Annotated in this window: 55 protein-coding genes and 1 tRNA gene (2 of these 56 cut by a window edge); 29 read left to right on the top strand and 27 right to left on the bottom strand. The window is 38.9% G+C overall.

Annotated features, from left to right (window positions below):
- Positions 1-39: the start of a translational GTPase TypA gene (gene typA / locus BKK54_RS05395; protein ID WP_077494595.1), read on the bottom strand. 1,812 nt of this gene lie to the left of the window's left edge; only the first 39 of its 1,851 coding nucleotides appear in the window; its start codon is at positions 37-39; its stop codon lies off the left edge, out of view.
- A gap of 283 nt (positions 40-322) precedes the next feature.
- On the opposite strand from typA, the gene glnA reads away from it, so the two are divergent.
- The 11 genes from glnA (at position 323) to ndk (ending at position 12,779) form a co-directional block, all read left to right on the top strand.
- Entirely contained in the window at positions 323-1,741 is a 1,419-nt protein-coding gene (glnA, locus tag BKK54_RS05400) for a glutamate--ammonia ligase (protein WP_077542106.1), read from the top strand.
- A 127-nt stretch (positions 1,742-1,868) separates the two neighbouring features.
- On the top strand, positions 1,869-2,660 hold the full coding sequence (locus BKK54_RS05405; RefSeq protein ID WP_077542107.1) for an ABC transporter permease: 792 nt from the start codon (positions 1,869-1,871) through the stop codon (positions 2,658-2,660).
- Positions 2,660-3,391, top strand: coding sequence for an ABC transporter ATP-binding protein (locus BKK54_RS05410; RefSeq protein ID WP_077542108.1), 732 nt, complete (start codon positions 2,660-2,662; stop codon positions 3,389-3,391). The genes BKK54_RS05405 and BKK54_RS05410 overlap by 1 nt, the downstream gene beginning before the upstream one ends.
- A 381-nt stretch (positions 3,392-3,772) precedes the next feature.
- Positions 3,773-5,527, top strand: coding sequence for a glycosyltransferase (locus tag BKK54_RS05415; protein WP_077542109.1), 1,755 nt, complete (start codon positions 3,773-3,775; stop codon positions 5,525-5,527).
- Positions 5,528-5,541: 14 nt separating this feature from the next.
- Positions 5,542-6,693: a UDP-galactopyranose mutase gene (glf, locus tag BKK54_RS05420; RefSeq protein WP_077542110.1), complete on the top strand. Its 1,152-nt coding sequence runs from the start codon at positions 5,542-5,544 to the stop codon at positions 6,691-6,693.
- Between the two features lie 82 nt (positions 6,694-6,775).
- A complete protein-coding gene (locus BKK54_RS05425) occupies positions 6,776-7,705 on the top strand; it encodes a glycosyltransferase family 2 protein (RefSeq protein ID WP_077542111.1) in 930 nt (309 codons plus the stop codon).
- Position 7,706: 1 nt separating this feature from the next.
- The gene (locus BKK54_RS05430; protein WP_077542112.1) at positions 7,707-8,474 is read left to right on the top strand and encodes a DUF4422 domain-containing protein; all 768 of its coding nucleotides are present in this window, start codon (positions 7,707-7,709) and stop codon (positions 8,472-8,474) included.
- Between the two features lie 10 nt (positions 8,475-8,484).
- Positions 8,485-9,906: an undecaprenyl-phosphate galactose phosphotransferase WbaP gene (wbaP, locus tag BKK54_RS05435; RefSeq protein WP_077542113.1), complete on the top strand. Its 1,422-nt coding sequence runs from the start codon at positions 8,485-8,487 to the stop codon at positions 9,904-9,906.
- Positions 9,907-10,941 (top strand): dTDP-glucose 4,6-dehydratase, encoded by a 1,035-nt coding sequence (gene rfbB, locus BKK54_RS05440; protein WP_077542114.1) that lies wholly within the window; start codon positions 9,907-9,909, stop codon positions 10,939-10,941.
- A gap of 102 nt (positions 10,942-11,043) precedes the next feature.
- Positions 11,044-12,348 carry an aminopeptidase PepB gene (gene pepB, locus BKK54_RS05445; protein ID WP_077542115.1) on the top strand — a complete coding sequence of 435 codons (1,305 nt, stop codon included), beginning with the start codon at positions 11,044-11,046 and terminating at the stop codon, positions 12,346-12,348.
- Between the two features lie 8 nt (positions 12,349-12,356).
- Positions 12,357-12,779: a nucleoside-diphosphate kinase gene (gene ndk / locus BKK54_RS05450; RefSeq protein ID WP_077542116.1), complete on the top strand. Its 423-nt coding sequence runs from the start codon at positions 12,357-12,359 to the stop codon at positions 12,777-12,779.
- Positions 12,780-12,840: 61 nt separating this feature from the next.
- Here ndk and frdD read toward each other — a convergent pair whose 3' ends face one another.
- Genes frdD through frdA form a run of 4 tightly spaced genes read right to left on the bottom strand, consistent with a single transcriptional unit; the run spans position 12,841 to position 16,181 of the window.
- A complete protein-coding gene (gene frdD, locus BKK54_RS05455; RefSeq protein ID WP_077542117.1) occupies positions 12,841-13,185 on the bottom strand; it encodes a fumarate reductase subunit FrdD in 345 nt (114 codons plus the stop codon).
- A gap of 12 nt (positions 13,186-13,197) precedes the next feature.
- Entirely contained in the window at positions 13,198-13,608 is a 411-nt protein-coding gene (gene frdC / locus BKK54_RS05460; protein ID WP_077542118.1) for a fumarate reductase subunit FrdC, read from the bottom strand.
- A 10-nt stretch (positions 13,609-13,618) separates the two neighbouring features.
- Entirely contained in the window at positions 13,619-14,389 is a 771-nt protein-coding gene (locus BKK54_RS05465) for a succinate dehydrogenase/fumarate reductase iron-sulfur subunit (RefSeq protein WP_077542119.1), read from the bottom strand.
- Entirely contained in the window at positions 14,382-16,181 is a 1,800-nt protein-coding gene (frdA, locus tag BKK54_RS05470) for a fumarate reductase (quinol) flavoprotein subunit (protein WP_077542120.1), read from the bottom strand. Before frdA ends, BKK54_RS05465 begins: the two co-directional genes overlap by 8 nt.
- A 282-nt stretch (positions 16,182-16,463) precedes the next feature.
- Between frdA and epmA the strand changes: the two genes are divergently transcribed.
- From epmA to arcC, 5 genes are all read left to right on the top strand, one after another.
- Complete coding sequence (epmA, locus tag BKK54_RS05475; RefSeq protein WP_077542121.1) at positions 16,464-17,447, top strand: elongation factor P--(R)-beta-lysine ligase; 984 nt, start codon at positions 16,464-16,466, stop codon at positions 17,445-17,447.
- A gap of 229 nt (positions 17,448-17,676) precedes the next feature.
- Positions 17,677-18,906, top strand: coding sequence for an HAAAP family serine/threonine permease (locus tag BKK54_RS05480; RefSeq protein ID WP_077542122.1), 1,230 nt, complete (start codon positions 17,677-17,679; stop codon positions 18,904-18,906).
- A gap of 35 nt (positions 18,907-18,941) precedes the next feature.
- Positions 18,942-20,309, top strand: a complete 1,368-nt coding sequence (locus BKK54_RS05485) for an L-serine ammonia-lyase (protein WP_077542123.1) — start codon at positions 18,942-18,944, stop codon at positions 20,307-20,309.
- Positions 20,310-20,473: 164 nt separating this feature from the next.
- A complete protein-coding gene (locus tag BKK54_RS05490) occupies positions 20,474-21,478 on the top strand; it encodes an ornithine carbamoyltransferase (protein ID WP_077542124.1) in 1,005 nt (334 codons plus the stop codon).
- A gap of 62 nt (positions 21,479-21,540) precedes the next feature.
- The gene (gene arcC, locus BKK54_RS05495; RefSeq protein ID WP_077542125.1) at positions 21,541-22,485 is read left to right on the top strand and encodes a carbamate kinase; all 945 of its coding nucleotides are present in this window, start codon (positions 21,541-21,543) and stop codon (positions 22,483-22,485) included.
- A 42-nt stretch (positions 22,486-22,527) separates the two neighbouring features.
- Here arcC and BKK54_RS05500 read toward each other — a convergent pair whose 3' ends face one another.
- The gene (locus BKK54_RS05500) at positions 22,528-23,952 is read right to left on the bottom strand and encodes a surface lipoprotein assembly modifier (protein ID WP_077542126.1); all 1,425 of its coding nucleotides are present in this window, start codon (positions 23,950-23,952) and stop codon (positions 22,528-22,530) included.
- Between the two features lie 180 nt (positions 23,953-24,132).
- Positions 24,133-25,512, bottom strand: a complete 1,380-nt coding sequence (locus tag BKK54_RS05505) for a factor H binding protein domain-containing protein (protein ID WP_143541429.1) — start codon at positions 25,510-25,512, stop codon at positions 24,133-24,135.
- 132 nt (positions 25,513-25,644) lie between these two features.
- Between BKK54_RS05505 and BKK54_RS05510 the strand changes: the two genes are divergently transcribed.
- On the top strand, positions 25,645-26,058 hold the full coding sequence (locus BKK54_RS05510; protein ID WP_077542128.1) for a helix-turn-helix domain-containing protein: 414 nt from the start codon (positions 25,645-25,647) through the stop codon (positions 26,056-26,058).
- Between the two features lie 44 nt (positions 26,059-26,102).
- Here BKK54_RS05510 and BKK54_RS05515 read toward each other — a convergent pair whose 3' ends face one another.
- Entirely contained in the window at positions 26,103-27,194 is a 1,092-nt protein-coding gene (locus tag BKK54_RS05515) for a metallophosphoesterase (RefSeq protein ID WP_077542129.1), read from the bottom strand.
- 115 nt (positions 27,195-27,309) lie between these two features.
- Here BKK54_RS05515 and BKK54_RS05520 point away from each other — a divergent pair, with 115 nt between their 5' ends.
- The 6 genes from BKK54_RS05520 (at position 27,310) to BKK54_RS05545 (ending at position 32,357) form a co-directional block, all read left to right on the top strand.
- Complete coding sequence (locus BKK54_RS05520; protein WP_005629464.1) at positions 27,310-27,639, top strand: YbaB/EbfC family nucleoid-associated protein; 330 nt, start codon at positions 27,310-27,312, stop codon at positions 27,637-27,639.
- Between the two features lie 60 nt (positions 27,640-27,699).
- On the top strand, positions 27,700-28,302 hold the full coding sequence (gene recR / locus BKK54_RS05525; protein ID WP_077542130.1) for a recombination mediator RecR: 603 nt from the start codon (positions 27,700-27,702) through the stop codon (positions 28,300-28,302).
- A gap of 9 nt (positions 28,303-28,311) precedes the next feature.
- A complete protein-coding gene (locus BKK54_RS05530) occupies positions 28,312-30,240 on the top strand; it encodes a DNA topoisomerase III (RefSeq protein WP_077542131.1) in 1,929 nt (642 codons plus the stop codon).
- Positions 30,241-30,375: 135 nt separating this feature from the next.
- Positions 30,376-30,717 (top strand): preprotein translocase subunit SecG, encoded by a 342-nt coding sequence (secG, locus tag BKK54_RS05535; protein WP_077542132.1) that lies wholly within the window; start codon positions 30,376-30,378, stop codon positions 30,715-30,717.
- Between the two features lie 21 nt (positions 30,718-30,738).
- Positions 30,739-30,824, top strand: a tRNA-Leu gene (locus tag BKK54_RS05540).
- Positions 30,825-30,935: 111 nt separating this feature from the next.
- A complete protein-coding gene (locus BKK54_RS05545; RefSeq protein ID WP_077542133.1) occupies positions 30,936-32,357 on the top strand; it encodes a sucrose-specific PTS transporter subunit IIBC in 1,422 nt (473 codons plus the stop codon).
- Between the two features lie 239 nt (positions 32,358-32,596).
- Here BKK54_RS05545 and mtgA read toward each other — a convergent pair whose 3' ends face one another.
- The 7 genes from mtgA to BKK54_RS05580 form a co-directional block, all read right to left on the bottom strand.
- Positions 32,597-33,349, bottom strand: coding sequence for a monofunctional biosynthetic peptidoglycan transglycosylase (mtgA, locus tag BKK54_RS05550; RefSeq protein WP_432213696.1), 753 nt, complete (start codon positions 33,347-33,349; stop codon positions 32,597-32,599).
- The gene (gene trpR / locus BKK54_RS05555) at positions 33,327-33,632 is read right to left on the bottom strand and encodes a trp operon repressor (RefSeq protein WP_077542134.1); all 306 of its coding nucleotides are present in this window, start codon (positions 33,630-33,632) and stop codon (positions 33,327-33,329) included. Before trpR ends, mtgA begins: the two co-directional genes overlap by 23 nt.
- Positions 33,633-33,664: 32 nt before the next feature.
- Complete coding sequence (locus BKK54_RS05560) at positions 33,665-35,833, bottom strand: transglycosylase SLT domain-containing protein (RefSeq protein WP_077542135.1); 2,169 nt, start codon at positions 35,831-35,833, stop codon at positions 33,665-33,667.
- 129 nt (positions 35,834-35,962) lie between these two features.
- The gene (locus tag BKK54_RS05565; protein ID WP_077542136.1) at positions 35,963-36,259 is read right to left on the bottom strand and encodes a YciI family protein; all 297 of its coding nucleotides are present in this window, start codon (positions 36,257-36,259) and stop codon (positions 35,963-35,965) included.
- Between the two features lie 11 nt (positions 36,260-36,270).
- Entirely contained in the window at positions 36,271-36,741 is a 471-nt protein-coding gene (gene yciA / locus BKK54_RS05570) for an acyl-CoA thioester hydrolase YciA (protein ID WP_077542137.1), read from the bottom strand.
- Positions 36,741-37,301: a septation protein A gene (locus BKK54_RS05575; RefSeq protein ID WP_077542138.1), complete on the bottom strand. Its 561-nt coding sequence runs from the start codon at positions 37,299-37,301 to the stop codon at positions 36,741-36,743. The genes yciA and BKK54_RS05575 overlap by 1 nt, the downstream gene beginning before the upstream one ends.
- Positions 37,302-38,051, bottom strand: coding sequence for a hypothetical protein (locus BKK54_RS05580; protein WP_077542139.1), 750 nt, complete (start codon positions 38,049-38,051; stop codon positions 37,302-37,304).
- 278 nt (positions 38,052-38,329) lie between these two features.
- Here BKK54_RS05580 and BKK54_RS05585 point away from each other — a divergent pair, with 278 nt between their 5' ends.
- Positions 38,330-38,995 (top strand): OmpW/AlkL family protein, encoded by a 666-nt coding sequence (locus BKK54_RS05585; protein WP_077542140.1) that lies wholly within the window; start codon positions 38,330-38,332, stop codon positions 38,993-38,995.
- Positions 38,996-39,052: 57 nt separating this feature from the next.
- Here BKK54_RS05585 and purN read toward each other — a convergent pair whose 3' ends face one another.
- The 3 genes from purN to BKK54_RS05600 all read right to left on the bottom strand — a co-directional run bounded on the left by purN (position 39,053) and on the right by BKK54_RS05600 (position 41,211).
- Positions 39,053-39,691: a phosphoribosylglycinamide formyltransferase gene (gene purN, locus BKK54_RS05590; RefSeq protein ID WP_077542141.1), complete on the bottom strand. Its 639-nt coding sequence runs from the start codon at positions 39,689-39,691 to the stop codon at positions 39,053-39,055.
- Between the two features lie 56 nt (positions 39,692-39,747).
- Positions 39,748-40,785, bottom strand: a complete 1,038-nt coding sequence (purM, locus tag BKK54_RS05595) for a phosphoribosylformylglycinamidine cyclo-ligase (protein ID WP_077542142.1) — start codon at positions 40,783-40,785, stop codon at positions 39,748-39,750.
- 138 nt (positions 40,786-40,923) lie between these two features.
- Entirely contained in the window at positions 40,924-41,211 is a 288-nt protein-coding gene (locus tag BKK54_RS05600) for a YfcZ/YiiS family protein (RefSeq protein ID WP_077542143.1), read from the bottom strand.
- A 200-nt stretch (positions 41,212-41,411) separates the two neighbouring features.
- Between BKK54_RS05600 and BKK54_RS05605 the strand changes: the two genes are divergently transcribed.
- The 3 genes from BKK54_RS05605 to mutH all read left to right on the top strand — a co-directional run bounded on the left by BKK54_RS05605 (position 41,412) and on the right by mutH (position 43,986).
- Positions 41,412-42,716: an outer membrane protein transport protein gene (locus BKK54_RS05605; protein ID WP_077542144.1), complete on the top strand. Its 1,305-nt coding sequence runs from the start codon at positions 41,412-41,414 to the stop codon at positions 42,714-42,716.
- Positions 42,717-42,787: 71 nt separating this feature from the next.
- Positions 42,788-43,327 carry a methylated-DNA--[protein]-cysteine S-methyltransferase gene (locus BKK54_RS05610; protein ID WP_077542145.1) on the top strand — a complete coding sequence of 180 codons (540 nt, stop codon included), beginning with the start codon at positions 42,788-42,790 and terminating at the stop codon, positions 43,325-43,327.
- Positions 43,324-43,986: a DNA mismatch repair endonuclease MutH gene (gene mutH, locus BKK54_RS05615; RefSeq protein WP_077542146.1), complete on the top strand. Its 663-nt coding sequence runs from the start codon at positions 43,324-43,326 to the stop codon at positions 43,984-43,986. The genes BKK54_RS05610 and mutH overlap by 4 nt, the downstream gene beginning before the upstream one ends.
- Before the next feature lie 466 nt (positions 43,987-44,452).
- Here mutH and BKK54_RS05620 read toward each other — a convergent pair whose 3' ends face one another.
- The 6 genes from BKK54_RS05620 to znuC form a co-directional block, all read right to left on the bottom strand.
- Complete coding sequence (locus BKK54_RS05620) at positions 44,453-45,070, bottom strand: MarC family protein (RefSeq protein ID WP_077542147.1); 618 nt, start codon at positions 45,068-45,070, stop codon at positions 44,453-44,455.
- Positions 45,071-45,161: 91 nt separating this feature from the next.
- Positions 45,162-46,436 carry a tRNA lysidine(34) synthetase TilS gene (tilS, locus tag BKK54_RS05625; protein WP_077542148.1) on the bottom strand — a complete coding sequence of 425 codons (1,275 nt, stop codon included), beginning with the start codon at positions 46,434-46,436 and terminating at the stop codon, positions 45,162-45,164.
- A complete protein-coding gene (gene pdxY, locus BKK54_RS05630; protein ID WP_077542149.1) occupies positions 46,436-47,302 on the bottom strand; it encodes a pyridoxal kinase in 867 nt (288 codons plus the stop codon). Before pdxY ends, tilS begins: the two co-directional genes overlap by 1 nt.
- A gap of 167 nt (positions 47,303-47,469) precedes the next feature.
- Complete coding sequence (gene accA, locus BKK54_RS05635) at positions 47,470-48,417, bottom strand: acetyl-CoA carboxylase carboxyl transferase subunit alpha (RefSeq protein ID WP_077542150.1); 948 nt, start codon at positions 48,415-48,417, stop codon at positions 47,470-47,472.
- 88 nt (positions 48,418-48,505) lie between these two features.
- Positions 48,506-49,291 carry a zinc ABC transporter permease subunit ZnuB gene (gene znuB, locus BKK54_RS05640; RefSeq protein WP_077542151.1) on the bottom strand — a complete coding sequence of 262 codons (786 nt, stop codon included), beginning with the start codon at positions 49,289-49,291 and terminating at the stop codon, positions 48,506-48,508.
- 9 nt (positions 49,292-49,300) lie between these two features.
- Complete coding sequence (gene znuC, locus BKK54_RS05645; protein ID WP_077542152.1) at positions 49,301-50,095, bottom strand: zinc ABC transporter ATP-binding protein ZnuC; 795 nt, start codon at positions 50,093-50,095, stop codon at positions 49,301-49,303.
- Positions 50,096-50,285: 190 nt separating this feature from the next.
- Between znuC and mepM the strand changes: the two genes are divergently transcribed.
- Together mepM and BKK54_RS05655 are read left to right on the top strand one after the other, a co-directional pair.
- Positions 50,286-51,734: a murein DD-endopeptidase MepM gene (gene mepM / locus BKK54_RS05650; RefSeq protein WP_077542153.1), complete on the top strand. Its 1,449-nt coding sequence runs from the start codon at positions 50,286-50,288 to the stop codon at positions 51,732-51,734.
- A gap of 121 nt (positions 51,735-51,855) precedes the next feature.
- The gene (locus tag BKK54_RS05655) at positions 51,856-52,809 is read left to right on the top strand and encodes a sigma 54-interacting transcriptional regulator (RefSeq protein WP_077542154.1); all 954 of its coding nucleotides are present in this window, start codon (positions 51,856-51,858) and stop codon (positions 52,807-52,809) included.
- A 24-nt stretch (positions 52,810-52,833) separates the two neighbouring features.
- Here BKK54_RS05655 and glnE read toward each other — a convergent pair whose 3' ends face one another.
- The 3 genes in view from glnE to mutL are tightly spaced (at most 1 nt apart) and all read right to left on the bottom strand, a layout consistent with a single transcriptional unit that may run on beyond the window.
- The gene (gene glnE, locus BKK54_RS05660; protein ID WP_077542155.1) at positions 52,834-55,776 is read right to left on the bottom strand and encodes a bifunctional [glutamate--ammonia ligase]-adenylyl-L-tyrosine phosphorylase/[glutamate--ammonia-ligase] adenylyltransferase; all 2,943 of its coding nucleotides are present in this window, start codon (positions 55,774-55,776) and stop codon (positions 52,834-52,836) included.
- Between the two features lies 1 nt (position 55,777).
- Positions 55,778-56,713: a tRNA (adenosine(37)-N6)-dimethylallyltransferase MiaA gene (miaA, locus tag BKK54_RS05665; protein WP_077542156.1), complete on the bottom strand. Its 936-nt coding sequence runs from the start codon at positions 56,711-56,713 to the stop codon at positions 55,778-55,780.
- Positions 56,714-57,671, bottom strand: the 3' portion of a protein-coding gene (mutL, locus tag BKK54_RS05670; protein ID WP_077542157.1) for a DNA mismatch repair endonuclease MutL. Its footprint extends 947 nt past the window's final position; 958 of the gene's 1,905 nt are visible here — the last part of the coding sequence; the start codon falls outside the window, past its right edge; the stop codon is at positions 56,714-56,716.

Consider the following 57,671-nt stretch of genomic DNA (forward strand, 5'->3'; position numbering starts at 1 on the left):
AATATTGCGTAGTTTATTAATATCAATTTTGTTTGTCATTGCTTATTCTGAATAGGTTATGTAAGGTGTGTGAAACGATGTTTCACGCACGAATTAAACGGTTTGTTGTTTTCATGCGTGGGTTGAAGACCATTCACACGCTTTTGTGATAAATAGCCCTTATTTTGAGCACGAAAGGGCGAGGATTATACATGACTTTTATATTGCCCGCTATGTTAAATAATAAAAATAAATCCAATGAAAAGCAGCAGAGATTAAGCTATAATGCGACCTATTTTTTAATAATCCTTACCTAGCAAAATAAATAATAGAGGAACGACTTATGTCAAACGCAAATGCCATCGCTAATGTATTTAAACTGATTGAAGAAAATGATATTAAATTTGTGCTTCTTCGGTTTACTGATATTAAAGGCAAGGAACACGGTGTATCTATTCCGGTTAATCTTGTGGATGAAGATATGTTTGAAGACGGTAAAATGTTCGATGGTTCATCCGTAGAAGGTTGGAAAACCATCAATAAAGCCGATATGCTTTTAATGCCAATGGCTGAAACTGCCGTTGTTGACCCATTTGCGCAAATCCCGACTCTTTCTCTTCGTTGTAGCGTGTATGAACCGACCACGATGCAAAGTTATGATCGCGATCCTCGTTCTATTGCGATTCGTGCTGAAAATTATATGCGTTCTACCGGTATTGCCGATCAAGCATTCTTTGGTCCTGAACCTGAATTTTTCTTATTTGATGATGTGCGTTTTGATGTGTCGATGAACCGCGCATCTTTTTCCGTTGATGATGTGGAAGCGGCTTGGAATACCAACAAAAAATATGAGGGGGGGAATAATGGTTATCGCCCTCTGAAAAAAGGTGGGTATTGTGCCGTTGCTCCTATTGATAGTGCACATGACATTCGCTCTGAAATGTGTCTGCTTTTAGAAGAAATGGGATTAGTCATAGAGGCTCACCATCACGAAGTGGCAACAGCAGGTCAAAACGAAATTGCAACGAAATTTAATAGCTTAACGTTAAAAGCAGATGAGACTCAAATCTATAAATATGTGGTGCAAAATGTCGCACTTGAACATGGTAAAACTGCGTGCTTTATGCCGAAACCAATCACCGGCGACAATGGTTCGGGTATGCACTGTAATATGTCATTAAGCAAAGAAGGTAAAAATATCTTCCAAGGCGATAAATATGCCGGTCTTTCTGAAACCGCACTTTACTATATTGGCGGCATCATTAAACATGCTAAGGCATTAAATGCGTTTACAAATCCAAGTACCAACTCTTATAAACGCTTAGTACCGGGTTATGAAGCACCGGTATTATTGGCTTATTCAGCAAGTAACCGTTCCGCCTCAATCCGTATTCCTGCAGTGACAAGCCCGAAAGCGATTCGTATTGAAGCCCGTTTCCCTGATCCAATGGCAAACCCATATCTTGCATTTGCCGCTTTATTAATGGCGGGATTAGACGGTATCGTGAATAAAATCCACCCGGGTGATGCGATGGATAAAAACCTTTACGATTTGCCACCGGAAGAACTTAAAGACATTCCTGCTGTAGCAAGCTCACTTGAAGAAGCCTTGAATGCTTTGGAGAAAGACTACGAATTCTTAACTCACGGTGATGTATTCAGTAAAGAGTTTGTGGATGCTTTCATCAGCATTAAACGCAAAGAAGTAGAACGCTTAAATATGACCCCACATCCTGTGGAGTTTGAGATGTATTATGCGTAATTTGAGCTAGAAAACTGTATATTGAGCAAAGAAAGTGCGGTTGATTTTGACCGCACTTTTTATATGTATATTGTTAAATTGTGTTGCTAGTGTATAATCACGCCCCAATTAGTGATAAGGATAAAATATGCTAACGAAACTGTTTAGTAAGTTTGAACGTTTTTTCGCTTTTGATGAATTACTGAAACAACTGATTATTCGTGATGTGAAACTCAAGTATAGACGTAGTTATCTTGGTTATCTTTGGAGTATTTTAAATCCATTGATGTTAATGATGGTGCTTGTTTTCATTTTTTCTAATTTATTTAGATTTGATATTCCTAATTTCCCTCTCTATATGATTTCGGGACAATTTTTATTTAATTTTATGACTGAAGCAACAAATATGTCTGTTGGGTCTATTACAGGAAATGCTTCTTTAATCAAAAAAACATATGTGCCTAAATATATTTTTACCGTTTCAAAAGTAGGAAGTTCATTAGTTAATCTATTGTTTTCAATAGGTGCTTTATTATTGGTAATGATTTTTACTAATGCAGAATTTTCTTGGAATCTGTTATTTTTCCCTATTATTATTCTCGAAGTCTTTATTTTTAGTTTAGGTGTAGGGCTATGGCTTGCGGCAATTACAGTTTTCTTTAGAGATATTCAATATCTTTGGGGAGTGTTTATTTCTATGTGGATGTATTTAACTCCCTTATTCTACCCTGCTTCCATTATTCCTGAAGAATACCGTTCTCTCTACCAAAATGCAAATCCAATGTATGGTTATATTGAACAGTTTAGAGATATTGTTTTGCATGCTAGATTTCCACAAGTGGATAGCGTTTTAATTGGGTTTACGACAGCATTTATTGTATTAATTTTAGGTGCTTGGTATTTTAATAAAAAACAAGATGAATTTATTTTATATATCTAATGAAAAATGAAACTGTAATTAAAGTCACTAATGCCACTGTTCGCTTTAATAAGGCAACTGAAAATTATAATGGCTTAAAAGAATATGTGATTAAAATGCTAAAAGGGGAATTAATGTTCCAAGAATTTTTGGCATTGAAGGATATTAATTTTGAAGTAAAAAGAGGAGAATCTTGGGGACTTATTGGCACCAATGGTTCAGGCAAATCGACTTTGCTCAAACTTATTTGTGGCATATTAAAACCCTATAAAGGAACTGTAGAAGTTCATGGCAACATTGCGCCATTAATTGAATTGGGGGCGGGCTTTGATGGTGAGCTTACTGCGAGAGAAAACATCTATCTCAATGGTGCATTACTCGGTCATAAAAAAACTTTTATGGAGCAGCATTTTGATGAAATCATTGATTTTGCAGAGCTACAAGATTTTGTTGATGTTCCGATTAAAAATTTCTCATCAGGTATGGCGGCTCGTTTAGGTTTTGCCGTAGCGACTATTGTTAAACCTGAAATACTCATTGTTGATGAAGTTCTAGCTGTAGGAGATGCAGCTTTCCAAGAGAAATGTAAAAAACGAATGGAAGAAATGCTTGCTGGAGGAACGACATTGCTCTTTGTTTCGCATTCAATCGAACAAGTGAGAGAACTTTGTCAGAATGTGATTTGGATTGATAAGGGAATAGTAAAAACAATAGGAAGAGCTAAAGATATTATTTACAGTTATAAGATTTAAATAATAGTGAGATACTAAAAATCTAAAAATAAAAGGTAAAGCTTTAATGAATCAATCTATATTATGAATAGTGGCATGATTTTATTATTACACTCTAATTTTTCTTCTTTTTTATCCTATAGGGATTTTTAGGAGGAGAGAAATATCTTGTTTAGATAAGATGTTTTATTTTTTATATTGTATTTAGAGTTATTTAATTTATTAATTAAGAAAGATAGTATCTTACTCATAATTTATTTATTTTTGTATTGTTATAATTAGAATGTCTAAATGTTATTTTGACGAATATTAAAACTATCTTATTGGAATGTTTTTTCTAGAGGTTTACCTAAGATAAATTTTGAAAAATTAAATTTTTTATTAAAATCAAAAGGAAATAATATGAATTCTATACAGAATGTTGTGTACCCACAGGTATCTTTATGTACTGAAACAGAACTTTATTTTAGATATAATCAGTTTGCTGATTTAAATATAGGAAAGGCATTTTTCTCTCTAGGTAAATCAGGATATATCAATACAGATACTTATTTTAATAGCCTTAGCGTTGGTAAATGGAAACGCCATGCAAACATTAATGATTTGAATTTTTCTATAAAATTTAAGGGAAAAATCAAAATTGTATGGTTTTTAAACCGCTTACACTTTAGTAAGAAGATTTTAAAAGAAGTTTATTTAGAGACTGAAAACTTATCTGAGGTATCTGTTTCATTAGAGTTTTGGCAGGAGCTTGAAGATGGTATGCTTGCATTTGAATTGATTGCTTTATCTCAATCGGAAATTCATCAGTTTAGTTATATCACCACTACCCCGGTTGTAAATAATGTTTTATTAGGCATTGTTATTACGCATTTTAATCGTCAGCAATATGTACTACCTGCTTTGGAACGTCTTAAAAATGAACTATTAAATACAGAGGAATTTAAAGATAATATTGCTTTATACGTTGTTGATAATAGCCAGAACTTACCACAAGTAGAAAATGTTCATATCATTCCAAATGAAAATTTAGGTGGTTCAGGTGGTTTTTCTAGGGGGTTAATGGAATTAAAAGATCAAGGTGTGTTCACTCATTGTTTATTTATGGATGATGATGCCTCTTGTGAAGTTGAAGGTATAAAGAGGACTGTTCGCTTATTAGAGTATGCTAAAGATCCTGAGTTGGCTATTGGTGGGGCAATGTTACGTGAAGAGGAAATGTATCGGCAATATGAAAATGGGGCGAAGTTTGATGGGTTATTGACGCCTATTAAACCAAATTTAGACTTAAGATATGTTGATCAGTTACTGTTTAATGAACAAGAAGAACATATTGATTTTGCGGGGTGGTGGTATTTTGCATTCCCACTTTCAAAAGTTAAACATTACGCATTTCCATTTTTTGTTCGTGGTGATGATATTGGCTTTGGTCTTACCCATAAATTTAATATTATTACTTTAAATGGTATTTCTTCATGGCAGGGAGATTTTGCATTAAAACACAGTCCATTGACAGCATATTTAGACAATCGTCACCAGATTATGCAACATTTCCATCATTTTTCCGATAAAGGAATGCTAAGTTTACTAAATATAACGGCGAGAATGATATTAAAAAATCTTCTTACCTATCATTATGAAACAGCTCTTGCTTCTATTTATGCTATTGAAGATGCTACGAAAGGTTGTGATTTCTGGCGTAATAATGCGGATATGGTGGAAAGACGTAAAGAAATTTTAAGAATTGTGCATAATGAAAAAGTAATAGATGTTCCATATGATATATCAACCCAAGCAGTTTTTGGAAATCCTCATGAAAGTAGATTAGAACGATTATTTCGTTGGGCAACATTAAACGGTAATCTGTTACCAAGTATGTTTTTTAAAAAAGGAATTGTTTCGCAACCTAAAGGATTTGGTGGTAGTTTAAGAGAGGTTTATCGTTATAAAAAAGTGTTATATATCCATTTCCCAACGAATAAGGGCTTTATTTTAGAACATGATAAGGGAAAATTTTTTAATTATGCTTTTAGATACCTAAAAGCAATTTATAAATTAGTGAAAAATTACAACCATTTGAAAAAAGAATACCAAAACTCTTATGATGAATTAACTAGTCCAGGATTCTGGAAAAAACAATTTAAACAAGATCAGTAATTAAGGTAAAACGTATGAAAACATTCCTTTTAGTCGGCGCTGGTTTTTCTAATGCCGTTATTGCTCGAGAATTAGCTGAACAAGGCTATAAAGTAACCGTTATCGATCAACGTTCTCATGTGGCAGGTAACTGTCACTCTGAACGTGATGTAGAGACCAATGTGATGGTACATATTTATGGGCCACATATTTTTCACACGGATAATGAACGTGTATGGGATTACATTAATCAATTTGGCGAATGGATGCCATTTGTGAATCGTGTAAAGACAATTAGTCAAGGAGAGGTGTATTCATTACCAATTAATCTGCATACCATTAACCAATTTTTTGGAAAAACTTGTTCACCAAAAGAAGCGAAAGCGTTAATTGAAAGTCAAGCAGATATGTCAATTGCCGATCCGCAAACCTTTGAAGAACAGGCTATGCGTTTTGTGGGTAAAGATTTGTATAAAGCATTTTTCTATGGCTATACCAAAAAACAATGGGGAGTAGAACCAAAGGAATTACCAGCAAGTATTTTAAAGCGCTTGCCTGTGCGTTTTAACTATGACGATAACTACTTCGCCCACAAATTCCAAGGTATGCCAAAAGACGGTTATACAGTCATTGTGGAAAATATTTTAAATCATGAAAATATTGAAGTATGTTTAAATACAGCATTTACAGAATCAATGAAAGTGGAATTTGATCATATTTTCTGGTCAGGTCCACTTGATGCTTATTTTGGTTTTGAGCTTGGTCGTTTAGGCTATCGTACTTTAGATTTTGAAGCTTTTCGAGATGAAGGTGATTTCCAAGGGAATGCAGTAATAAATTACGGTGATGAAGAGGTGCCTTATACCCGTATTTCTGAACATAAACATTTTGCACCTTGGGAACATCATGAAAAAACTATTTGTTACCGTGAGTTTAGTCGTTTATGTGGTGAAGATGATATACCTTACTACCCGATTCGTTTAGTGAAGGATAAGGCGTTACTTCAGCAATATGTTGAAAAAGCAAATAAAGAAACGCAAGTAACCTTTGTTGGGCGTTTAGGAACTTATCGCTATTTAGATATGGATGTGACGATTAAAGAAGCACTTGAAACGGCCGACAATGTCAAGGCAGCTCTTGTAAGCGGTCAAGAATTGCAGCCGTTTTACGTTAATATGGATGTATAATTTTTTAAATTGTTAGTCCTTAGTTTTAAACCATACATTGTGTAAGCTATGTATGGTTTTTGTATAAATGTTGATATCAAATATGTTAAATAAACCGACTATTTGTGCCGTGGTTGTGACTTTTAATCGAAAAGCACTTTTACTTAATTGTTTAAATGCCATTAAACAACAAACTTATCCTGTAAACCATATTGTTGTTATTGATAACGCCAGTACGGATGGCACAGCTGATTTTCTGTACGAGAATAAATGGGTTAATGATGCGTTTTTCACATTTATTTCATTACCTGAAAATAGTGGAGGTGCAGGTGGATTTTACGAAGGTATTAAATATGCAACAGAACAAAATTTTGATTATATTTGGTTGATGGATGATGATGGGGTTCCTTCCGAAAATTGCTTAGAAAAATTGATGCCTTATTGTTCAGAAAGTTGCTACATTGGACCAATGGTGCTTGATAGTCAAACAAAAAATAAATTGAGTTTTGCAATGCGTCTACCAAATTCGTTGCAAGTATTTGATACCTATGAGGATATTTCTGCTTCTTTAAAGAAAGAAAATATCATTCCTCATACAGTTTTACCTTTTAATGGTACGTTAATTTCATCAAGGCTTATTAAAAAAATGGGATTAGTCTGTAAAGATTATTTTATTTGGGGTGATGAAAGAGAATATACATTAAGAGCAGATAAATTTTCTGCAAAAATTTTGACGGTCCTTGATGCTATTTTCTATCATCCTGTTGATAGTTCTCAATCAGCTCCAATGTTTTTTGGTAGATTTCGTTTTAATAATGCATATTCAGATTTAAAACAGTATTGTTTTTTACGTAATTCGATTGCAATTTTTTCACAGTATCACGGTACATTCTATGTAATGGCTTTTATTCTAAAAACGAGTTGGTTTTATATATTTACAAAACCAAGTTTTTCTCGGCTGATTTTTGCATGGAGGGCAATGTATCATGGTTTAATTCAAGATTTTACCCATCATAAAAAATACTTAAAGTAAAATGAGCAAAGTTTCTATTTTAGTTATCACACATAAAAGCTATGAGTTTCCTCACTCGAATATTTATCGACCTTTATGGGTTGGGAAAAAGAGCGGGCAATTTTCACAGGCTTTTTTAAGTGATGATACGGGGAAACATATTTCAGGGAAAAATGGCTCGTTTTGTGAGCTGACAGGTTTATATTGGGCTTGGAAAAATCATTTTTTTAAAGATGTTGAATATATGGGATTAGTACATTACCGCCGTTATTTTACAGGTGTTGGTGAGAAACTTAGAGGAAAAGCTATTCTTTCGGAAGAAAATATCGTTGCCCTACTTAAAGAATATGATTGTATTTTGCCTAAAAAAAGAAACTATTTTATTGAATCAATTTATTCTCATTATAAGCATGCTCACCATATTCGTGATCTTAATATAACAAAAGAGATTATTTCAAAAGATTATCCTGCATATGTCGAGAGTTTTGAAAAGATTATGTTAGGTAAATCATTGCATCTTTACAATATGTTTATAATGAAAAAAATAGATTTTGATAAATACTGCACTTGGTTATTTGACATATTATTTAAGTTAGAAGAAAAAATTGATATAACGAATTATGATGATTATCAAAAAAGAGTTTTTGGTTTTATTGCTGAAAGGCTTTTTAATGTTTGGGTATATCATCATAAGTTGAGAATAAAAGAAATATCGGTTGTGAACTTAGAAGGTGAAAACCTTTTCTCTAAAGCTACTCAATTAATCATAAGAAAATTTGTGAATAGATAATGGATTTATTATGCATAAAAATAACATCAGTAAATTAATTCTAATTTCAGTAGATTTTTTCTCTTTGGTAGTAGCATTATTTTTTTCGCATTTTATTTTATTTTCTGTCTCGTCCAATCCTGAGAATTATATACCGGTAGAGGAAAAAACTAATTATTTACTTATTCACTTCTTGGTTTCATTGTCTTGTATAATTTGGTTTTTGATAAAATTAAGACATTATACCTATCGAAAACCATTTTGGTTTGAGCTAAAAGAGATTCTTCAAACTCTATCTATTTTTTTTATTATTGAACTTTCAATTATGGCTCTTTCTAAGCTATATATTTCTCGAACATTTTGGTTAAGTGTTTGGGGAGCCATCTTTCTTTTGTTTCCCTCAATTAGAATATTGATTAAAATAATTCTTATTAAAACTGGTATTTATATCAAAGATAGCGTAATTATAGGCAGTGGGAAAAACGCAGAAGATGTTTTTCAAGCATTGAATGAAGAAAAATTCTTAGGGCTGAATATCCATTTATTTGTATCTACTGATGATAGTATAGGCGCTAAGAAAATTCTAGGTGTTCCTATTGCTAGACATAATCCTGAATTGTTACTAAAAATTGTTGATCCTAAGTTTACTCAATTTATTCTTGCGATGGATGAAGAAAATAAAGAAAAACAAGATTTTTGGTTGCGTTTTCTAATTAGTAAAGGTTGTCGTTCAATTTCTGTAATTCCGGAGCTTAGAGGTATTCCTCTCTATGGAACCGATATGGCCTTTTTATTTAGTCATGAAGTGGTTTTATTCCGGGTTAATAATAATCTTGCTAAACGTTCCTCTAAATTACTTAAGAGGGCTTTTGATATTATCGGCTCCATATTTTTAATTATTATACTTTCTCCAATATTCTTGATTTTATATTTTTTAGTTAAAAAAGATGGAAGCGTAGCTATTTACCGACATACCCGTATCGGACAATTTAAAAAAACTTTTGAATGTCTTAAATTTAGGACAATGAAACCCAATTCCTCTGAAATACTAAAAAATTTATTAGAACATGATCCTATAGCCCAAAAAGAGTGGGAAAAGGATTTTAAACTGAAAAATGATCCAAGAATTACACATATAGGCAGATTCCTTAGAGAAACGAGTTTAGACGAACTACCACAATTATGGAATGTGTTAAAGGGAGAAATGAGCTTAGTTGGTCCCCGCCCAATTGTGAAAGATGAGCTTGCGTATTATCAAGATGATATAGATTATTATTTAATGGCAAAACCAGGTATGACAGGGCTTTGGCAAGTCAGTGGGCGAAATAATGTAGATTATGAAACTCGGGTTTATTTTGATACTTGGTATGCTAAAAACTGGTCGTTATGGAATGATATTGTGATTCTATTTAAAACTATAAAAGTTGTTATAAATAGAAATGGAGCTTATTAAATGAAAAAAATCCTTCTGACTGGTGGGGCAGGTTTTATTGCTTCCAACGTCACTCGCTATATCATTGAAAATACGTCAGATAGTGTTATTAATGTAGATAAATTAACCTATGCAGCCAATCTAGAATCTCTTAAATCGGTAGAAAAAAACCTACGTTATGTTTTTGAGCAGGTCGATATTTGTAATGCAAAAGAACTCACTCGTGTATTTGAACAACATCAACCTGATGCGGTAATGCATTTGGCAGCAGAAAGTCATGTTGATCGATCTATTGATGGACCTTCTGCCTTTATTGAAACCAATATTGTTGGGACTTATACCTTACTTGAGGTTACCCGAATATACTGGAGTAGCTTAAGTGATGAGAAAAAACAGACATTTCGTTTTCTTCATGTTTCCACTGATGAGGTCTATGGTGATTTAGCAAATAAAGAAACACTGTTTACTGAAACTTCTCCTTATAACCCAAGTAGCCCTTATTCTGCCTCAAAAGCAGCAAGTGATCACTTAGTCAATGCATGGTATAGAACCTACGGTTTACCTGTTATTATTGCACATAGTTCTAATAATTACGGACCATACCAATATCCTGAAAAACTTATTCCACTCATGATTATAAAGGCCCTATCAGGAAAGCCTCTTCCGGTGTATGGTAATGGTCAGCAAATTAGAGATTGGTTGTTTGTAGAGGATCATGCCAAGGCACTTTATAAAATTATGACCAAAGGAAAAATTGGTGAAACTTATAATGTCGGCGGACGTAATGAGAAAACAAATATTGAGGTAGTTTACGCTATTTGTGCTTTGTTGGAAGAATTAGCACCAAATAAACCGAAAGGTGTGGAAAAATACGAAGACTTAATTACTTATGTCAAAGATCGCCCGGGACATGATGTTCGTTATGCCATTGATACAAGAAAAATTAGTCATGAATTAGGGTGGAAACCACAAGAAACTTTTGAATCAGGATTAAGAAAAACAGTAGAGTGGTATCTGAAACAATTTCAATTAGGAAAATACTACAATAGAAAATAGCTAAGTATCTCGCTGATAAAATAAGTATATTTAAGATTATCTTCTTATATAAAAACTGGTATAGTTCGCTAACCGGTTTTTCTTTTATAAGGAGAGTTAAAAATGGAGATTATTCTTTCTAACCGTCCGGCAGCGGATTGTTGGGGTAAAAATGCGATAGTAAGTTTTAATGGCGAAGAAGCGATTATTCACCTAAAAAATAATGAGAAAAATGACCGCACTTTGGTGCAACGTGCTGCGCGTAAGTTACGTGGGCAGGGCATAAAAGATGTGGAATTAGTTGGTGATGACTGGAATTTAGATTTTTGTTGGGCATTTTATCAAGGGTTTTATACAGCAAAACAGGATTATGCCATTGAGTTTCCACATTTAGAGCGTGATTTACAAGATGAATTATTAGCCCGTGTTGAATGCGGCGATTTTGTCCGAGAGGTGATTAATGAACCGGCACAAAGTTTAACACCTATTAAACTAGCCGAGCGAGCAGCAGAGTTTATTACAGCTCAAGCAGAACATTATTCGGAGAAAAGTGCGGTCAGTTTTCAGATTATTTCTGGAAAGGAATTGGAAACGCAAGGTTATCATGGAATTTGGACTGTAGGAAAAGGTTCGTCAAATCCGCCGGCAATGTTGAAGTTAGATTTTAATCCGACCATGGATCCAAATGCACCTATATTAGCTTGCTTGGTTGGTAAGGGAATTACTTTTGATAGTGGCGGGTATAGTATTAAGCCAAGTGATGGAATGAGTACAATGCGTACTGATATGGGGGGCGCAGCATTATTAACCGGCGCTTTAGGATTAGCTGTTGCTCGAGGGTTAAAGCAGCGAGTGAAACTCTACTTATGTTGTGCAGAAAATTTAGTGAGCAGCAATGCGTTTAAATTAGGCGATATTATTACCTATAAAAATGGTGTGGCAGCGGAGATTTTAAATACCGACGCAGAAGGTCGTTTAGTGTTGGCAGACGGATTAATTGAAGCGGATAATCAACATCCTGAGTTTATTATTGATTGTGCTACCTTAACCGGTGCGGCTAAAGTGGCGGTAGGTAATGACTACCATTCGCTGCTCACAATGGATGATGAACTTGCGACAGCGCTTTTCCAATCGGCTAAGGCCGAAAATGAGCCATTTTGGCGTTTACCATTTGAGGAGTTCCATCGTTCACAAATTAGCTCTTCATTTGCGGATATTGCCAATATTGGTACAGTGCCGGTTGGTGCAGGGGCAAGTACAGCGACAGCCTTTCTCTCCTATTTTGTGAAGAATTACCGGCAGAATTGGTTGCATATTGATTGCTCTGCAACTTATCGTAAATCCGCAAGTGATTTATGGGCGGTTGGTGCAACAGGTATTGGGGTTCAAACATTAGCGAATTTATTATTGTCAAAATCAGAAAAGTGAGGATGAATATGACAGAAAGAACACTTTCCATTATTAAGCCTGATGCGGTGAGACGTCATCTTATTGGGGCTATTTTGGCTCGCTTTGAACAAAATGGGTTTAAAATTATTGCAACCAAAATGGTACATTTAACGAGAGAGCAAGCGGAAGGTTTTTATGCCGAGCATCAAGGCAAGGTATTTTTTGACTCATTAGTGGAGTATATGATGTCCGCACCGGTTGTGGTTTCGGTATTAGAAAAAGAAAATGCCGTGAAAAATTACCGCACTTTGATTGGTGCGACAAATCCGGAAAATGCAGAAGAAGGAACGATTCGTAAGGATTTTGCATTAAGTCAGCGTGAAAATTCTGTTCACGGCTCGGATAGCATAGAAAGTGCGAATCGTGAAATTGCTTATTTTTTTGCTGATTCGGAAATGTGTGAATATTAATTTTATAATAGATAAAAAATAGCGAGTTTTTACACTCGCTATTTTTTTGTATCTAATTTTCTTATAAACCAATTACCGCAAATAATACCCAAATAGTATAAATAGTTGCTAAACCATAGAAGATAAAGCCACCCGCCGGTACATGGATTTTAAGATCGTGCATGCCATGGTGAATTCGGTGTAAACCGCACCACATTGGGAAAATGGTTAGCACGAGAATCACAAGTTTACCGATCCAAGAATAGGTAAAAGTGACGAGGTTTGCCAGATCAATTAAACCAAAGGGGAGTAATAAACCTAAGATTAAAATCACCACCGGAAAGAAAATTGCGCTTACTGTACCACCAGCACCGAAAAGCAACCATACCGGTGGTTCACCGGAGCGTTTTGGATTTTTATCAACCATTTCTTCTCTCCCTTAGATATAAGCTAAAACTAATGCAACCACGCTGATAAGCGCAGTGACTGCCCAAAGCGCATTTCTGATGACATGATGTGGTAAACGCTCATTTTTGACGATGATGTTCATCACTTTTGGTGTCATTAAGAAATAGGTGACGGTATGGTAAAGCGTTGCGACAAGCGTAATAATATTTAAGATCACCACAATAGGGTTTCTTAAAAACTCAATAAAGCTAAAAATACCGTGTCCAGGGATAGGATTACTGGCAAGGCAGAGTACGCCATAAAGTAGCACAATACAGAACCATACGGCAAAGATTGAGGTTGCTTCACGTAGCATATAGGCTTTATAGAAGTCCAGTTTTTGCCACCAAGTAGCCGTCATTGGGCGAACATATTTTTTGCGTTTACTTACAGTTACTGACATTTCTTCCCCCTTAGCCTTTTGGTTTTATCATAGAGATCACATAATCTTTGGCACTTTCCACCTTACCTTGGTTGATTGCGGAAGCCGGATCTACATGTTTTGGACAGACTTCAGAGCAATATCCCACGAACGTACAGCTCCATACCCCGTTTTTACCGTTTAATAATGGCATACGTTGTGCTTTTCCGTGGTCACGGTTATCAAGGTTATAACGATGAGCCATCGTGATCGCAGCAGGTCCTAAGAACTCAGGGTTCAGACCGAATTGTGGGCAAGCAGCATAACATAAACCACAGTTAATGCACATTGAGAAAGTGCGGTATTTTTCAAGTTGTGCTGGAGTTTGTTTAGTGCGACTTTTCGCTAGTTCTGCTGATGGGTGTGGTTTGCCATCTAATGGCGGAGCCTCATTGCCAATAATATATGGTTTGATGGCTTCTAAACTTTCAATGAAGTGGCTTAAATCTACCACTAAGTCACGTTCAATAGGGAAGTTTGCCAGAGGTTCAATACGCATATGACCACTGTAATCACGTAAAAAAGTTTTACATGCCAGTTTCGGCTTATTATTAACCATCATTCCACAAGAACCGCAGATTGCCATACGGCAAGACCAACGGTAAGAAAGGGATGGTTCAAGTTTATCTTTAATATAACCTAACGCATCAAGTAAGGACGTTTGGTTGTCATAAGGCACTTGATAAGTGCTTAAATGTGGCTCTTGATCGCTTTCAGGATTGTAGCGTAAAACTTCCACATTCATTACTGGTGAATTAGCCATTTGCTTGCTCCTTAGCTTTCGCAGCCGCCTCTTGAGCTTCTGCTTCCGCACCGTAAACACGTTTTGCAGGTTGAGATTTAGTGATTTTTACCGGGCTGTATTCAATACGTGGTGCACCGTTCTCATTGTAGAAAGCAAGGGTGTGTTTTAAATAATTGACATCATCACGTTCGGTGTAATCTAAGCGTTGATGTGCCCCACGAGATTCTTTACGTTCGATAGCTGAATTAGCGATAGATTGCGCCACATCAAGGATGTAACCTAACTCAACGGTATAAAGTACATCTGTGTTGAATACACTTGAGTTATCAGCAACACGAATACGTTTATAGCGTTCTTTTAATTCCGCAATTTTGTCTACGGCTTTTTGCATACTTGCTTGATCACGGTAAATACCACAACCTTCTTCCATCACCGTCCCCATTTCATCACGAATATCAGACCAAGATTCGTTTCCTTCTTGTTTGTGAAGGGCCTCTAAACGGGCAACGATGTCTTTAGCTTGAGCATCAACGGCACTTTGATTTGCAGGTTGTGCCTCAACAGCACGTTGTGCGGCATATTCACCGGCGACACGACCAAGTACTACAAGTTCTGCTAATGAGTTAGAGCCTAAGCGGTTTGCACCGTGTAAGCCTGAAGATGCACATTCGCCAACGGCAAATAAACCTTTAATGCGGGTTTCACTGTTAAAATCGACCTCAATACCCCCCATAGTGTAGTGAACAACAGGGCGTACAGGAATTGGTTCATTGACAGGATTTACCCCTTCGTATGCACTTGCTAATTCACAGATAAATGGAAGACGTTCATGCAAATATTTTTCACCAAGGTGACGTAAATCAAGGTGGACAACATCTACGCCTTTTGCTGTTTTTAGAGTATTGCCTTTTTTCCATTCCTGCCAGAAAGCCTGAGAAACTTTATCACGTGGCCCTAATTCCATATATTTGTTTTCAGGTTTGCCGATTGGGGTCTCTGGGCCAAGACCATAATCTTGAAGATAACGGTAGCCATCTTTATTGACTAAGATACCGCCTTCACCTCGACAACCTTCAGTCATTAAAATACCGGTATTTGGTAAGCCCGTTGGGTGATATTGTACAAATTCCATATCACGTAGTGGTACGCCGTGACGATATGCCATAGATAAACCGTCCCCGGTTACAATACCACCATTAGTATTGAATTTAAATGCACGACAACCACCACCGGTTGCAATCACAACTGCATTGGCATTAATTTGAACAAGCGTCCCTTCCATCATGTTCATTGCAACCATACCGCGAGCATGACCATCATCCACTAAAATATCCAGTACAAAGTGTTCATCAAAACGTTGAATTTGAGGGTATTGGATCGAGGTTTGGAAAAGGGTGTGTAATAGGTGGAAACCGGTTTTATCCGCCGCAAACCAAGTACGCTCAATTTTCATCCCACCAAAACGGCGTACATTGACATCACCGTCTGTTTTACGACTCCATGGACAACCCCAACGCTCTAACTGGGTCATTTCCACCGGAGAATGTTCAACAAAATATTCCACCACATCTTGTTCGCATAGCCAGTCACCGCCTGCTACGGTATCTTGGAAGTGTTTATCATAAGAATCTTCTTCTTTGATAACGGCTGCTGCTCCTCCCTCTGCTGCCACCGTGTGGCTACGCATAGGATACACTTTTGAAACTAATGCAATTTTTAAGTTAGGATTTGCTTCCGCTGCTGCAATTGCTGCCCGTAAACCGCCACCACCTGCACCAACAATCGCAATATCGACATTAACTGTTTGCACGATATCCTCCAATCTATAGAAAGTAAAAAAATAAAACACCCGAAAGGGATAGGGCATTGTGCCATTTTTTTACAAATTAATAACCTTTTTTTGAGTGGAATTTTAGAGAAATTACTCATTTTGTGATCTACCTCAAAAAAGTTAATTTTTCTAAGTAAATCAAATGAGAAGGGTTTTTATTTGATGTGCGTTTTAACGATAATCAGACTGACAGTTGAGTTGATAAATTGCCTCGTTTACAATGGGTGAATTAATAATAGGAATATAAAAAATAGAGAAAAAATGACCGCACTTCCACTTGAATCTCCTTTATGGCAGCCCTCAGCCTCCATTGAAAACTTACTTGCCCGAGCAAAAATTATTGCTGATATTCGGCGCTTTTTTACTGATCGCGGTTTACTTGAAGTAGAAACGCCGGTATTAAGTGAATTTGGGGTAACAGATCTTCATCTTTCCACTTTTAGTACAGAATTTATTGCACCTTTTGATGAATTATCAAAAACACTGTGGCTTTCAACCAGCCCTGAATACCATATGAAACGTTTATTGGCCGCAGGGAGCGGACCTATCTTTCAAATTAGTAAGGTATTTCGTAATGAAGAAGCCGGTAATCGTCATAATCCGGAATTTACCATGTTGGAATGGTATCGACCGCATTTTGATATGTACCGCCTAATTAATGAAGTAGATGATTTACTTCAACAAATTCTTGATTGTAAGCCGGCGGAAAGTATGAGCTATCAATTTGCGTTTCAAGAATATGTTGGGATTGATCCGCTTTCTGCCAGTCGCAAAGAATTAGTGGAAACGGCTCGTCAGCATAATTTTATGGCTGAAGAGGACGAAGATCGTGATACTTTATTGCAGTTTTTATTTAGTGAAGTGGTAGAACCTCAAATTGGGCAAGAAGCACCGGTTGCGGTTTATCATTTTCCTTCCTCACAAGCGGCACTAGCGCAATTAAGCATGGAAGATCAACGTGTCGCAGAGCGGTTTGAGTTCTATTACAAAGGCTTGGAACTTGCCAATGGTTTCCATGAATTAACCGATGTAAATGAGCAAAGACGCCGTTTTGAGCAAGATAATCGCCAGCGGCAAAAAGTGGGGTTACCGGTAAGAGCAATTGATGAACGTTTTCTTGGGGCATTACAAGCCGGTATTCCAAATACATCAGGTGTCGCATTAGGGGTTGATCGCTTAGTTATGATTGCATTGAATGCATCATCTATCAAAGATGTGCTTTCCTTTTCAATTGAAAATGCCTGATTCTCCTCGTAAGGGCGGTTAAAAATAAGATGTTTTTTTAACCGCTCTTTGATCTAGATAAAGATTCTGTTATTTAATGTTTAAAAAACCGTTATCTCGATCACATTTCTAAAAACATTTCTTTGTATTTCATTGCATTAAGGCATATTATGCGCGCGAAATTTATCAGGAGATTTCCTGAAAGATTGAAATTTAATCTGTACTTTTTATCTTTTCTAAGGTGTTTATTATGAAAAAAATCAAATGGAACAAATTTGATGCTGCATGGATGTTAAATTTATTTGGCACGGCAGTGGGAGCCGGCGTGCTATTTTTACCAATTAATGCGGGAATGGGCGGGTTTTGGCCGCTTGTCGTGATGGCGATTTTAGTCGGTCCTATGACCTATTTTGCTCACCGAGGATTGGCATATTTTGTGCTTTCTTCTAAGAAACCGGGCAGTGACATCACTGAAGTTGTGGAAGAACATTTCGGTAAAACGGCCGGTAAATTGATTACCTTACTTTACTTTTTTGCGATTTTCCCGATTTTGTTAATTTACGGTAACGGCATCACCAATACGGTTGATTCTTTTATTGTGAATCAATTGGGGATGGCATCACCTAACCGTGCCTTACTCTCTTTGGTATTAATTGCGTTATTAATTTCGGTGATGCTTTTTAATGAAAAAGTGATGTTGAAAATTACAGAGTGGTTGGTTTATCCGCTCGTCCTTATTTTATTTGCTATGTCCATTTACCTCATTCCTGAATGGAATGGTGCAATGCTGAGTGAAATGCCCACTGTTGGCGGTTTCGTTACAACATTATGGGTTACTATTCCGGTTTTAGTCTTCTCTTTCAACCACTCTCCGGCAATTTCTTCTTTTACCTGTTCACAATATCGTGAATATAAAGAATTTGACAACACCGAACGTCACATTGGGCATACTGAAAAAGGCACATCAACCATTTTGCTTTTCTTCGTTATGTTCTTTGTATTTAGTTGTGTATTAACGTTAACGCCGGAAGAATTATTAGCGGCAAAAGCACAAAATATCAGTATTTTGTCTTTCTTGGCGAATAAATTTGATAACCCTTATATTTCTTACTTTGGACCATTAGTTGCATTTTTGGCGATTACCAGTTCTTTCTTTGGCCATTACTTAGGGGCACGTGAAGGTTTGGAAGGTTTATATTTAAAAATGAAAGGTGAATCGGTTAACCGCAAAAAATTAAATTATGCGACCGCACTTTTCTTTTTATTAACGCTATGGGGCGTGGCAATTATCAACCCGAGTATTTTAGGCTTAATTGAATCGCTTGGTGGTCCAATTATTGCGATGATCCTATTTATTATGCCAATGTATGCGATCCGTAAAGTTCCGGCAATGAAACGTTATCAAGGTCGTTTTAGTAATGTATTTGTGACTATTATGGGATTAATAGCTATCTCTGCGGTTGTATATGGATTATTATAAGCGGCTTTTTTGTTTAGCTTATTAACGAGAAATTTATGATTAGCGTATTTGATATGTTTAAAGTGGGAATTGGGCCTTCCAGTTCCCACACAGTAGGGCCGATGAAGGCGGGTAAGCAATTTGTCGATGATTTAATTGAACGGGGACAATTTGAGCAAACCTCAGAAATTCATGTTGATGTGTATGGCTCTCTTTCAATGACGGGGCGTGGGCATAATACCGATATTGCGATTATTATGGGGCTTGCCGGTTATTTACCACATGATGTTGATATCGATCTCATTCCACGTTTTATCGAAAAAGTAAAAGAAACCGCAGAATTGCCTATCGATCAGGGCAAAAAAACGGTGAAATTTGATTTTGAAAATAATCTTGTGTTTCACAGTACTTTTTTGAAATTACATGAAAATGGGATGATGATCACTGCTCTAGATGCCGATCGTAAGGAACTTTACCGCCAAACTTATTATTCCATTGGTGGAGGTTTCATCGTGGATGAAGCGCATTTTGGGCAGGAAGAAGAAAGCCCTGTTAGCGTGCCTTATCCTTATAAAAATGCAGAAGATATTTTAAAGCATTGTAGCGAAAACGGCTTAATGTTCTCAACGGTGATGCTTGAAAATGAAATGGCATTACATGGAAAAGAAGCCGTGAGTGCACATTTAGATAATGTGTGGAAAGCCATGAAAGCCTGTATTGATCACGGATTACACACAGAAGGCATTTTACCGGGACCATTACGTGTACCTCGCCGTGCCGCTTCCTTATATCGAATGTTAGAGGCGAACACGAATTTATCCAATGATCCTATGCGTGTTATTGATTGGGTAAATATGTTTGCTCTTGCAGTGAATGAAGAAAATGCGGCAGGCGGACGGGTGGTGACAGCACCAACAAATGGTGCCTGTGGCATTATTCCGGCGGTACTGGCTTATTATGATAAATTTATTTCACCTTTAACTCAGGAAACTGTTGAGCGTTATTTATTGGCTGCGGGGATGATCGGCTCGCTTTATAAAATGAATGCCTCGATTTCCGGTGCTGAGGTGGGCTGTCAAGGTGAAGTGGGCGTTGCTTGTTCTATGGCGGCAGCCGGATTAACAGAAATTCTTGGTGGCAATCCAATGCAAGTGTGCATTGCGGCAGAAATTGCCATGGAACATAACCTTGGCTTAACTTGTGATCCGGTTGGCGGACAGGTTCAAGTCCCTTGTATTGAACGTAATGCTATCGCTTCAGTGAAAGCGATTAATGCGGCTCGTATGGCATTGCGCCGTACTACCAATCCACGGGTTACACTCGATAAAGTGATCGAAACCATGTACGAAACAGGCAAAGATATGAATGCAAAATACCGTGAAACTTCACAAGGCGGGTTGGCGGTAAAAATTGTTTGTACATAGTTAAATAGTAAAAGTGGGGAGGGCAAAATCTCCCCATTTTTTTACCGCACTTTTCCTCTCTTCTTTCTATCTTCACTCTTGTGTTATTTTTATCCCGTAAATCTTGAACGCAAACGATTGCTTTGCTAGAATGCTCCGATTTTTTTAACAGTAAGGAGCAAATCGTGGCGTTTAATCTTAAAAATAGACATTTATTGAGCTTAGTGAACCATACTGAGCGAGAAATTCGATTTTTGTTAGATTTGGCGAGAGATTTAAAAAGGGCAAAATATGCCGGCACAGAGCAGCCTCGCTTAACCGGAAAAAATATTGCACTTATTTTTGAGAAAACGTCAACCCGAACACGATGTGCTTTTGAAGTGGCTGCTTACGATCAAGGCGCACACGTCACTTATATTGATCCCGTTTCATCACAAATTGGGCATAAAGAATCAATGAAAGACACCGCACGTGTATTAGGCAGAATGTATGATGCCATTGAATACCGTGGTTTTAAGCAATCCATTGTGAATGAATTAGCGCAATATGCAGGGGTGCCGGTATTTAACGGTTTAACCGATGAATTTCACCCAACCCAAATGCTTGCAGATGTTCTTACAATGATTGAAAACTGTGAGAAACCATTGAGCCAAATCAGCTATGTGTACATTGGTGATGCACGTAATAATATGGGGAACTCTCTATTATTAATTGGTGCAAAATTAGGTATGGATGTACGTATTTGTGCACCGAAAGCCTTATTACCGGAAGAGTCGTTAGTGAAAATGTGCCAAGAGTTTGCAGAGCAATCCGGTGCAAGAATTACCGTTACCGAAGATATTGATACCGCAGTGAAAGGTGTTGATTTTGTGCATACGGATGTATGGGTTTCGATGGGGGAACCGCTTGAGGCTTGGGCGGAACGAATTGAGATGTTAATGCCTTACCAAGTCACACCGGAATTAATGAAACGCACCGGCAATCCGAAAGTTAAATTTATGCACTGCTTACCGGCATTCCACAACAGTGAAACCAAAGTAGGGAAAGAAATTGCGGCAAAATATCCGCAACTGGCAAATGGTATTGAGGTGACTGAGGAGGTATTTGAATCACCGGCAAATGTGGCATTTGAGCAAGCGGAAAACAGAATGCATACCATCAAAGCCGTCATGGTGGCAAGTCTGGCATAATGAGTTTGTAGCATCGTCAATATAACGGTGCTATTTTTTTATCAACTAAAAAGGAAAGCAAAATGAGAATTGTTGTTGCATTGGGTGGAAACGCCTTATTAAAAAGAGGAGAGCCGATGACGGCTCAAAATCAGTCTGCGAATATTCGTATTGCGACAGAACAGTTAGCGAAAATTAAACAAGAAAATGAATTAGTGATTTCCCATGGCAATGGCCCTCAGGTTGGCTTGCTCGCATTACAGCACGCCGCCTATTATGCCCAAGATCCTAAAATTGAACCTTATCCATTAGATGTCTTGGTTTCGCAAACCGTGGGAATGATAGGCTATATGTTGCAACAAGAATTAACCAATCTGTTGCCACATACGCCAACGATTACCGTATTAAATCAAGTGATTGTTGATCCGAAAGATCCTGCATTTGAAAAACCAAGCAAACCTATTGGACAGGTTTATGCCAAAGAAGAAGCGGAAAAACTAGCTGCAGAAAAAGGCTGGGCAGTGATGGCAGACGGGCAATATTATCGCCGTGCCGTACCAAGTCCTTTACCAAAATCTGTCACAGGAATTGACTCGGTGAAAGCTTTATTAGCCAATCGTAACATTGTCATTTGTGGCGGCGGTGGTGGCATACCAAGCTATTATAATGAGAAAGGGGAACTACAAGGCGTTGAAGCCGTGGTAGATAAAGATTTATGCACTGCCGTGATTTCTCAAGAATTAGAGGCGGATTTATTTATCATTGCCACCGACGTTCCCGCAGCTTGCGTGAATTTTAACCAATCGAATCAACAACAAATCGCCAAAGCCAATCCACAGGCTTTAGAAAGCCTTGCTTCAGAGTTTGCACCGGGTTCTATGGGACCAAAAGTGAAGGCAGTGATCAATTTCGTAAAAGCCACCGGTAAAGAGGCGGTTATTGGTTCGCTAAACGATATTGAACGTATTGTCAAAGGCGAAGCCGGTACAAGAGTTACCAATAGCATTGAAGGCATTGAGTTTTACTAAACAAAAAGGGGATGAAAACATCCCCATTTTTGACCGCACTTTTTAGAAATTTTTCTCAATAGAAAGAAATAATTCACCACTTTTACGTGAATAAAACTCAGGAATGTTACTGTCGATTTTGCGATAGCGATAATTCAATTTCGGGATAAACCCTCTCCATTGCAACTGGTTATGCCAAAGCGCTACATTAATGCTATATTCCTTGTCTTGCCGTTTTTTCGTTGGGAAATAAAAATTTTCCGCTCGAAAATCACGTTTTACATAGTGTCCGCTTAAACGCATCGTAAAATCCTTGATTTGCCATATTGTGCCGATATTAAGCCCTCGGCGGAGTGAAGATTCCGCTTTATCTTTACTTTGATCGAGGCTCCCTTCAATACCACCAAATATCAACCAATTCGGTTTAGCTTGATAACTGAATGAAAGGGTCGCACCGTTAATGTAACCATTATGTCGGCGTGCCACATTGGTTTCGGCGTAGCGTTTTTGTGTATGGGAAAGCGTGCCTGAAATCGACCAAAGTGCGGTCAATTCTTGATGAAAATTTGCGGTTACGCCATAGTTTTTACTATAACGTGGTGAACCTAACCAATTTTGTTCAAAAAATGGCATAACGCCGAACGATTGTAAGGCTGAACGGTAACGATAACCTAACGCCGCATACAAAGATTTTTCGCTATAATCTTGATTATCCCAATAATGTACGCCGTTAAAATAACTATTGAAGGCAAAAAAATGATTTTTTGCAACATTCACTTCACGATTTAGCCCTACGCCATAATGAAAACCGTGTGCTTTCTGTGGTAGCGAGTCTTTATCTTTTTGAAAACGAAGCTCACCAAGCATAATATCCTGTTGAGCAGAGGCATTATTCACATTATCCGTTCGCGTGTATTGCAATTCAGCCTCCACCTGCCAGTTTTGGCGTTTTTCCATTTCTTGTAGATAGCGTTGAGCTAAGTCGTTCATTTGTGGCGATAAATCAGGCATCGCCCGTTCAATTTCGGCTTTCGCTTGACGATATTGTTTGTTTTCAAACAGCATTACACCCAAATCGAAACGTGGGTAAGTCAGTGTGGGATTTTCATTCACGATCTGTTGATAAAGGGAAATCGCTTCAGGATATTTTCGTTCGGCACGTAACATTGCCCCTTTAGCGTAGCGGTAAAGGGTAGCATCATAATGGGCTTGTTTTTGATAGAGCGGTAATAATCGTTTTAATAATTCCCATTGTTGATTTACCACGCTATAGTTAATTAACTTTTCTAGTTTTGTTTGCACTGAATCCCTTTCATTCAATGCAATTTGAGGCGTGGAAAGTGCGGTGGATTTTGGCGGTGTTTTTAGCTGAGGTGCATTTGTTTTAGGCACGCCTACCTCTTCGAAGAAAATCGGCGGAGGTGTATGAATGGTTTGAGCTTGAGAAATAAGGGGGACAAGCGGTAGAAAATAAGCAAATTTTTTCATAATAAATAGTAGGGACACACTGCGTGTGTCCGTTATAAAATCAAATTATTTCAATATGTTATAAGCGGACACACGCAGTGTGTCCCTACAGATCAAAAAATTAAATTTGTGTCACGATATATAATGGAACAAAATGCCGTTTAAATTGGGATTAAACGGCATTTTGTTTAAAGGAAAGGTTTATTTTTGGATCTCGCCACGTGTGCCGCCAAAGCCGATTGTCTTACCAACAACTGAGGCTTCACCAGCAATTTCTTCCGCATTTTTACCAAAGAAGCTTAATGAATAATTACCTTCATTAGAATCTTGACGGGCAATACCAGCGACTCCATTGCCATTAATCGTACTTTCCGCTAATTCAATATCAGTATAAATACCTAAGTTACTAATTGAGCCTGAACCTTTTTTGTCTGCAAAATTAACGTTATATGATAAATCTCCAGTGTAACGATCGGATACAAAAGCCTTACCAGTATAAGTTGCACTTCCTTCAGATGGGATTGCATCTACCTTGGTTTCTAATCCTTTTGCTGATACATTCATTGAATCAACACGATAATTTGTTCCGTTGATATTTTGATAGCCATTTTCATAATCCCCTGTTACTACAGAGTATTTTTGATTATAAACAAGCGTACCATATTCATAATTATTTTGAATCATACCTGATGAGGAAAAGATCGTATCTTGTTTGTGTCCAATACTTGCTGCAACAACTTTTCTTTGTTCAAGATCGCTATATGCACCTTTAGCTTCATTGATAATGGCAGTATCTAAATTAGCTTGGACAGTCTGTTCATCATTATTTAGGTTATCACTAGCAAATTGTTCAGCATTCATTAAACCAGCTTCATTTGCAAGTTGAATCAAGGCATCTTTTTTAACCTTATTTTGTTTAAATATTTCAATCTCTTGTTTAGCTTTCTCTACTAAATTACCTGTTCCACTCCAATTTGAATTAACTGTTTGAATAATTTCATTTGCTTCGTAATCAGATAGCCCCTCATTTAAAATGATCTCTTTCAAATAATCATATAAATAACTACCGCGTAAATAACTTTCACTGACACCATTTCCCATTAATTGCTCTGGATTCTTAGAAAATCTTTCGGCATATTCATTTGCAATGTTGTCTGGTAAGCCAATGCTTTTTGCAACATCAAATAATTCAGATTTTTTTAGGGCAATGGCTTCTTCAGCTTTACGGGCTTCTTCGGCTAAGCGAGCTTCTTCAGCTTTACGGGCTTCTTCGGCTAAGCGAGCTTCTTCAGCTTTACGGGCTTCTTCGGCTAAGCGAGCTTCTTCAGCTTTACGGGTTTCTTCAGCTAAGCGAGCTTCTTCCGCTTTGCGGGCTTCCTCGTCTTTACGAGCTTCTTCAGCTTTACGGGCTTCTTCAGCTTTGCGAGCTTCTTCAGCTTTCTTAGCGTCCGCTACTTGCTTTTGTGTATTTTGAGCGGTTGGTTTATTTGTTGGTGTAGAACCGCCACTGCTGCCACTACTTCCACATCCGGTTAATGCCAATAAAAGCGCAGTTGCAACTGAGAGAGTTTTTAGTTTCATTTTGGTTTCCTCAAATAATTGTGTGATTAAAAAAACAAAAAAATTATAATTTTCCGTTAATTTGTGTACAATTAACCAACAGTTACAGTAAGCCACCTTGTTAAGGTGGCTTTTACCTTGCGAGGGTAGAATATGAAAATTAATGAAAAGATTCGTCAATTACGAGAGAAACATCGTTTATCACAAGAAAGTATGGCGGAGAAATTAGGAATGTCGGTAACGGGGTATGCCAAAATTGAGCGGGGCGAAGTGCGTTCGACTTTACCCCGTTTGGAACAAATTTCAGAAGTCTTTGAGATGGATATTTGTGAATTGTTGGCTTTTGGGGAAAACGAGAAAGTTTATTTTAATAATTCCTCAAGTGGTTCTACAAATTCAAATAATTCTAATCATTTCTTATTTGCAGTGGGGAATGAGAATTTAGAAAAAGCGATTCAACAATTACAATTAATGGTGACACACAAAGATGAATTATTACTACAAAAAGACAAAATTATTCATGGTTTAGAGCGTGAGCTCGAGTTACTCAGAAAATTACAAAATTAAGAAATTGAAACGGGGATGAAAACATCCCCATTTTTGACCGCACTTTATTTCCCTTTCATATCAACAATGACTACTTCCGATTGTGATCCCAAACGCATTGGAATGCCCCAGAATCCATAGCCTGATGTCACCATAAAATACGGCTTGCCGATTTTTTCTAAGCCATAATCAATGCGGTAGGTGAGGGCGGTGATGAGATTCGCCGGAAAAATTTGCCCCTTGTGGGTGTGGCCGGAAACCTGTAAATCAAAAGGCAATGTTGAATGGATTTCCACTTCGGAAGGGCGGTGGTCGAGGACGATAATCGGTAAGTCCGGCTTGGCTTGGTTTAATAATGTTTCTGTACTTGGACGATTTTTTTCGAGATCGTCATTTCGTCCGATTAAAACCAGTTCGTCATTAATAGTTGCCACTTGATCCTTTAATAGGACAATGCCGGCTTGGCGGATTTCTGCGGTAATTTCTTCTTGGTGTCCAAAAAAATCGTGATTGCCTAGGGTGGCATAAACCCCCAATGGCGCACGAAGTTTTTCTAAATGTGGACGCATATTTTCCGCTAAATAGGCGGTCACATTATCGTCCATAATATCGCCGGGGAGCAGGATTAAATCGACTTTTTGCTCATCCATTATTTGTGCCAGTTTATCTAGGGCTTTCCCGCCAAATAATGTGCCTAGGTGTAAATCGCTTGCCACACCAATTCTCAGCGGTTTCATGGGCTTATCCAATGTGATTTCATAATGTACAAGACGTGGGACATAGGCGTTGTAAATGCTTAATCCGAGTAATCCAGCCAAGGCGAAAGGATAGGCAAGGCGTAAAGTGCGGTCGATTTTTGCGATGATTTTTGTTTTGCTGAAAAGAAAATGAATGATCACAATGCCGAGGCTGACAAAGGCTGAAAAAAGCAATAAGGCGAGAATAAAAGCGATAATACGCGCCGCCATAAAAAGTTGCAGGAGTTGACCAATTAAAAGTGCATTGGGTATGCTAAAAGTGATTAATGCCAGATATTTTTTGCCTTTTGGCGAGAGTTTTCCATCAAAAAGCCAATGTAATGTGCGGTTAAAAATCGTGATAAATAATTGTAAGCTGATAATCGCTATGGCAAAAATAATGTAGTAACGGAATTCCATAAAGTTCGCTGCTTTCCTCAAAATTCTAAAAAGCGGAATAATAAATTTCTCTGTTTCCAAAGGCAAATTTTTTCGCTAGAATGCGCCTAATTTTTTGACTTAAAAGGATAACATTATGTTTGGAAAAGGCGGTTTGGGCGGTTTGATGAAACAAGCGCAACAGATGCAAGAAAAAATGCAGAAAATGCAGGAAGAAATCGCACAACTTGAAGTAACCGGCGAATCAGGTGCAGGACTGGTGAAAATCACTATTAACGGTGCACATAATTGTCGTCGCATTGATATCGATCCTTCTTTAATGGAAGACGATAAAGAAATGTTGGAAGATTTAATCGCTGCTGCATTCAATGATGCGGTACGTCGTGCGGAAGAATTACAAAAAGAAAAAATGGCCTCGGTCACTGCTGGTATGCCATTACCGCCGGGAATGAAGTTTCCTTTTTAATTGTTTGGTGCGTGAAGAGGGGTTCACGCACGAGCTCCTATTGTCTTTTCATTTATCATTATGCAAAGCAGTCCACTTTTAGAACATCTCATTGAAAATCTCCGTTGTTTGCCGGGTGTAGGGCCAAAATCTGCACAGCGTATGGCATATCATCTTCTGCAACGCAATCGCAGTGGTGGAATGAATTTAGCACGAGCGCTCACCGAGGCGATGTCTAAAATTGGGCATTGTTCTCATTGTCGTGATTTCACGGAAGAAGACGTGTGTAATATTTGCAATAATCCGCGCCGTCAAAATTCCGGTTTGCTTTGTGTGGTGGAAATGCCAGCGGATATTCAAGCCATTGAGCAAACAGGGCAATTTTCCGGTCGATATTTTGTGTTGATGGGGCATTTGTCGCCACTTGATGGCATTGGGCCTCGTGAAATTGGTTTGGATTTATTGCAAAAACGCTTGATAGAGGAATCTTTTCATGAAGTGATCCTTGCCACTAATCCTACCGTAGAGGGTGATGCCACGGCGAATTATATTGCGGAAATTTGCCGTCAACACAATATCAAAGTGAGCCGTATTGCCCATGGTATTCCTGTGGGGGGAGAACTTGAAACCGTTGATGGCACCACCCTGACCCATTCTTTCCTTGGCCGCCGTCAAATCGACTAATCTTTTCTTATGCGTTTATTTATCGCCGAAAAACCTAGTTTAGCGCGGGCTATTGCCGATGTATTGCCCAAACCGCATCAACGTGGTGATGGCTTTATTAAGTGTGGCGATAAAGACGTGGTGACTTGGTGTGTGGGGCATTTATTGGAACAAGCAGAGCCCGATGTTTATGATCCCAAATTTAAACAATGGCGATTAGAGCATTTACCCATTATTCCTGAAAAATGGCAACTTTTACCACGTAAAGAGGCAAAAAAGCAGCTTGCGGTGGTGGAAAAACTTATTCATCAAGCGGACGAATTAGTCAATGCGGGCGACCCGGATCGAGAAGGGCAGCTTTTGGTGGATGAGGTGTTTAGCTATGCAAAGTTAAGTGCAGAAAAGCGTGATAAGATCCAACGCTGCTTAATCAGCGATCTCAATCCCAGTGCGGTGGAAAAAGCCGTTAATAAATTACAGCCGAACCGCAATTTTATTCCTCTCTCCACCTCGGCCTTGGCAAGGGCTCGTGCCGATTGGCTTTATGGCATTAACATGACAAGGGCTTATACCATTCGTGGTCGTCAGGCAGGCTATAATGGTGTGCTTTCTGTGGGGCGGGTGCAAACCCCTGTGTTGGGGTTGATTGTTCGCCGAGATTTAGACATCGAACATTTTCAGCCGAAAGATTTCTATGAAGTGCTGGCATGGATCAATCCGGAAAGTCAGAGGGAAAAAACACCAGAAAAATCGACCGCACTTTTCAGTGCTTTATGGCAACCCAGCAAGGCGTGCGAAGATTATCAAGATGAAGACGGGCGTGTGCTTTCTAAAGCCTTAGCAGAAAATGTGGTAAAACGTATTACCGAACAGCCGGCGGAAGTGACGGATTATAAAGATGTGCGAGAGAAAGAAACTGCCCCCTTGCCTTATTCTTTATCTGCCTTACAAATTGATGCGGCGAAACGTTTTGGGATGTCGGCACAAGCAGTATTGGATATTTGTCAGCGATTGTATGAAACTCACCGTTTGATTACTTATCCTCGTTCAGATAACCGTTATTTGCCGGAAGAACATTTTGCAGAACGTCACCAAGTATTGAAAGCGATTTCTGTTCATAGTGAAACCTATCAAACCTTGCCGGATGTAGTGGATATCAAGCAAAAAAATCGTTGCTGGAATGATAAAAAAGTGGAGGCGCACCACGCAATTATTCCTACAGTGAAAAGTCGTGCAGTGAATTTAACCCGGGAAGAACGCCATATTTATGAGCTTATTGCTCGCCAATATTTAATGCAATTTTGTCCTGATGCAGAATATCGTAAAAGCAAAATAACGTTGAACATTGCCGGCGGCACCTTTATTGCTCAAGCACGAAATTTACAAAAAGCAGGTTGGAAAGAATTGCTCGGTAAAGAAGATGAAACGGAAAACCAAGAGCCGTTGTTACCGATCGTGAAAAAAGGGCAAATTTTGCATTGTGAACGGGGTGAAATCCTCAGTAAAAAAACGCAACCGCCAAAACCTTTTACTGATGCAACCTTGCTTTCAGCGATGACGGGGATTGCCCGTTTTGTTCAAGACAAAGAATTGAAAAAAATTCTGCGGGAAACCGATGGATTAGGCACAGAAGCAACTCGGGCAGGTATTATCGAATTACTCTTTAAACGTGGCTTTTTAACTAAAAAAGGGCGTAATATTCATAGTACGGAAACAGGGAGAATTTTGATTCAAGCTTTGCCGGATATTGCCACCCAACCGGATATGACAGCACACTGGGAAGCACAACTCACTGATATTAGCCAAAAGCAAGCTACCTACCAACAATTTATGTATGGGGTGAATCAAATGTTGCCGGATTTAGTGCGTTTTGTTGATTTTAATGCTTTGAGGCAGTTAAGCCAAATGAGTAGAACCTCAGAAAAACCGAGAAAAAGAGCGGTCAAAAAAACGGAATAATACTATTGGAAAATAAGTTGATTAAACTTGATACAATTGAACAATAAATAAGAAAAAAAAACTTGCGAAAAAGATGAAATGTTTATATTATCCGCCCCAGTTTTCTTGCGTGATACGCAATCTAGAGTGGGAAAAATGTATCAGGTTCTTCTATTTATTTATGTCGTTATCTCCATCGCCTTGATTGGATTTATTCTAGTTCAACAAGGTAAGGGTGCGAACGCAGGTGCGTCTTTCGGTGGCGGTGCATCAGGCACAATGTTTGGATCAGCAGGTGCCGGTAACTTTTTAACCCGTACCAGTGCAATTTTAGCAACAGCATTTTTCGTCATTGCACTTGTGTTGGGTAATTTAAACTCTCATCGAGGTAATGTAGAAAAAGGTACATTTGATGATTTATCACAGGCCGCTGAACAGATTCAACAGCAAAACGTTGCGCCAGTGGTAGATAATAAGAACAATGATATCCCACAATAAATTAAAATAGATAAATTTAACGCTCTGGTGGTGGAATTGGTAGACACGCTATCTTGAGGGGGTAGTGACCACAGGTCGTGCGAGTTCAAGTCTCGCCCAGAGCACCAAATTTAAAACCGGCTTTCAAGCCGGTTTTTTATTTTTTCGCTAGTTATTATTTGTGAATTTGGTTACAATCCGCCAGTTTTATTTTGTTACCATTTATATAGGAGAAATCTATGAACTTTCCCAAAATTGCTGAACAAGTGATAGAAAAGTTGGGCGGTAAAGGTAATATCGCCACAGCTGCACATTGTGCAACACGCTTGCGTATCGTTTTGAACGATGAAAGCAAAGTTGATAAAGAAGGTATTGACAATATTGACGGAGTAAAAGGGCAGTTTTCTGTTGCCGGTCAATATCAAATTATTTTCGGTTCCGGTACGGTGAATAAAGTTCACGAACAATTAACCAAGCAATTGGGGATTGGTGATGTGAGTAAAGCTGAGGTTGCGGAGGCGGCTGCTGGTAACCAAGGTTTATTACAACGTTTGGTGAAAGGATTGGCGGATATTTTCGTCCCGATTATTCCAGCGATTGTGGCTGGCGGTTTGTTGATGGGTATCCATTCAATGTTAACCTCTGTCGGTTTCTTTTGGGAAGGGGATTCAGTTGTCAGTAAATACCCTGAAGTGTCTGATTTAGTTGATTTTATCAATACGATTGCCAATGCACCTTTTGTCTTTTTACCTGTCTTGCTAGGATTTTCCGCAACCCGTAAATTTGGTGGTAATCCGTTCTTAGGAGCGGCGCTGGGGATGCTCTTGGTTCATCCTGCGTTGTCTGACGGTTGGAACTATGCGAAAACCTTGATGGAAGGTAATATTAAATATTGGAATGTATTTGGACTTGAAATTGAAAAGGTCGGTTATCAAGGCACCGTGATCCCGACCATCATTTCTGCTTGGGTATTAGCAACATTGGAAAAAACATTCCGTAAATTTGTGCCATCCTATCTGGATAATCTTGTCACGCCATTGTTTTCTCTCTTCATTGCCGGTTTCTTGGCATTCACAGTGATTGGTCCACTTGGTCGTGAGGCAGGTTCATTAATTTCAGCAGGTTTAACCTGGTTGTATGATACTCTTGGTTTTGTAGGCGGCGCAATTTTTGGTACATTCTATGCACCTATTGTTATCACAGGTATGCACCAAACCTTTATTGCGGTAGAAACCCAACTATTAGCTGATGTTGCACATACAGGTGGTACTTTTATTTTCCCAATTGCGGCAATGTCTAACATTGCACAAGGGGCAGCCTGTTTAGGGGTCGCATTAGCATTAAAAGATCCAAAAGTGCGTGGTTTGGCGGTGCCTTCAGGGATTTCTGCTTTATTAGGGATTACTGAGCCGGCAATGTTCGGGGTGAACTTACGTTATCGTCAAGCCTTCTTTGCGGCAATGATCGGTTCAGGTTTGGCGAGTGCATTCATCGCATTCTTCAATGTGAAAGCTATTGCGTTAGGGGCTGCCGGTTTCTTAGGCGTGCCATCAATCAAACCGGATAGTTTGGCGATGTACAGTATTGGTATGGCAATTTCTTTTATTGTGGCATTTACTCTATCTTTTGTGATGGTAAAACGTGCAAACGTAAAAGCTTAATTTCTAATAGAAAAGTGCGGTTTAAATTATTCACAAACTTGCTTACTCGTTGTTTCCCCCTATCGGGGCTGTTGGCAAAGCCAACGTTCAAAAAACGTTGTTTTTTGTGACCGCACTTTTTTAATCTACAATATTTATCTATCAATTGCACAAATCTGTTCTTGGCGTAGGGACACACTGAGTGTGTCCGTATTTCAATATGTTATAAGCGGACACACGAGTGTGTACCTACATAACCGTTAATCTAGTTGTTTTAAATAATTTATTCCCAGATTTCTCATTTGTCTGATAATCCATTGTTGTTTTTTACGTACTAATGTACTCGGCTTTTTAACCTTATAAATGATAGGATTTGGCAAAACGGCTGCCAGCAACGCAGCTTCGGATAGTGTCAAATTTTTTGCGGATTTATTAAAGTAAAAGTGACTTGCCGCTTCAACACCAAAAATCCCCTCACCAAATTCCGCAATATTTAAATACACTTCTAAAATTCGTTTTTTTGGCCAACCTAGCTCTAATAACATCGTAGCCGGTACTTCTAATCCTTTACGTAGCCAACTTTGCCCGTGCCACAGCATTAAATTTTTGGCAGTTTGTTGAGAAATGGTTGATCCCCCTCGAATTTGATGTGTTGATTTTTCGTTGTGTTTGAATGCTTTTTGAATCGCAGAGAAATCAAAACCATAATGGGAAGGGAATTTTTGATCTTCCGCTGCAATCACTGCAAGTTGCATATGTGGCGAAATTTTCTCAAGATTTACCCATGTTGATTTTGCCTGATAATGGAAATCGCCTTGTAACCAATGTCCGACTTGTTGTTGAAGCATATAAGAAGAAAAAGGCACGGGAACAAAGCGAAAGAGCAGGATAAAAGCAAAAATGGCGAAGAAAAATCGGATTACAATACGTTGCCAATTTTTCTTCCACCATTTGAGACTGAATAACCGTAAAAGTGCGGTTAAACCTTGCTTAGTTTTTTTCAGCGCCATCAAGATGTTGTTTTACCCATTCTATAAAATCAGGATCCATCGTTTTGATCATATTTGAACCACGTGTAATAGTGGCGGCACTGGTATTCAGATTTTGTTGGATTTCACGTTGAGATAAATTTTTGTCTAATAGCTGTGAAACAATTTGTAAACGTAATCCCACGGCATCACGCTCATCAGCGGTGAGAAGCAGGGTTAAAAAATCTTGTGCTTTACCTTGTTCAAAAGCCGTTTGTAGCATGGCAAGGAAAGCATTCCATTGTTCTAAATTGCGACTGATATACATGAGTATTATCCTATACTATTAAACTAGTGCGCTTAGTATAGCCGATCAAATTCTTCTTGGCTAAAGGTTTGTGGATTTTCTTTATGCTGTAATAATTGGTAGTAAAAATCATAGGCTAACACATTCTGTACATAACCACGGGTTTCAAAAAAGGGAATTGAGGCGATAAATTCATCCATCGTCAATTTTCCTGCCGCTCTTGTCAACCATTTTTCTACCCGACTTGCTCCGGCGTTGTAAGCCGCGGCAATGAGAATGCGATTATTCGGGTATTTCGCATTGAGTTCATTCAAATGGGCTGTGCCAAGCAAAATATTATTGAACGGTTTGAATAGATCGTTTTCTGCCTGATAAGGTAATTGATTGTTATCGGCGGTTGCTTTGGCGGTGCCGGGTAAAAGCTGCATTAGCCCTCGTGCATTGGCGGAAGATTGTGCCATTGGATTCCAAGCACTTTCTTGACGTGCTATTGCCATAGCAAAGGTTTTGTTTATAGCGCTACCACTTTTTGCCGAAACGGGCGTTAAAGCAATATCAAAATAACTTTGATAGGCATTTGGCAGGCGTAAGGCAATATGATTCCATGCTTTAGCGATGATCGAACCGTCCACGCCTAAATCAAACCAACCTTGCTGATTGGCATATTCGCTCAAGGCAATTTGTTGATCTTGTTTTGATTTGGCGGAAAGATTTTCTAACAAGAAACGCCAGCGTTGTTTTGCTGAGCTAAGACGATTTAATTGTCTCAGTTCGGCAATTTCGGCTAATTCGGTGGCATACTCTTTGATGAGTTTTTCATCTGGTGTTGATTGGCTCAGTTCAACACGATAATCTGTACCACGATTTTTAGGGTTAAGCATGGCTTTGGCTAACATTGGGTAAAAACCACGTTCTTTGGAAAGTGCGGTTAACATTTCTCGTGTTTTTTGTGGCTCACTTTTTGCGAGCCAATAACGCCATTCTTGTTTTTCTTTTCCTTCTTTTGAAAGGGCATTTAGCCAAGGCATTAGGTTGGTTTTTTGCCAAATCGCCATTCGCAAACGGCGTTCAATCAGATTATCGGCATTTAACGTCAAGATTTCTGCATCACGCCATTGTTGAAAAGCCCGTGTTTCATTATCAAAAAAGCGGCTGATAAACGCAATTTTCCAATCACGAATTTGCGTGTCGCTTAATTGCCAATTTTTCGCCCATTGCAAATAAGGGGCAAAATCAGGATTATCCATATTTTCAGGAAGGGTACGTACATAACGTGAAAATCCTTGTACGATCGCAAATTGGTGACGAATTTTGTCATGTTCACTATCAGGCAATGTCTCCGCAAATTTTCTTAAATTTACCGGATTTTTTAGTAAATCGGCGTAGCCTTGTAGGTCTGCCAGAATGATTGGATCTTCTTTTATATTATCGAGATGATCCAATTCTCCTTTCAGTAATGCTAAGCCTTTGATGTCATTTTGGGCGAATAAATTTTCTGCTTTTTGATAAATCTTGTTTGTTGTTCTGCCACCATTGGCATACCATTTTTTCCATAGTTCTGACTCGTTTGTGATCTCGCCATTATTAAGCCAAAGTATTTCAAAACGGTTCAATATATCCGTTTCAGTAGGTTGATGATTTTTATTTGATTCTGACGATTTTTGAGCAAGCTGATATTCTCTATTTAATACGGCAATTTGCATGGACAAGCTACTTGGTTTGATCTTTTTGGCATAATCCACTAATTGGTCGGAATCACTGTGATTCAGCAGCGTAAGAATGTTTTGTTCTAAACGGGAGTGGAGAAAATGATGAGGATGTTTAGCAATATAATCCTCAATCTCTTTTTTTAGTGCCATTATTTCCGTTGAAGGTGTGTTTTGCGTTACTGATTTTATTTGACTGTCAAAGTAGGCAAACCAAGCATCGTTTTGTAGCGGATAGCCTTCCAAAGCATGAATTAATGACAAAAAAATGGAGCGGTTTTCAAAAACTCGCTGATTTTTTACCGCACTTTTCAGTAACGTTTCTAACTGTAAAAAAGTTGCCCGTTGTTCAACGTGTTTTAATGCCTTTTGGTGTTGGGTTTCCTGCCACTTTAACTGTTCTTCTGCGAGAGTAATGGTTTGTGTGTTTTCGGTTTTATCCGTATTTGTATTCGCGCTGATAGGTTGAGAAAGTGCGGTTAAAATTGCAAAAGAAATAAGAGAGAGTTTTTTCATACCATTCCTGTGATAAGCGTATCCTTGTTAGGTTGAGTGGTTCAACAATATAGGCAGTTAAACTTATATGCTCCCATTAACAAAAAAGCGAACCTTTAGATTCGCTTTTTAATTGATGGTTCCCAGTATTTAGAAGACTTTTTTAAAGGGTTTAACTATCACTTCACCATAAACGCCAGCCGTGACATAGGGATCTTGTGATGCCCAATCTTTTGCAGCGAGTAGGCTGTCAAATTTAGCAATTACGGTAGAGCCACTGAATCCGGCATCGCCGGGATTTTCATCGTCAATAGCCGGGTTTGGACCGGCGGTAAGTAGGCGATCTTCTGCTTGCAATTGTTTTAAACGGGCTAAATGTTGTTCACGAACAGCAAGACGTTTGTCAAGCGTGCCGGGAATATCTTGGGCAAAAATAACGTAATACATGGTTTTCTCCTTTAGGTATTGTTTTCATTTTCTTGAATGGAAGCAAGGGCTTTTGCCAGCTCCTCATTGCCTTCCCGTGGAATCATGCGAGATTTGCCTTTGTTATCCACTGCAACAAAAGTAAAAACCGCATCGGTTACACAATAGCGTTCACCAATCGGTTCACTGGCGACTTTTTTTACCCAGACTTCTACTTTTATTTGAATAGAAGAACGCCCAATTTTTAGGCATTGACCGTAGCAGCACACCACATCACCGACTGAGATCGGCTTAATGAAATTCATACTTTCCACTGCGACGGTGACGACTCTCCCGTGAGCGATTTCCTTGGCTAAGATAGCACCGCCCATATCCATTTGTGACATAATCCAACCACCAAAAATATCACCATTTGCATTGGTATCGGACGGCATGGCAAGGGTGCGTAGTAAAAGTACGCCTTTTGATTGGCGACCGTTTTTATCAATAAAATTTGAGGACATTAGTTCCCTCCGTTTTTATGGTTATTTTGTTCATCTTTGGGTAAAAACTTGTAAATATAGGCACCGGAAATAATGGTCGCAATAATTGTCATACCAATCAAACCGAAGGATTTAAAATCAACCCAAGCTTCTTCCGACATATTGTGGCTAATATAAATATTTACCAACATACATATAATAAAGAAGATTGCCCAGCCGAGGTTGAGAGTATTCCAAGATTGCTCCGGCAACTTAATTTCTTTACCCAGTAATTTTTTCAACAAAGGTGTATTGAATTGGAATTGTGCCACAAGCAATATAATGGCAAAAAGTGCATTGACGATGGTGACTTTCCACTGTAAATAACGTAATTCATTGAAATAAGCAGTTAAAAGTCCAAAAAAGACGACCGCGCCCGCCATGATTTTTTGTTGTTTTTCAATTTTGCCATACTTCCATTTTAATAGCGCCATTTGCACAAGGGTTGCTACCACTAATACGATTGCTGCATCACGTACGCCACTCAGTTTGTAAGTGACAAAAAATAAAATAAGTGGAATAAATTCAAGTAGTTGTTTCACTTATGACTCCTTCATAAATAAACTGTAAAAACGATAGGTTACCACGAGCATTAAAATATTTAATGCGGCAGCAAAAATACTCACTGCAACACCAAAAACAAGGTTGTTGAAAATTGTGGAGAGTTGAAAGATTAAAATAGGCGTAACAAAATAGACAAGTAAAGCATAAATTAATAAGGCTATTTTTTGATTCTTTCCTTGTAACCAAATTTTTCTTAGGCTTTGCCCAATGCTATCTTGTGTCGTTAAATAATGGGTTGTCGATAAATTTAAACGGATAAAAAATCCTATACCAAAGATAACTGCGGCCAGTGAAATAATTGATGGTGATGTTTTAGTTAAAACAGCGGCGATCATTTCAAATAAGCCGAGTAACATTGGGGCAATCACAATTAAATTTAAGATGACGACACCGATAAAGCGCGGGAGTGTAGCTTGAAAACTTTGTCCTAATGTACGGTAATTTTGTTGACTGATTTGATGGATAGCTATGATTCCCCAAGAGGTAATAAAAGTCGTTGCTAATTGGGTGAGTAAAAAAGAAAGAGTAATACTTTGTGCATTTTTTTCCATTAATTGTGGCAGAGTATCTGTACTAATTACAGTATTTTCTGAAACAATTGAGGGACTTAGTAATACGCTGAGTATTTGTACCATAAATAGAATGGATACAAATTGAAACATAATTTTTTGCTGATTACGGAAAAAATTCCAACTATCTTGTAAAACTTGCGTAAAGTTAATTTTCATTCGATCTTCTCGTGTCAAAAAATAGGGCAATTATACCTTGTTTATCCCATTCTTCCATTTATCTTATCTAAAAAATCCGCTTTTTTGATATGGGGCAAATTTTGCTATTTCTGGCTTTAGGGAAAAAGTGCGGTCATTTTATATAAATAATTTTATTAATTGTAAAAAACTTGAAGTAGATCACAGAATTGATACTCAATATGGAGTATATTACGAACCGCAAATAGCCATAGTCTTTTTATGGTTATAAATTAAACATTATACTTAAGGAGTTCAATATGAAAAAAACAGCACTCGCGTTAGGTTTAACCGCAGCATTATGTGCCGGTGTTGCAAATGCTCACCAAGCTGGGGATGTGGTTGTGCGTGCCGGTGGTGTGTTTGTGTCAGCTAATTCTGAGTCTACAACCAAAACCAATACGCAGGTTAATTTAGAGGTGAGTGACAATGCTCAGTTAGGTTTAACCGGTACTTATATGTTCACTGACAATATTGGTTTAGAGTTGTTAGCTGCGACACCATTCTCACACAAAGTGAAAGCGAATGTACCTGCATTAGGGGCGGCTGGAAATCTTGGTGATGTAGTGAAAGTAAAACAATTACCTCCTAGCTTATATTTACAATATTATTTCTTAGATAAAGATGCCGGCTCTCGTCCATACCTTGGTGTAGGTTTAAACTACACACGTTTCTTTAATGCAAAATCAACCAATCCGTTAATTACCGATGTTAATGTGAAAAAACATTCTTTTGCACCGGTTGTTAATGCGGGTATTGATATTAAATTAACGGATAGCTTATATTTGAATACGGCAATGTGGTATACCCGTATTAAAACAACGGCTAAATTTAAAGTGCCGGCTGTGACAGCGGGTTACGAACATGAAGTAAAACTCAAACTTGATCCATTCGTGTTCTTCGCAGGTTTAGCGTATCGCTTCTAATTCTAAATTGTCCTCTATTTAACAAAAAAAGCGATGATAATTTCATCGCTTTTCTTTTTATTCACAAGCATAACCCTGTTTGGGCAATGGCTTTCCGTCTAAATAGGCTATACCTTCTTTTAGAGTTAAGCGGTCTTCAATAAACCATTTAATCACCACGGGGTAAATACGATATTCCTGCTCTCTTGTGCGTAATTCAATCTCTTCCATATTGTCATCAGGGAAAATCGGTACTTTGGCTTGTAAAATGATTGCGCCGCCATCCATTTCTTCATTCACAAAATGAACGGTTGTACCGTGCTCCGTATCGCCCGCTTCTAAGGCACGTTGGTAGGTATTGAGCCCCGGATATTTAGGTAATAATGATGGATGAATATTAATAATTTTCCCGTTAAAACGTTGTACAAAGTTTGGCGTTAAAATTTTCATATAGCCGGCGAGCACGATCAGATCAACATCAAAACTTTCCAAATAATCGCCAATTTTGCTATCCATTTCTTGGTTGTTTGTAAAATTTTGACGCAAAAAAACACCTGTAGGAATGACCGCACTTTTAGCCCGTTCAAGCCCAAAGGCATCATTTTTATTGCTGATCACACACGCAATTTTGGCGGGGATAAAACCTTTTTCACAAGCATCAATAATAGCTTGTAGATTATTTCCTTGTCCTGAAATCAGAACGGCAATTTTTTTCATAAAGATCCTAAAAAGAGAGAAAAGAAAGGCGAATTTTCATTCGCCTCAAAAAGGAGTTATTGAATCACGACTTGCTCTTCGCCATCTGACGCCTGTTCAATATGTCCGATAAGCCAAGCATTTTCACCGGCTTGTTTTAAAAGTGCCAATGCGGTTTCCACTTGATCTTGCGGAAGGGCAATCACCATTCCCACGCCACAGTTAAAGGTACGGTACATTTCATAAGTAGAAATATTGCCTTGTTCTTGCAACCATTTAAAAATTGGTTGCCATTCCCAACTTTTTTCATTAATCACTGCTTTGGTGTTTTTCGGTAATACGCGTGGAATGTTTTCCCAAAAACCACCGCCGGTGAGATGGGCAATCGCGTGAACATCTGCTTGTTTAATCAGAGATAAAATAGATTTCACGTAAATTTTGGTTGGTGCAAGTACTTGTTCGCTTAATGGTTTACCGGCTAACTGTTCGGTTGCCGGATTGACACCGGAAACATCAATGACTTTACGGATTAAAGAATAACCGTTTGAATGGGGCCCACTGGAACCTAGCGCAATTAAGGCATCACCGCTACGTACCTGACTGCCGTCAATAATTTCGGATTTTTCAACGACGCCAACACAGAAACCTGCTAAATCATAATCACCTTCGTGATACATTCCTGGCATTTCAGCGGTTTCTCCCCCAACGAGTGAGCAACCTGATTGCACGCACCCCTCAGCAATGCCTTTTACCACGTCCGCTGCTACATCAACGTCTAATTTTCCGGTCGCATAATAATCTAAGAAAAACAAAGGCTCGGCACCTTGTACCACCAAATCATTGACGCACATTGCCACGAGATCAACACCAATGGTATCGTGTTTTTTCAAATCAATGGCTAAGCGTAATTTTGTTCCAACTCCGTCAGTTCCTGAAACCAAAATAGGCTCTTTATATTTGCTTGGAATGGCACACAATGCGCCGAATCCGCCCAAGCCACCGATCACTTCAGGACGTGTCGTGCGTTTTACATGTGGTTTGATTCGTTCGACAAGTTCATTACCCGCATTAATATCAACGCCGGCGTCTTTGTAACTTAATGATGGTTTACTCACAATGTTTTTCCCATGTTAATTAAATGAAAAATCAGCGCGGATTGTATCAGTTTAGGCAAACGTTTGCGATAAATTTTATATGAAAAAAAGACCGCACTTTATAACTTTATAAAAGTGCGGTCTTTTTGAATAAAGTTTTTAGCGATTCGCTAATTCAAAAATCATGGCTTCGGCTTGGCAACAGAAGGTAAAACTTGCATTTAATTGTACGCCGCCTTCAATAGGCAATATTTCACTCACTATTTCACAAGGATCACTTTCTGTTTTACGTGCTTTCTCCGTGAGACGGGCCAGGGATTGTTCCGCTTCTGCTTGATTTTCATAAATTTGCTCAATGTTAACGGTACGGTCGGAACCGTCGATAATGGCGCCCACATCCACACAGCTACAAGTCAATGATTCTTCTGCTTTGCATTTTACGCTCATATTTTGTCCTTATTTTAAAATTAAATTAGCGTTATTTTATCACTTTTAAAAAGCAGATGAAAACTCACCGCACGTTAAATTGAAAAACATCACTGGTCGGAACTCTGTAAAAGTAAACAAAATGAATTTGCACTTGATGGAATGGAGTTTTAGAATTCCTCAGTTTTTTTACATAAATCATAAATAAAAAAGGGTTTTCAATGAAAAAATTTAACCAATCCTTATTAACAACTGCAATGTTATTTGCCGCCGGTGGTGCAAATGCCGCTGCATTCCAATTAGCGGAAGTTTCTACCTCCGGTTTAGGACGTGCCTATGCCGGTGAAGCCGCGATAGCGGATAATGCCTCAGTGGTGGCAACGAACCCTGCATTGATGACGTTATTTAAACGCCCTGAAATTTCTTTTGGGGGTGTTTATGTTGATGCTAAGGTTAATTTAAAAGGGGAATTTGCGTCAAACTCACCACAAATTAGTGGATTATTGGCTAATAAAAATGCAGATCAAAATAATGTTGTACCTTCTGCCTTTGTCCCAAATGCTTATTTTGTTTATCCAGTTAATGAGAAATTTTCTATTGGTGGAGGAATGAATGTTCCTTTTGGTTTAAAAACAGAATTTGATTCGGATTATACGGCAGGTGTCTTTGGTGGGAAAACGGATTTAACGGCGATTAATTTAAATCTTAGTGGTGCTTATCGCATTTCAGAAGGGCTGAGTTTTGGTTTAGGTATTAATGCGTTATATACCAAGGCTAAATTAGAACGTACTGCAGGTGTCGGGGCCGATTTGATTAATGCTCAAAGTGCTCAAGCCGGTCGTGCAGTGAAAGTATTGGATAACAGCGATGTGGTGACACGTTTGCAGGATAATGAATGGGGATTCGGTTGGAATGCCGGTTTGGTCTATGAATTTAATGAGCGTAACCGCTTAGGTGTAGCTTATCACTCACCGATTACGGTGGGTTATAAAGATCACTCTGCTTTTAATCGTACGTTAAATCGTACAGACACGGCAAAATTGGATCTTGATTTACCGGGCTATTGGGAAATTTCCGGTTACCATAAAGTCACAGATAAATTTGCGTTCCATTACAGCTATAAATATACCCATTGGAAACGCTTTAAAGAGTTGAAAGCAAATTATACTAATGATGGGGTAACCGCATTACAAAAAGACGAATATTTCCGTGGCAATTCCCGTATTGCTCTAGGGGTTTCCTATGATGCGACAGATAAACTGACTTTACGTAGTGGGATTGCCTACGATGAAACAGCCGCTGATTCGTATCATTCCGCTTCGATCCCGGATACAGATCGGACTTGGTATAGTTTAGGGGCAACCTATAAAGTGACACCTGATTTATCGATTGATGTTGCCTATGCACATTTAAAAGGTAAGAAAATTACATTTAAAGAACAGCAAGAAAATATTCCTTTTGCAGTAAATTATACGAGCAAATCCAGTGCTAATCTTTACGGTTTAAATGTAAATTATCGTTTCTAATTTAGTTAAAAATTCCGCATAATAAAGCGTACTTCGGTACGCTTTTTTTATGTTAAAAAATGAGGCAGAAAATGACCGCACTTTACTACACCTATTATCTTTCCCCTGTGGGGAAACTTTTGGTTCTATCTGATGGTGAACATATCACGCATATTGATTTTGAAAAAGAGCAGTTTGAGCCGAATCCTAAATGGATTGAAGAAAATAATTTGCCACTTTTCCAAAAAGTGCGGTTGGCTTTTGATCGTTATTTTAAGGGAGAAGCGGAGACATTTTCGGATATTCCCTTGAAAGCTGAGGGAACACCATTTCAGCAAGCCATTTGGCAGGCATTGCGAAAAATTAGTTATGGTGAAATCTCAAGTTATGGTGAATTGGCAAAAATGATTGATAACCCGAAAGCAGTGCGAGCCGTGGGTGGTGCAGTTGGCAGTAACCCAATTAGTATTATCATTCCATGCCATCGTATTTTAGGCAAGGATAAAACTCTCACCGGTTTTGGTGGCGGACTGGCGGCAAAACGTTTTTTACTCCAATTAGAGAATATCCCTTATATTGATAAAGGCACTGAAGACACAAAACCCCGTTTTTTCAAGAAATATCACGAATGATTCCACATACATTAACGCAACTTCTTGAGCGGGCACAATCCATCGCCGGTTTGACTTTTGGTGAGCTTGCCGATGATTTAGGTATTCCTGTTCCTCCTGATTTGAAACGTGATAAAGGCTGGGTGGGAATGCTTTTGGAAACCGCATTAGGGGCGACAGCCGGCAGTAAAGCCGAACAAGATTTTGCCCATCTTGGCGTGGAACTCAAAACCTTACCGATTAATGAACAGGGTTTTCCGTTGGAAACCACCTTTGTTAGCCTTGCTCCGTTAATACAAAATTCCGGTGTGCAATGGGAAAATTCTCATGTCCGTCATAAATTATCTTGTGTGTTGTGGATCCCCATTGAAGGCTGCAGAGACATCGCTTTGCGTGAACGTCATATTGGCACACCGATTTTATGGAAACCTAATCCTGAACAAGAACACCGATTAAAGCAAGATTGGGAAGAATTGATGGAATATATCACTTTGGGAAGACTAAATGAAATTACCGCCCGTATTGGGGAAGTGATGCAGCTACGACCAAAAGGCGCAAATAGTAGAGCCATCACGAAAGGCATTGGAAAAAATGGTGAAGTGGTGGAAACATTGCCGCTAGGCTTTTATTTACGCAAGGAGTTTACGGCGGGGATATTAAGGGAGTTTTTAGAACGATGAGTTTTTCCGATGGTAGCTTACTTTTTTCTGCACGACTCTTTTTCCTTGTTTCCTTTGTTCAATTAAATTGGATTAACAGAAATTTTCTGAACTCGCTACAGGCTGCTCAAACAGACGAAAATTTTCTATTGTCAGTGATGGTTAATTAAAGAAAAACAATCTCAAAATCAACCGCACTTTTTTAATATTTGAATGAAACAGTACCCCATATAAATCGCCTTTACGACTTGGCATTTTTAGCTAAATTTGTATTGTTTGAGCGTAGCGAGTTTACAAATTTAGCGTTAAGAAAATGACAATAAAGTAAAGAGCAGCGATTTAACTGGGGAGTGTTTTCTTTGCCTACTTTCTTTTACACGAGTAAAAGAAAGTAGGTCGCCGTCGGCGAAACCCGATATTAATATCCCTAAAAGAAAAAGGTTTCTACTACAGAAACCTTTTCCAATATCAATTTTATTTAAATTCTTTATGCCACCTGAGTAAAAAAGTCCTTCAATCCGATTAATACATTATTCACCGCCACCGTAGCCAAAATTAATCCCATTACACGGCTGATAATTGCCGCACCGGAATTTCCAATAAAGTGCTGAATGCGATTAGCTGCAAGTAGTAAAATATAGGTGATTAGCAATACCGCTAACATAATTCCTGCGGTAATAAATTGTTCGGTAAAATTAAAACGGTGGTTATCTGTTAAAAGCACAATCGCCATCATCGCACCCGGTGAGGCAATTGACGGCACGGCAAGGGGGTAAACGGCAATTTCGGTAATATTTGCTCTCATTTTAATTTCTTGTTCCGGTTTACTTTCACCAAAAATCATTGTTAGTGCAAAGAGGAAAAGAACCAATCCTCCCGCGATTTGGAAGGCAGGTAGTGGCACTTGCATGGCTTCAAAAAGAATTTGTCCGCCGACTAAAAAGAAAAGCAAAATACCGGCAGAAATAATCACGGCATTACGTGCAATTTTTCGGCGTTCCTCAAGGGAAAAGCCAATTGTTTTAGAAAGATAAACGGGAATCGAGCCAATGGGATCAATTACAGCCCAAAGTACAACAAACTGAACAATCAAAGAATCAAACATTTATTTTCCTTTTATAAAAACAACAAACCTGACTTATTCTATCAGATAAAGACAACAAAGTGCGGTGTGTTTTGGTTATTTTTCAGGATATTCAAAAAACATTAAAGAAACCAACCGCACTTTTTAGTTGATCTCCATAAAAAATCAGTGGGATACGACGTCGTTGCCAAGGCGGAACGCCCAATTCTTGCCAAACTTTCTTGATATCTTCTCTTGGGCGTTTAGGGTGATATTTGATTTTTCCTGAATAGGTGAAACGGATTTGAATTGGTAAATCTGTTGGGGGCAATGTAGCAGTATGCTGTTGCCAAGAAAAAATAAAAGACTGATCGGTTCGGTGTAAATAAAGTTTGCCAAGATTATCGGGAAGCAGAAGAGGCGTATCTCGCATTTCAAGCTGAATATCTATTAAATCTGCAAAATCGGGAGTGAGGTATAAACCGGACTGATAGCGGCGAACAACCTGTTTTCCTAAATGAAACTGCGGGTTCGCTCCTTCTTTTGCTAATACAACATCACTTATCAACTGTTCAAGTTGGCGTTTACTTGGCATTTCCCATTGATTTAGAGAAAACCACATTCGTAAAAGTGCGGTCTGTTTTGGCGATGAATATTGATTGAAATGGTGAAGTTGAAATTCCGTTGGCACTTTGCAATGCTCAAGAAAAGTTTCTTGCAAGAGTTCGTTAATGAGCTGCTGTTGCTCAAAGCAATGCTGTGCAGTGCGTTGAACGGTGCGATCAAAATGTGTCCAACGTTCACGGAGTTTTGGTAGAATTTCATTACGTAAAAAATTCCGCTCATAATGATTATCCTCGTTACTTTCATCGTGAATCCAAGCCAAATTTTCAGTTCGTGCATAGCGTTCTAGTTGTTCTCGGGGAAAAGAAAGTAATGGGCGAAAAATCTTCATACCGAATAATTCGCTTTGATTTTGCATTGCACCTAACCCTTGTAAACCGCTGCCACGTTTTAATGAGAGGAAAAAGGTTTCTGTTTGATCGTTTAAATGATGGGCGGTCGCAAGTACTTCATTGGCTTGAATATGTCGCTGAATTGCTTGATAACGAGCCTCGCGCGCACTTGCTTCAATACCTTTAGTTTTATCCACTTGAACATATTCGACCACTAACGGGATATGAAACTGCTCACATAAAGATTGACAATGTTTAACCCAGCTATCCGCATTTGGACTTAAACCATGGTGGATATGAATGGCTCGAAGATTAAAGTGCGGTCGATTTTCACGGTGTTTTGCAAATAAAGCAAGGAGAGCAGTTGAATCCAAACCACCACTCAAGGCGATAAGATAGTGTTGAGCGGTGGTTTGTTTAAGTTGTTGTTCAAAAGCCGAAAACAAATCCATTAGGCAATTTTTTCTGCTTTGTATTGGGCGCTCGGATTAAGAATTTCAAAACGTGCCGCAATAGTTTGTAATTCGTAAGAATTGAGCTCGAAGGTGGTTTTCATCACGCCAGCGACCTCATTATTCATTGCTTCAAAGGCTTCCACATCTGATTTGCCATTGAGTAAATTGGCGAGGAATGTACCGGCAATTAAATCGCCTACCCCCACAGGTTCAAAATTAAATTGATACAGCGGGCGACTTAAATGCCAAATGCCTTCCTGTGTTGCCATAATGATTTCAAAGGTGTCAGGATCATTGATTTTCCCTACCTTACCTAAATGTTTCACTAGGACTTTTTTCACACCTTTATTTAATAAGGCCCGCACTGCTTTTAATACATCGTCAAAAGAATTGATGGGGAAATCGCTGAGTTGGCGTAGCTCATTAAGGTTTGGCGTCATAATATCCGCAACAGGAATCGCTTTCTCAATCAGTGCTTCTCGAACGCCATTTGCCACCACACAAATTTTTTCCGGATTCGGCATGACGGGATCGCATAAATAAAGGGCATTAGGGGTGTGTTTTTTAATTTGTTCTAAGGCATAGAGGATTTGATCCACTTGTTCCGGTGAGCCTAAATAACCGGAAAGTAATGCATCGCACTCTTTCAATTTTTCGATATTATCTAAGCCGGTGACGATTTCACGGATTTGTTCTTGTGGAATCACCATCCCTGTCCATTTCCCGTATTGTGTGTGATTGGAAAATTGCACGGTATTGAGTGCCCATACATCAATACCTAATAACTGCATTGGAAAAGTGGCAGACTTATTGCCGGCAAAGCCATACACCACGTGGGATTGAATGGAAAGTACGTTTTTCATATTTATCTCCTTTTTAAATGCCATTTTGTCTATTGAATCCAACATCAATTTGCAAGATGGAGGAAACGTTATTTGATGTGAGACTAAAATGATAGGGTTAAATTTGGTATTCGATAATTTTAAGCGAAAAAAAGAGCGAAAAATAACCGCTCTTTTTTAGATTCAATTTAGCAATAGCCATAAGACATTAAACGCTGGTAGCGTCTGGTTAATAATTCCTCTTTATTTAAGCCATCAAGTTCAGCCAAATCTTCGTTTAATCGTTTTTTCAAATTTTCAGCCATCAAGGCATAATTACGATGAGCACCGCCTAATGGTTCCGCTACAATATTATCAATTAAATTCAGTTCTTTTAAACGTGAGGCGGTTAAACCCATCACTTCTGCTGCGGTTGAGGCTTTTTCTGCACTTTTCCATAAAATAGACGCACAACCTTCCGGTGAAATAACGGAATAGGTGGAATATTGCAACATATTCACTTTGTCGCCCACGCCGATCGCCAAGGCACCGCCTGAGCCGCCTTCGCCAATCACCGTACAGATGACCGGAACCGTTAATTGCGACATTTCACGTAAGTTACGGGCAATGGCTTCGGCTTGGCCTCGTTCTTCTGCTCCAATGCCGGGATAGGCTCCGGGAGTATCAATAAAAGTGATGATTGGGAGTTTAAAACGCTCAGCCATTTCCATTAAACGCAAGGCTTTGCGGTAGCCTTCCGGAGCGGGCATTCCAAAATTGCGTTTGACTTTATCTTTTACCGTACGACCTTTTTGGTGACCAATAACCATCACAGGGCGACCATCTAAACGCGCTAATCCGCCCACAATGGCTTTATCATCTGCAAAAGCGCGATCACCGGCAAGTTCCTCAAATTCGGTAAAAATATGCTCAATATAATCAAGGGTATAAGGACGGTTTGGGTGACGTGCCATACGTGAAACTTGCCAAGCATCAAGGTTGGCGAAGGTTTTTTTCGTTAATTCATCGCTTTTCTTTTGTAAGCGTGTAATTTCGTCAGTTAAGTCTACTTTATCATCAGAGGCAGTGCGTAATGCTTCGATTTTGGCTTCCAGCTCTGCAATAGGTAATTCAAAATCTAAATATTCTTGGGTCATTTTCTTGTCCTAAAAACACCGTAAAAATCCACCGCACTTTATCAAGAATTAACAGAGGGCGCAAATAGTTTTCACTGGTTGGGGGAGCTTACAAACTCGTTCTTTTTAATAACGACAACATAAATAAAAATGCCGAGCAAATAACAACAGAAGGCCCGACTGCCGTATCATAAAATGCAGAGAGAATTAGACCGCCAACAATAGAAAGGATACTAATTATCACTGCAAAGCCCACCATTGATTCCGGTGTTTTAGCGAAACGACGGGCAGTAGCCGCCGGAATAATTAAAAGAGAGGTGATAATTAATGCCCCGACAAATTTCATACTCAAGGCAATAGTAAGGGCGGTTAAGATCATCACAATAAAACGCATTTTCTTGACATTAATCCCTTCTACTTGGGCGAGCTCGGGTGATACCGTCGTCGAAAGCAAGGCTTGCCAAAAATACAATAATGTTGTTACGACGATAATGACTCCGATGCCGATATAGATTAAATCTGAGTAATTAATTGCCAGTAAATCGCCGAATAGATAATTCATTAAATCTACTCGCACATTTTTTAATAATCCAACGGTGACGACACCGAGTGATAAGCAGCTGTGTGCAATAATGCCTAATAATGTATCAATCGAAAATGGCGTATTGTTTTCTAACCATACCATCAAGATGGCTAATATTAATGTTAGCACGACAATCGCTAAGTAAGGGTTTACGTGTAGAAAAATACCTAAGGCAACGCCAAGCAAGGCAGAATGGGAAAGCGTATCGCCAAAGTATGCCATTTTACGCCATACCACAAACACACCAAGAGGTGCGGTGATCAATGATAATAAAATACCGGTTAAAAATGCCGGAAAAAGAATTTCAAACATTCAGTATCCTTAATTTTGACAATGTGTTGATGAGTCGTTACAGTCGCACACGTCGCCATGTAGGTTATGGTGATGATTATGATGGTGCGTGTAAAATCCCACATTTTGAGAAAATTGATTGCCCCATAAACGGATAAAGGTAGGATCATTTGAGAGTGTTTCAGGTGTGCCGGCACAACAAATATGTTGGTTAATACAAAGCACCTCATTGCTATCTGCCATCACAATATGTAAATCATGAGAGACCATTAAAACCGCACAATTGAGTTTTTGTTGTGTTTGGCGGATAAGTTGATAAAGCTCTGCTTGACCGGTGATATCCACCCCTTGGGTAGGTTCGTCCAATACTAATAAATTCGGCTTGTTTAAGATGGCACGGGCAAGTAAAACTCGCTGCATTTCCCCACCAGACAGTTTCTGCATATTATTTTTGCGTAAATGCGTAATAGAAAGTTGCTCAAGTGCGGTTGAAATTTCGTGCGTTTTTACCCCTTTTTTTAAGGCCAGAAAGCGTTCTACCGTGAGGGGTAGGCTATGATCTAAATGAATTTTTTGTGGCACATAGCCAATACATACATTTTTTCCATAAATGACCTCGCCGGAGGTCGGTGGCTGTAATTTTAGTAAGGTTTTCAGCAATGTTGATTTTCCGCCGCCATTTGGGCCGACAAGGGTAATAATAGCGTTTGGGAAAATCCTTAAGTTGATATTTTTTAACGCTGTTTTTTGTTCAAACACGACATTAATATTTTTGAGTTCAATTAATGGTGAGAGCGGATCATGTTGAATGGAATGAATTTGCATAGTACTCGGCTAAATACTGATCAGAGTCAAATTTGGTGGCTAACCTTAGCTGATTTTAGTCTATTTCTCAAGATGTTCTCACTTTATGACGAATATTTCATCACTCTTTTTGTGGTTTTTAAGGTAGAATGAACCTCTTTAATAATTTGTAGTCTGAAAGACGATATTATTTTCATTTAGGTAACCTATTTTGCAACATGTTAAATTAGCCCGAGATAGAAGAAAAAGAAAATCCCGTATCAAAGCGGTGATTTTTTTTGTCTCGTTAGCGTTAATTTTTAGCGGCGTCATGTTGGGCTTAAAAGATGATGTTGAATCAGAGGCTTCTGTTCAAAGCAATCTTGAGCCCGAAATGGTTGATGATGTGCAATATCAATCCCTCATACCGGAAGAAAACGTCAAAACCTCATCTTTATCTGAAAATACATCGGCTGAAGATGCGACCTCTTATGATGACGAACTACAAGCACAAGATGATGAAGTTGAAGAGGTCAAACCTGAATTTGATGATCTAGATGAGCTTCCACAAGAAGCACAGGATGCGTTAAGCCGTTTACTTGATGCTGCTGATGAGGCACTGCGTATTACAGATCAATTTAGTCATACGGTAGTACGTGGCGATACATTAAGTGATGTATTAGGACTTTCCGGTTTAGGCGATGAAACTGCAAAAGAATTAATTGCTTCTTATCCGGAATTAAAAAATCTGCGCGCAGGACAGCAGTTCTATTGGATTTTAGATAAAAATGATCAATTGGAATACTTAAATTGGCTGGTTTCCGAGAAAGAAGAGCGGATCTACGAGTATGTTTCGGAAGGCAAGTTTAAACGTCAAATCCTAGAAAAACAAAGTGTTTGGAAAAAAGAAGTATTGAAAGGCCAAGTGAATGGTTCATTTGCAGCGAGTTTACGTGGGTTAGGGTTGGATTCCCGCCAAATCTCACAATTAAGTTCCGCATTACAATGGCAAGTGAGTTTGCAAAAACTCAAAAAAGGCACGCAGTTTGCGGTATTGGTTTCAAGGGAATATCTCGGTGAAAAATTGACCGGTCAAGGTAATGTTGAAGGTATTCATATTATCGCTAACGGCAAAAGTTATTATGCCATTCAAGCTTCAAATGGTCGTTATTATAATCAACAGGGAGAAACTCTAGGCAAGGGGTTTGCTCGTTATCCTTTACAACGTCAAGCTAGAATCTCTTCACCATTTAATCCAAGTCGCCGACATCCTGTTACGGGGCGTGTTCGTCCGCATAAAGGTGTCGATTTCTCCGTGCCACAAGGTACACCGGTGATTGCACCGGCAGATGCACTGGTGGAAAAGGTCGCTTACCAAGCCGGAGGGGCAGGACGCTATATTGTTTTGCGCCATGGCCGTGAATATCAAACTGTTTATATGCATTTAAGCCGTCCATTGGTGCGGGCTGGACAAACGGTGAAAAAGGGTGAACGTATCGCACTTTCCGGCAATACCGGTATTTCAACAGGACCACATTTGCATTATGAGTTTCATATCAATGGTCGCCCGGTGAACCCGCTCACGGTGAAATTACCGGGAACAAGTAGTGGTATGGCAACAGCGGAACGTAAACAATTCCTTATTAGAGCAAAAGAAGCGATAAGGATGCTAAGATTATAATTTTAGAAAAAGTGCGGCTGATTTTAACCGCACTTTTTTAGTGTCTGTAAAATAATCTTTACACTATTCTGTAAACAACTTATTATAGCGACCAATTTCAATTCATTTTTTACGACCTTCAATGACGTTTAAATTCGATCCTCAACATCCTTTTGCTTGCTTTGTGACACAAAGTGAGACGATGAAAAGTGCGGTAGAAAATGCGCAACGTTTTGCGATGTTTGATGTGCCCTTATTGATTCAAGGTGAAACCGGCACAGGAAAAGATTTATTGGCGAAAGCTTGCCATTACCAAAGTTTACGCTGTGATAAAAAATTTATTGCGGTAAATTGTGCCGGGTTGCCGGATGAAGATGCAGAAAGTGAGATGTTTGGTCGGAAAGTGGGGGAAAGTGAAACCATTGGTTTTTTTGAGTACGCAAATGAAGGCACGGTGTTGCTAGATGGAATTGCTGAGTTATCACTTAATTTACAAGCAAAATTACTGCGTTTTTTAACAGATGGGTCATTCCGCCGAGTGGGGGAAGAGAAGGAACATTATGCGAATGTGAGGGTGATTTGTACTTCTCAAGTGCCTCTCTATCAGTTGGTTGAAGAGGGGAAAGTACGTGCGGATTTATTTCATCGTCTCAATGTGTTGGCGATTAATGTTCCACCATTGCGTGAACGGAGGGCGGATATCCCACCTTTAGTCGAAGGTTTTTTACAGGAAATTAGTGATACGTTAAAAATTCAATTACCGACTTTTGATGATGATTTTCTCTCTTATCTTGAGAAATATGATTGGCAAGGTAATGTGCGGGAACTCTATAATACGTTATATCGTGCTTGTTCTTTATCGGAAGAAAATCATTTAAGTGTGGCAAGTTTAAATCTCACTATGCCGAAAAGTGCGGTTATTTCAGTAGATGAATTTGAAAATCAAACCCTTGAGGAAATTATCGGTCAATATGAGGCAAAAGTTTTACGTGCGTTTTATAAAGAGTATCCTAGCACTCGAAAACTAGCTCAACGCTTGGGGGTATCCCATACTGCTATTGCAAATAAATTAAAGCAGTATGAGATTGGTAAGTAAAGTTGTTCTGGGACTATGTAATTCTTATTTAAATAAATTTTCCCAGAATATCTTGATAAATGCTCTTTCATTAATGAATTCATCATTTGGTACGACAGCATTCTTACCAAGCAAATTGAGATGATGAATTTTATTTCTTAAATGCACGTAGCATTGTTTGAGCTGAATTGCATCCGCTTGCTGAATAATGCCCGAGTCGGCCATTGACTCAAAAATTCTGACATTGTCAGACCATTTGGTTAATTCAGGGGTCTGAGGGGCATAGGCAAGCATTAAATATTGTGCAATAAATTCAATATCCGTGATACCGCCACGATCTGTTTTAATGTTAAATTCATTTTCTTGAGAATGGGATAAATGGGTAAACATTTTCTCACGCATTGCTGAGACATCATGTTTTAGCGTTGCCATATCCCTCGGGGTGGAAAGTACCTGTTGGCGAATCGCCTCAAATTTTTCCCGTAATGATTGCTCGCCGAAAACCGGGCGAGCTCGTACTAAGGCTTGTTTTTCCCAAGTCCAAGCTTCATTCAGTTGATAGTTTTTAAAAGCGGATAGAGAGCAGCCAAGTAATCCGGCATCACCGGAGGGGCGTAATCGCATATCAATGTCATAAAGCACGCCTGCACTGGTATTCAGACTAAAAATGCTCACGATTTTTTGGGCGAGTTTGAGGTAAAACTGATTGCTATCAATGATTTTTTTTCCACCCACGGTTTGACCTTCCACAGCCTCATAGAGAAAAACGAGATCGAGATCGGATTTATAGCCTAATTCGATCCCACCGAGTTTTCCATAGCCTACAACCAAGAATTTTTTTTCGCCATTTTGTAAATGTTGAGGCATACCGAAACGGGCGGAAACCTGTTTCCACGCTAAATTTACTACCGATTGAATAATGGCTTCTGCTAAGTAAGTGAGGTGATCGCTGACTTTCATCACGGGTAATGCCCCTAAAATATCGGCAGCAGCAACTCTCAATAAGGTGGCTTGTTTAAATTGGCGTAATGCGTTTATAAATTGTTCTTCATCATCTTGGGGGAGCCGCAATAGATATTGTTGGAGTTCATCGGCATATTCAGTGAAAGGTAAGGGATGACGTGGGTTATCCGTATTGAGGAATTCATCTAGCAGAATAGGGTGTTGCGCAAGCTGATTTGCAATGAGTTGAGATTTTGCACAAAGCTCGATCACTTGGCGTAATGCTTGTGGATGTTCGAGTAGGAGTTCTAAATAGGTCGTGCGGCTGGAAATTTTCTCAATCAGGTGTAGCATTCGTGGTAACAACGTGCGGTAGCTTTCTTGTTTAAAAATGAGCGAAAACACCGTTGGCATTAATTGTGTTAGCACTTCCCGTCCACGGTTTCCAATAATACGGCGTTTCAGGCCTTCTTTAAATTGAGATAATTTATCTAAGATTTCATTGATGTATTCCGATTGAATATGGCTTTCTTCCAGCATTTGCACGATTTCATCAAAATCCGCTTCAAGAAAATCTTGCCATTGATTTTCTGTTTCCGCCTTTTCTTCCGTTTCCTCACCGATAAGTTGGTTAAAAACCGCACGCACCTTTTCTTGCATTTGTTGCAAAGTGCGGTAGAAATCTTGCCAGTTTTCTATCGCATAGGTGCATTCAATTTGATGATTGTGTTCATCTAAGCAAGTGAAATGTCGGCAAGCCTCAATTAAGCGTAATTGATCTATTTCATTAGTTGGTAGGGTTTGGGTTTGTTGATCATTTATAGCTTGTAAGCTATTTTCAACCCGGCGTAAGAAAACATAACTTTCCCGTAAATGCTGATATTGTGTTTGAGTGATAAGCCCTAATTTGGTAATTTCAGGCAAGATGTTAAGCAAACTACGTTGTTGCAAAGCAACTTCCCGACCGCCACGAATTAATTGAAAAACTTGGGCGATGAATTCCACTTCACGGATTCCGCCTGCCCCCAGTTTGATATTATCTTTTAGCCCACGGCGGCGAACTTCCCGTTCAATTTTTCCTTTCATTTCACGTAGGGATTGAATGACACTGAAATCAATATAGCGGCGATAAACAAAAGGGCGGAGCATTTTTTCTAAGTACGCCACATTAGGATCATTGACTTGCGTGCCTAAAATGCGTCCTTTGATCATGGCATAGCGTTCCCAATCCCGACCTTGATCCTGATAGTATTGCTCCATCGCAGTAAAACTTAATGCTAACGCACCACTTTCACCAAAAGGGCGTAGGCGCATATCTGTGCGATAAACAAAACCATCCACCGTGAAATCATCCAATGCACTGATTAAACGTTGTCCCAGACGAGTGAAAAATTTTGAATTATCCACGGATTTTATCGCATTGCTCCCCCCAATATGAGTTTCTCCTTGAGTAGGATAAGTAAAAATCAAATCAATGTCGGAAGAAAAATTAAGTTCAAATCCGCCGAGTTTCCCCATGCCTAGAATATAAAGCTGTTGTGGTTTACCTTGTTCATCCAGTGGCGTCCCCATTTCCGTACAGGCTTGATGATAAAGCCAATCACGTGCACCAATAATAAGGCTTTCAGCCAGCTGTGAAAGATGGATAAAAATTTCTTCGACAGTGGCAAGATTGAGACTTTGGCAAAAACTTAACTTCGCCATTTCTGCATTACGAAAAACACGCAGGGCTTTATAAAATTCAGCCTCATGGGAAATGCCGGATAATTGATTGTTTAAACGTGCTGAATATTGCTCACAATCGGCAAAAGTCGGGCTTTTTTCCCACCATTGTGCGAGTAAGTGCGGTTGTTTTTGCAAGACTTTTTCCACAAAATCCGACATCGCCACCGCATAGCCTAATTTTCCGATTGGGTGGTTTTTATCTTGTTGATATTGCTGAATTTGTTGAGAAATACTATCCGAATCCATTTCAGGAAAAGATTGGCACAGAATAGTGCCAAGTGAGGTAAGTTTTTGTTCTATAAGAGAAGAAAGTGCGGACATTTTACTCACCTTTTATGTGTGTGATTTGGCGTAACACCCTTTCTTTGGCTTGATTGGGTTGTAAACTATCTAGCCATTGAAGCGGTGTTTTCCAGCCCCGCAGCCAAGTAATTTGACGTTTAGCAAGCTGGCGGGTGGCACAGATACCACGGAAGATCATTTCATCGTGATCATAATCACCTTGTAAATATTCCCACATTTGGCGGTAACCAACGCAACGAATGGCAGGTAAATTGACGTTTAAATCACCACGAGCAAAGAGTTTTTCCACTTCTTCTTGAAAACCCAATTCAATCATTTTATGGAAACGTTGTTCAATTCGATTATGCAAAATATGGCGATCCTCAGGGGCAATGGCAAATTGAATAATGTCATAGGGTAAGGCTTCCCCTTTTTGTTCGGTTAGCTCGGTGAGGGACTTTCCTGTTATATAGAACACTTCCAGTGCACGATTAATTCGTTGTGAATCATTGGGATTAATACGTTGTGCGGAAATTGGGTCAATTTTTGCCAGTTCATTATGCAACATCGCCCAACCTTGCCGGGCTGCTTTTTGTTCAATCTCAGCACGGATTGCCTCATCGGCGGAAGGCAAAGGGGAAAGCCCCTCAAGCAAGGCTTTGTAATAGAGCATCGTTCCCCCTACAAGAAGAGGGATTTTTCCTTGTGCGGTAATGTTTGCCATTTCTCGTAGTGCATCATCACGAAAATTCATGGCTGAATAGCTTTCAGCCGGATCTAAAATGTCGATGAGCCGATGGGGGGCTAAAGCCAATTCTTCTTTGGAAGGCTTTGCCGTGCCAATATCCATTCCTTTATAAATTAATGCGGAATCTACGCTAATCACCTCCACCGGCAATTGTTGACGCAGTTGGATGGCTAAATCCGTTTTACCGGAGGCGGTGGGGCCCATTAAAAAAATTGCGGTTGGTTTCATTTAGAGTTCATCTAGTAAAGGTTGCCAATTAATCGGCTTAAGTAATTGATTAAATTTATCTCGATTGGAGTTATTGAGTAAGCGTTCCGAATCACTTAATAATTTGACTGCATCGGCGAATACGCTAAAGGTTTTACTTTCTAACTGAGCACAAAGTGCGGTTAAAAATGGGGAGGAATTTTCTGAATTATTGAGTAAGCTCATCACACATTTTTGTAAATTTTGAGTGCGTAAAATCACGGGGACTCGGTTAAGGGTTAAGCGTAATTGTGCTTTGTTTTCGATAAATTCAAAGCCTGCGTGTGCAAAATCCGTTGCCTTTATTTCCCATTCGCTAAATTGGCTTTCCGTTAAACGAAATACAATGGGAATTAGCAAAGGTTGCTGCTCAATCTGTGTTTGTTGTAAAGCGAGTTTCCATTGCAAATGCTGTAATTTTTCCAAGGAAAGTAAAAAATAATTTTGGTTTTGTTGGAGTAACAGTGCTTGGTTTTCAATGAGAGATAAGGCACGTAAATGTGACGGACTTTCACTTATTTCTGTAGACACAATGATTTCAGATTGTGTCGAAATGTCCGTTTTTTTGTGATGTTTTGGTACACCAAGTAGTTCGCCATAGAGCTTTTGTTCGATTTTGCCCGGCTGTTCGGCACGATAATTTTCCCGATAATCACGGTATCTTTGACTTACCGAACGAACAGATTGGGAAGAAAAGTGCGGTGGATTTTGTGTTGGGTTTTGCTCGCCTTTTTCTATAGAAAAATTCGGTGCGAAGATATTTTGTCCGGCTGCTGCACGATTGGGCTTAGGGGAACAATCCCGGTGATAAGTAGGAATCGGCTCTCTCACAGCATTTTCTTGCGGGTGTTCAAGCGCACTTTCTTTTGTGTCGGTGAGTGGAATGGTGTGTTGGCTTTCCAATGCGTGGCTGATGCCTTCATAAATAAAATCGTGAATG

The sequence above is a fragment of the Rodentibacter genomosp. 1 genome, assembly GCF_001999285.1.
GTDB lineage: Bacteria > Pseudomonadota > Gammaproteobacteria > Enterobacterales > Pasteurellaceae > Rodentibacter.

What these genes read in the sequence shown, in the direction of transcription:
- glnA (WP_077542106.1), top strand. Translation starts at nt 323, where the DNA reads ATGTCAAACGCAAATGCCATCGCTAATGTATTTAAACTGATTGAAGAA.
- BKK54_RS05405 (WP_077542107.1), top strand. Translation starts at nt 1,869, where the DNA reads ATGCTAACGAAACTGTTTAGTAAGTTTGAACGTTTTTTCGCTTTTGAT.
- BKK54_RS05410 (WP_077542108.1), top strand. Translation starts at nt 2,660, where the DNA reads ATGAAAAATGAAACTGTAATTAAAGTCACTAATGCCACTGTTCGCTTT.
- BKK54_RS05415 (WP_077542109.1), top strand. Translation starts at nt 3,773, where the DNA reads ATGAATTCTATACAGAATGTTGTGTACCCACAGGTATCTTTATGTACT.
- glf (WP_077542110.1), top strand. Translation starts at nt 5,542, where the DNA reads ATGAAAACATTCCTTTTAGTCGGCGCTGGTTTTTCTAATGCCGTTATT.
- BKK54_RS05425 (WP_077542111.1), top strand. Translation starts at nt 6,776, where the DNA reads ATGTTAAATAAACCGACTATTTGTGCCGTGGTTGTGACTTTTAATCGA.
- BKK54_RS05430 (WP_077542112.1), top strand. Translation starts at nt 7,707, where the DNA reads ATGAGCAAAGTTTCTATTTTAGTTATCACACATAAAAGCTATGAGTTT.
- wbaP (WP_077542113.1), top strand. Translation starts at nt 8,485, where the DNA reads ATGCATAAAAATAACATCAGTAAATTAATTCTAATTTCAGTAGATTTT.
- rfbB (WP_077542114.1), top strand. Translation starts at nt 9,907, where the DNA reads ATGAAAAAAATCCTTCTGACTGGTGGGGCAGGTTTTATTGCTTCCAAC.
- pepB (WP_077542115.1), top strand. Translation starts at nt 11,044, where the DNA reads ATGGAGATTATTCTTTCTAACCGTCCGGCAGCGGATTGTTGGGGTAAA.
- ndk (WP_077542116.1), top strand. Translation starts at nt 12,357, where the DNA reads ATGACAGAAAGAACACTTTCCATTATTAAGCCTGATGCGGTGAGACGT.
- frdD (WP_077542117.1), bottom strand. Translation starts at nt 13,185, where the DNA reads ATGGTTGATAAAAATCCAAAACGCTCCGGTGAACCACCGGTATGGTTG.
- frdC (WP_077542118.1), bottom strand. Translation starts at nt 13,608, where the DNA reads ATGTCAGTAACTGTAAGTAAACGCAAAAAATATGTTCGCCCAATGACG.
- BKK54_RS05465 (WP_077542119.1), bottom strand. Translation starts at nt 14,389, where the DNA reads ATGGCTAATTCACCAGTAATGAATGTGGAAGTTTTACGCTACAATCCT.
- epmA (WP_077542121.1), top strand. Translation starts at nt 16,464, where the DNA reads ATGACCGCACTTCCACTTGAATCTCCTTTATGGCAGCCCTCAGCCTCC.
- BKK54_RS05480 (WP_077542122.1), top strand. Translation starts at nt 17,677, where the DNA reads ATGAAAAAAATCAAATGGAACAAATTTGATGCTGCATGGATGTTAAAT.
- BKK54_RS05485 (WP_077542123.1), top strand. Translation starts at nt 18,942, where the DNA reads ATGATTAGCGTATTTGATATGTTTAAAGTGGGAATTGGGCCTTCCAGT.
- arcC (WP_077542125.1), top strand. Translation starts at nt 21,541, where the DNA reads ATGAGAATTGTTGTTGCATTGGGTGGAAACGCCTTATTAAAAAGAGGA.
- BKK54_RS05500 (WP_077542126.1), bottom strand. Translation starts at nt 23,952, where the DNA reads ATGAAAAAATTTGCTTATTTTCTACCGCTTGTCCCCCTTATTTCTCAA.
- BKK54_RS05505 (WP_143541429.1), bottom strand. Translation starts at nt 25,512, where the DNA reads ATGAAACTAAAAACTCTCTCAGTTGCAACTGCGCTTTTATTGGCATTA.
- BKK54_RS05510 (WP_077542128.1), top strand. Translation starts at nt 25,645, where the DNA reads ATGAAAATTAATGAAAAGATTCGTCAATTACGAGAGAAACATCGTTTA.
- BKK54_RS05515 (WP_077542129.1), bottom strand. Translation starts at nt 27,194, where the DNA reads ATGGAATTCCGTTACTACATTATTTTTGCCATAGCGATTATCAGCTTA.
- BKK54_RS05520 (WP_005629464.1), top strand. Translation starts at nt 27,310, where the DNA reads ATGTTTGGAAAAGGCGGTTTGGGCGGTTTGATGAAACAAGCGCAACAG.
- recR (WP_077542130.1), top strand. Translation starts at nt 27,700, where the DNA reads ATGCAAAGCAGTCCACTTTTAGAACATCTCATTGAAAATCTCCGTTGT.
- BKK54_RS05530 (WP_077542131.1), top strand. Translation starts at nt 28,312, where the DNA reads ATGCGTTTATTTATCGCCGAAAAACCTAGTTTAGCGCGGGCTATTGCC.
- secG (WP_077542132.1), top strand. Translation starts at nt 30,376, where the DNA reads ATGTATCAGGTTCTTCTATTTATTTATGTCGTTATCTCCATCGCCTTG.
- BKK54_RS05545 (WP_077542133.1), top strand. Translation starts at nt 30,936, where the DNA reads ATGAACTTTCCCAAAATTGCTGAACAAGTGATAGAAAAGTTGGGCGGT.
- trpR (WP_077542134.1), bottom strand. Translation starts at nt 33,632, where the DNA reads ATGTATATCAGTCGCAATTTAGAACAATGGAATGCTTTCCTTGCCATG.
- BKK54_RS05560 (WP_077542135.1), bottom strand. Translation starts at nt 35,833, where the DNA reads ATGAAAAAACTCTCTCTTATTTCTTTTGCAATTTTAACCGCACTTTCT.
- BKK54_RS05565 (WP_077542136.1), bottom strand. Translation starts at nt 36,259, where the DNA reads ATGTATTACGTTATTTTTGCCCAAGATATTCCCGGCACGCTTGACAAA.
- yciA (WP_077542137.1), bottom strand. Translation starts at nt 36,741, where the DNA reads ATGTCCTCAAATTTTATTGATAAAAACGGTCGCCAATCAAAAGGCGTA.
- BKK54_RS05580 (WP_077542139.1), bottom strand. Translation starts at nt 38,051, where the DNA reads ATGAAAATTAACTTTACGCAAGTTTTACAAGATAGTTGGAATTTTTTC.
- BKK54_RS05585 (WP_077542140.1), top strand. Translation starts at nt 38,330, where the DNA reads ATGAAAAAAACAGCACTCGCGTTAGGTTTAACCGCAGCATTATGTGCC.
- purN (WP_077542141.1), bottom strand. Translation starts at nt 39,691, where the DNA reads ATGAAAAAAATTGCCGTTCTGATTTCAGGACAAGGAAATAATCTACAA.
- BKK54_RS05600 (WP_077542143.1), bottom strand. Translation starts at nt 41,211, where the DNA reads ATGAGCGTAAAATGCAAAGCAGAAGAATCATTGACTTGTAGCTGTGTG.
- BKK54_RS05605 (WP_077542144.1), top strand. Translation starts at nt 41,412, where the DNA reads ATGAAAAAATTTAACCAATCCTTATTAACAACTGCAATGTTATTTGCC.
- BKK54_RS05610 (WP_077542145.1), top strand. Translation starts at nt 42,788, where the DNA reads ATGACCGCACTTTACTACACCTATTATCTTTCCCCTGTGGGGAAACTT.
- mutH (WP_077542146.1), top strand. Translation starts at nt 43,324, where the DNA reads ATGATTCCACATACATTAACGCAACTTCTTGAGCGGGCACAATCCATC.
- BKK54_RS05620 (WP_077542147.1), bottom strand. Translation starts at nt 45,070, where the DNA reads ATGTTTGATTCTTTGATTGTTCAGTTTGTTGTACTTTGGGCTGTAATT.
- tilS (WP_077542148.1), bottom strand. Translation starts at nt 46,436, where the DNA reads ATGGATTTGTTTTCGGCTTTTGAACAACAACTTAAACAAACCACCGCT.
- pdxY (WP_077542149.1), bottom strand. Translation starts at nt 47,302, where the DNA reads ATGAAAAACGTACTTTCCATTCAATCCCACGTGGTGTATGGCTTTGCC.
- accA (WP_077542150.1), bottom strand. Translation starts at nt 48,417, where the DNA reads ATGACCCAAGAATATTTAGATTTTGAATTACCTATTGCAGAGCTGGAA.
- znuB (WP_077542151.1), bottom strand. Translation starts at nt 49,291, where the DNA reads ATGTTTGAAATTCTTTTTCCGGCATTTTTAACCGGTATTTTATTATCA.
- znuC (WP_077542152.1), bottom strand. Translation starts at nt 50,095, where the DNA reads ATGCAAATTCATTCCATTCAACATGATCCGCTCTCACCATTAATTGAA.
- BKK54_RS05655 (WP_077542154.1), top strand. Translation starts at nt 51,856, where the DNA reads ATGACGTTTAAATTCGATCCTCAACATCCTTTTGCTTGCTTTGTGACA.
- glnE (WP_077542155.1), bottom strand. Translation starts at nt 55,776, where the DNA reads ATGTCCGCACTTTCTTCTCTTATAGAACAAAAACTTACCTCACTTGGC.
- miaA (WP_077542156.1), bottom strand. Translation starts at nt 56,713, where the DNA reads ATGAAACCAACCGCAATTTTTTTAATGGGCCCCACCGCCTCCGGTAAA.